57 protein-coding genes (2 of these 57 cut by a window edge) are annotated in these 54739 nt (G+C 73.3%); 32 read left to right on the top strand and 25 right to left on the bottom strand.

What is annotated here, in order from left to right; all coding sequences use genetic code 11:
- A protein-coding gene (locus tag ACH5HR_RS06235; protein ID WP_402373130.1) for an oxygenase MpaB family protein crosses the window boundary here: on the top strand, positions 1-540 show its 3' portion. The gene continues 345 nt to the left of window position 1, outside the view; only the last 540 of its 885 coding nucleotides appear in the window; its start codon lies off the left edge, out of view; it ends in the stop codon at positions 538-540.
- Positions 541-669: 129 nt separating this feature from the next.
- Positions 670-1422, top strand: coding sequence for an SDR family NAD(P)-dependent oxidoreductase (locus ACH5HR_RS06230; RefSeq protein WP_402373132.1), 753 nt, complete (start codon positions 670-672; stop codon positions 1420-1422).
- Between the two features lie 253 nt (positions 1423-1675).
- Here the strand turns inward: ACH5HR_RS06230 and ACH5HR_RS06225 are convergent, their stop codons facing one another.
- Positions 1676-2281, bottom strand: coding sequence for a PepSY domain-containing protein (locus tag ACH5HR_RS06225; RefSeq protein WP_402373135.1), 606 nt, complete (start codon positions 2279-2281; stop codon positions 1676-1678).
- An 80-nt stretch (positions 2282-2361) separates the two neighbouring features.
- On the opposite strand from ACH5HR_RS06225, the gene ACH5HR_RS06220 reads away from it, so the two are divergent.
- Both ACH5HR_RS06220 and ACH5HR_RS06215 read left to right on the top strand, forming a co-directional pair.
- On the top strand, positions 2362-3120 hold the full coding sequence (locus tag ACH5HR_RS06220) for a MerR family transcriptional regulator (RefSeq protein WP_416476804.1): 759 nt from the start codon (positions 2362-2364) through the stop codon (positions 3118-3120).
- A gap of 111 nt (positions 3121-3231) precedes the next feature.
- The gene (locus ACH5HR_RS06215; protein ID WP_402373140.1) at positions 3232-3639 is read left to right on the top strand and encodes a hypothetical protein; all 408 of its coding nucleotides are present in this window, start codon (positions 3232-3234) and stop codon (positions 3637-3639) included.
- Between the two features lie 32 nt (positions 3640-3671).
- On the opposite strand, the gene ACH5HR_RS06210 is transcribed toward ACH5HR_RS06215, so the two are convergent.
- From ACH5HR_RS06210 to ACH5HR_RS06185, 6 genes are all read right to left on the bottom strand, one after another.
- Positions 3672-5258, bottom strand: coding sequence for a sodium:solute symporter family transporter (locus ACH5HR_RS06210; RefSeq protein WP_416476803.1), 1587 nt, complete (start codon positions 5256-5258; stop codon positions 3672-3674).
- A gap of 39 nt (positions 5259-5297) precedes the next feature.
- Positions 5298-6284: a hypothetical protein gene (locus ACH5HR_RS06205; protein WP_416476802.1), complete on the bottom strand. Its 987-nt coding sequence runs from the start codon at positions 6282-6284 to the stop codon at positions 5298-5300.
- A complete protein-coding gene (locus tag ACH5HR_RS06200) occupies positions 6281-7198 on the bottom strand; it encodes an FAD-dependent oxidoreductase (RefSeq protein WP_416476801.1) in 918 nt (305 codons plus the stop codon). Before ACH5HR_RS06200 ends, ACH5HR_RS06205 begins: the two co-directional genes overlap by 4 nt.
- 139 nt (positions 7199-7337) lie before the next feature.
- Complete coding sequence (locus ACH5HR_RS06195) at positions 7338-8099, bottom strand: amino acid ABC transporter ATP-binding protein (protein ID WP_416476800.1); 762 nt, start codon at positions 8097-8099, stop codon at positions 7338-7340.
- Positions 8092-8745: an amino acid ABC transporter permease gene (locus ACH5HR_RS06190; protein WP_416476799.1), complete on the bottom strand. Its 654-nt coding sequence runs from the start codon at positions 8743-8745 to the stop codon at positions 8092-8094. The genes ACH5HR_RS06195 and ACH5HR_RS06190 overlap by 8 nt, the downstream gene beginning before the upstream one ends.
- Positions 8746-8855: 110 nt before the next feature.
- Positions 8856-9662, bottom strand: a complete 807-nt coding sequence (locus ACH5HR_RS06185; RefSeq protein ID WP_416476798.1) for an amino acid ABC transporter substrate-binding protein — start codon at positions 9660-9662, stop codon at positions 8856-8858.
- Between the two features lie 202 nt (positions 9663-9864).
- Here ACH5HR_RS06185 and ACH5HR_RS06180 point away from each other — a divergent pair, with 202 nt between their 5' ends.
- From ACH5HR_RS06180 to ACH5HR_RS06150, 7 genes are all read left to right on the top strand, one after another.
- Positions 9865-10347, top strand: coding sequence for a heme-degrading domain-containing protein (locus ACH5HR_RS06180; RefSeq protein WP_416476797.1), 483 nt, complete (start codon positions 9865-9867; stop codon positions 10345-10347).
- Positions 10348-10366: 19 nt separating this feature from the next.
- Entirely contained in the window at positions 10367-11872 is a 1506-nt protein-coding gene (locus ACH5HR_RS06175) for an amidohydrolase (protein ID WP_416476796.1), read from the top strand.
- On the top strand, positions 11862-12230 hold the full coding sequence (locus ACH5HR_RS06170) for a TraR/DksA family transcriptional regulator (protein WP_416476795.1): 369 nt from the start codon (positions 11862-11864) through the stop codon (positions 12228-12230). The genes ACH5HR_RS06175 and ACH5HR_RS06170 overlap by 11 nt, the downstream gene beginning before the upstream one ends.
- A gap of 49 nt (positions 12231-12279) precedes the next feature.
- A complete protein-coding gene (locus ACH5HR_RS06165; protein WP_416476794.1) occupies positions 12280-12900 on the top strand; it encodes a nucleoside/nucleotide kinase family protein in 621 nt (206 codons plus the stop codon).
- A gap of 170 nt (positions 12901-13070) precedes the next feature.
- Complete coding sequence (locus ACH5HR_RS06160) at positions 13071-14468, top strand: class-II fumarase/aspartase family protein (RefSeq protein WP_416476793.1); 1398 nt, start codon at positions 13071-13073, stop codon at positions 14466-14468.
- An 82-nt stretch (positions 14469-14550) separates the two neighbouring features.
- Positions 14551-16035, top strand: a complete 1485-nt coding sequence (locus ACH5HR_RS06155) for a hypothetical protein (RefSeq protein ID WP_416476791.1) — start codon at positions 14551-14553, stop codon at positions 16033-16035.
- A 116-nt stretch (positions 16036-16151) separates the two neighbouring features.
- Positions 16152-17453 (top strand): hypothetical protein, encoded by a 1302-nt coding sequence (locus ACH5HR_RS06150; protein ID WP_416476790.1) that lies wholly within the window; start codon positions 16152-16154, stop codon positions 17451-17453.
- Positions 17454-17698: 245 nt separating this feature from the next.
- Here ACH5HR_RS06150 and ACH5HR_RS06145 read toward each other — a convergent pair whose 3' ends face one another.
- Entirely contained in the window at positions 17699-18055 is a 357-nt protein-coding gene (locus ACH5HR_RS06145; RefSeq protein ID WP_416476789.1) for an ArsR/SmtB family transcription factor, read from the bottom strand.
- Between the two features lie 80 nt (positions 18056-18135).
- Between ACH5HR_RS06145 and ACH5HR_RS06140 the strand changes: the two genes are divergently transcribed.
- From ACH5HR_RS06140 to ACH5HR_RS06130, 3 genes are all read left to right on the top strand, one after another.
- Entirely contained in the window at positions 18136-19515 is a 1380-nt protein-coding gene (locus ACH5HR_RS06140; protein WP_416476787.1) for an FAD-dependent oxidoreductase, read from the top strand.
- A 74-nt stretch (positions 19516-19589) separates the two neighbouring features.
- A complete protein-coding gene (locus ACH5HR_RS06135) occupies positions 19590-20384 on the top strand; it encodes an alpha/beta fold hydrolase (protein ID WP_402373180.1) in 795 nt (264 codons plus the stop codon).
- A complete protein-coding gene (locus ACH5HR_RS06130) occupies positions 20381-20698 on the top strand; it encodes a hypothetical protein (RefSeq protein ID WP_416476786.1) in 318 nt (105 codons plus the stop codon). The genes ACH5HR_RS06135 and ACH5HR_RS06130 overlap by 4 nt, the downstream gene beginning before the upstream one ends.
- A gap of 22 nt (positions 20699-20720) precedes the next feature.
- On the opposite strand, the gene ACH5HR_RS06125 is transcribed toward ACH5HR_RS06130, so the two are convergent.
- From ACH5HR_RS06125 to arsB, 5 genes are read right to left on the bottom strand one after another with little or no spacing between them, the layout of a single operon-like run.
- A complete protein-coding gene (locus ACH5HR_RS06125) occupies positions 20721-22001 on the bottom strand; it encodes an APC family permease (RefSeq protein WP_416476785.1) in 1281 nt (426 codons plus the stop codon).
- Positions 21998-23656 carry an FAD-dependent oxidoreductase gene (locus ACH5HR_RS06120; RefSeq protein ID WP_416476783.1) on the bottom strand — a complete coding sequence of 553 codons (1659 nt, stop codon included), beginning with the start codon at positions 23654-23656 and terminating at the stop codon, positions 21998-22000. The genes ACH5HR_RS06125 and ACH5HR_RS06120 overlap by 4 nt, the downstream gene beginning before the upstream one ends.
- On the bottom strand, positions 23656-24069 hold the full coding sequence (locus ACH5HR_RS06115; RefSeq protein ID WP_416476781.1) for an arsenate reductase ArsC: 414 nt from the start codon (positions 24067-24069) through the stop codon (positions 23656-23658). Before ACH5HR_RS06115 ends, ACH5HR_RS06120 begins: the two co-directional genes overlap by 1 nt.
- Positions 24070-24103: 34 nt before the next feature.
- Positions 24104-25159, bottom strand: a complete 1056-nt coding sequence (locus ACH5HR_RS06110) for a metalloregulator ArsR/SmtB family transcription factor (protein ID WP_416476779.1) — start codon at positions 25157-25159, stop codon at positions 24104-24106.
- A complete protein-coding gene (arsB, locus tag ACH5HR_RS06105; RefSeq protein WP_402373196.1) occupies positions 25156-26274 on the bottom strand; it encodes an ACR3 family arsenite efflux transporter in 1119 nt (372 codons plus the stop codon). The genes ACH5HR_RS06110 and arsB overlap by 4 nt, the downstream gene beginning before the upstream one ends.
- Positions 26275-26386: 112 nt before the next feature.
- On the opposite strand from arsB, the gene ACH5HR_RS06100 reads away from it, so the two are divergent.
- The 7 genes from ACH5HR_RS06100 (at position 26387) to idi (ending at position 34365) form a co-directional block, all read left to right on the top strand.
- Positions 26387-27136: a TetR/AcrR family transcriptional regulator gene (locus ACH5HR_RS06100; protein ID WP_416476777.1), complete on the top strand. Its 750-nt coding sequence runs from the start codon at positions 26387-26389 to the stop codon at positions 27134-27136.
- Positions 27133-28128 (top strand): ABC transporter ATP-binding protein, encoded by a 996-nt coding sequence (locus ACH5HR_RS06095; protein ID WP_416476775.1) that lies wholly within the window; start codon positions 27133-27135, stop codon positions 28126-28128. The genes ACH5HR_RS06100 and ACH5HR_RS06095 overlap by 4 nt, the downstream gene beginning before the upstream one ends.
- Positions 28128-29813 (top strand): ABC transporter permease, encoded by a 1686-nt coding sequence (locus ACH5HR_RS06090; protein WP_416476774.1) that lies wholly within the window; start codon positions 28128-28130, stop codon positions 29811-29813. The genes ACH5HR_RS06095 and ACH5HR_RS06090 overlap by 1 nt, the downstream gene beginning before the upstream one ends.
- 89 nt (positions 29814-29902) lie before the next feature.
- Entirely contained in the window at positions 29903-31336 is a 1434-nt protein-coding gene (locus ACH5HR_RS06085) for an amino acid permease (RefSeq protein ID WP_402373206.1), read from the top strand.
- The gene (locus ACH5HR_RS06080) at positions 31333-32013 is read left to right on the top strand and encodes an MOSC domain-containing protein (RefSeq protein WP_402373209.1); all 681 of its coding nucleotides are present in this window, start codon (positions 31333-31335) and stop codon (positions 32011-32013) included. Before ACH5HR_RS06085 ends, ACH5HR_RS06080 begins: the two co-directional genes overlap by 4 nt.
- A gap of 78 nt (positions 32014-32091) precedes the next feature.
- Complete coding sequence (locus tag ACH5HR_RS06075) at positions 32092-33801, top strand: HNH endonuclease signature motif containing protein (protein ID WP_416476772.1); 1710 nt, start codon at positions 32092-32094, stop codon at positions 33799-33801.
- 18 nt (positions 33802-33819) lie between these two features.
- Positions 33820-34365 (top strand): isopentenyl-diphosphate Delta-isomerase, encoded by a 546-nt coding sequence (gene idi, locus ACH5HR_RS06070; protein ID WP_402373215.1) that lies wholly within the window; start codon positions 33820-33822, stop codon positions 34363-34365.
- A 24-nt stretch (positions 34366-34389) separates the two neighbouring features.
- Here idi and ACH5HR_RS06065 read toward each other — a convergent pair whose 3' ends face one another.
- Positions 34390-34920 (bottom strand): PH domain-containing protein, encoded by a 531-nt coding sequence (locus ACH5HR_RS06065; protein ID WP_402373218.1) that lies wholly within the window; start codon positions 34918-34920, stop codon positions 34390-34392.
- Positions 34921-34924: 4 nt separating this feature from the next.
- Positions 34925-35572: a histidine phosphatase family protein gene (locus ACH5HR_RS06060; protein ID WP_416476770.1), complete on the bottom strand. Its 648-nt coding sequence runs from the start codon at positions 35570-35572 to the stop codon at positions 34925-34927.
- Positions 35573-35688: 116 nt separating this feature from the next.
- Between ACH5HR_RS06060 and ACH5HR_RS06055 the strand changes: the two genes are divergently transcribed.
- Positions 35689-36159 carry an NfeD C-terminal domain-containing protein gene (locus ACH5HR_RS06055; RefSeq protein WP_402373223.1) on the top strand — a complete coding sequence of 157 codons (471 nt, stop codon included), beginning with the start codon at positions 35689-35691 and terminating at the stop codon, positions 36157-36159.
- 45 nt (positions 36160-36204) lie between these two features.
- A complete protein-coding gene (locus tag ACH5HR_RS06050) occupies positions 36205-37665 on the top strand; it encodes a flotillin family protein (RefSeq protein WP_402373226.1) in 1461 nt (486 codons plus the stop codon).
- 134 nt (positions 37666-37799) lie between these two features.
- On the opposite strand, the gene ACH5HR_RS06045 is transcribed toward ACH5HR_RS06050, so the two are convergent.
- Positions 37800-38429 carry a ribonuclease H family protein gene (locus ACH5HR_RS06045; protein WP_402373229.1) on the bottom strand — a complete coding sequence of 210 codons (630 nt, stop codon included), beginning with the start codon at positions 38427-38429 and terminating at the stop codon, positions 37800-37802.
- Between the two features lie 201 nt (positions 38430-38630).
- Here ACH5HR_RS06045 and ACH5HR_RS06040 point away from each other — a divergent pair, with 201 nt between their 5' ends.
- Entirely contained in the window at positions 38631-39764 is a 1134-nt protein-coding gene (locus ACH5HR_RS06040; protein WP_416476769.1) for a VIT1/CCC1 transporter family protein, read from the top strand.
- Positions 39765-39780: 16 nt separating this feature from the next.
- Here ACH5HR_RS06040 and ACH5HR_RS06035 read toward each other — a convergent pair whose 3' ends face one another.
- Complete coding sequence (locus ACH5HR_RS06035) at positions 39781-40494, bottom strand: hypothetical protein (RefSeq protein ID WP_416476767.1); 714 nt, start codon at positions 40492-40494, stop codon at positions 39781-39783.
- Between the two features lie 83 nt (positions 40495-40577).
- On the opposite strand from ACH5HR_RS06035, the gene ACH5HR_RS06030 reads away from it, so the two are divergent.
- A complete protein-coding gene (locus tag ACH5HR_RS06030) occupies positions 40578-40874 on the top strand; it encodes a GNAT family N-acetyltransferase (RefSeq protein WP_402373237.1) in 297 nt (98 codons plus the stop codon).
- Positions 40875-40893: 19 nt separating this feature from the next.
- Here ACH5HR_RS06030 and pgm read toward each other — a convergent pair whose 3' ends face one another.
- Both pgm and ACH5HR_RS06020 read right to left on the bottom strand, forming a co-directional pair.
- Complete coding sequence (pgm, locus tag ACH5HR_RS06025; RefSeq protein ID WP_402373239.1) at positions 40894-42576, bottom strand: phosphoglucomutase (alpha-D-glucose-1,6-bisphosphate-dependent); 1683 nt, start codon at positions 42574-42576, stop codon at positions 40894-40896.
- Between the two features lie 57 nt (positions 42577-42633).
- Positions 42634-43182 carry a PadR family transcriptional regulator gene (locus ACH5HR_RS06020; RefSeq protein ID WP_416476766.1) on the bottom strand — a complete coding sequence of 183 codons (549 nt, stop codon included), beginning with the start codon at positions 43180-43182 and terminating at the stop codon, positions 42634-42636.
- A 67-nt stretch (positions 43183-43249) separates the two neighbouring features.
- On the opposite strand from ACH5HR_RS06020, the gene ACH5HR_RS06015 reads away from it, so the two are divergent.
- Complete coding sequence (locus tag ACH5HR_RS06015; RefSeq protein WP_402373245.1) at positions 43250-43723, top strand: nitroreductase family deazaflavin-dependent oxidoreductase; 474 nt, start codon at positions 43250-43252, stop codon at positions 43721-43723.
- Here ACH5HR_RS06015 and ACH5HR_RS06010 read toward each other — a convergent pair.
- Positions 43706-45313 carry a Na+/H+ antiporter NhaC family protein gene (locus ACH5HR_RS06010; protein ID WP_416476765.1) on the bottom strand — a complete coding sequence of 536 codons (1608 nt, stop codon included), beginning with the start codon at positions 45311-45313 and terminating at the stop codon, positions 43706-43708. The genes ACH5HR_RS06015 and ACH5HR_RS06010 overlap by 18 nt on opposite strands.
- A gap of 9 nt (positions 45314-45322) precedes the next feature.
- Positions 45323-45493, bottom strand: coding sequence for a hypothetical protein (locus tag ACH5HR_RS06005; RefSeq protein WP_416476763.1), 171 nt, complete (start codon positions 45491-45493; stop codon positions 45323-45325).
- Positions 45494-45672: 179 nt separating this feature from the next.
- Between ACH5HR_RS06005 and ACH5HR_RS06000 the strand changes: the two genes are divergently transcribed.
- Positions 45673-46827: an SH3 domain-containing M23 family metallopeptidase gene (locus ACH5HR_RS06000; RefSeq protein WP_402373254.1), complete on the top strand. Its 1155-nt coding sequence runs from the start codon at positions 45673-45675 to the stop codon at positions 46825-46827.
- 6 nt (positions 46828-46833) lie between these two features.
- On the opposite strand, the gene ACH5HR_RS05995 is transcribed toward ACH5HR_RS06000, so the two are convergent.
- Positions 46834-47601, bottom strand: a complete 768-nt coding sequence (locus ACH5HR_RS05995; RefSeq protein ID WP_402373256.1) for an SDR family oxidoreductase — start codon at positions 47599-47601, stop codon at positions 46834-46836.
- A gap of 114 nt (positions 47602-47715) precedes the next feature.
- On the opposite strand from ACH5HR_RS05995, the gene ACH5HR_RS05990 reads away from it, so the two are divergent.
- Positions 47716-48561: a helix-turn-helix transcriptional regulator gene (locus ACH5HR_RS05990; protein WP_402373258.1), complete on the top strand. Its 846-nt coding sequence runs from the start codon at positions 47716-47718 to the stop codon at positions 48559-48561.
- Here ACH5HR_RS05990 and purB read toward each other — a convergent pair.
- The gene (gene purB, locus ACH5HR_RS05985; RefSeq protein ID WP_416476761.1) at positions 48549-50063 is read right to left on the bottom strand and encodes an adenylosuccinate lyase; all 1515 of its coding nucleotides are present in this window, start codon (positions 50061-50063) and stop codon (positions 48549-48551) included. The genes ACH5HR_RS05990 and purB overlap by 13 nt on opposite strands.
- Before the next feature lie 175 nt (positions 50064-50238).
- On the opposite strand from purB, the gene ACH5HR_RS05980 reads away from it, so the two are divergent.
- Together ACH5HR_RS05980 and ACH5HR_RS05975 are read left to right on the top strand one after the other, a co-directional pair.
- Positions 50239-50469, top strand: a complete 231-nt coding sequence (locus ACH5HR_RS05980) for a hypothetical protein (protein ID WP_416476760.1) — start codon at positions 50239-50241, stop codon at positions 50467-50469.
- Positions 50466-52019 carry a hypothetical protein gene (locus tag ACH5HR_RS05975; RefSeq protein WP_416476758.1) on the top strand — a complete coding sequence of 518 codons (1554 nt, stop codon included), beginning with the start codon at positions 50466-50468 and terminating at the stop codon, positions 52017-52019. Before ACH5HR_RS05980 ends, ACH5HR_RS05975 begins: the two co-directional genes overlap by 4 nt.
- Positions 52020-52059: 40 nt before the next feature.
- On the opposite strand, the gene ACH5HR_RS05970 is transcribed toward ACH5HR_RS05975, so the two are convergent.
- Positions 52060-52446, bottom strand: coding sequence for a phage holin family protein (locus ACH5HR_RS05970; RefSeq protein WP_402373267.1), 387 nt, complete (start codon positions 52444-52446; stop codon positions 52060-52062).
- 195 nt (positions 52447-52641) lie between these two features.
- On the opposite strand from ACH5HR_RS05970, the gene hisC reads away from it, so the two are divergent.
- Both hisC and ACH5HR_RS05960 read left to right on the top strand, forming a co-directional pair.
- Positions 52642-53718 (top strand): histidinol-phosphate transaminase, encoded by a 1077-nt coding sequence (gene hisC / locus ACH5HR_RS05965; RefSeq protein ID WP_416476911.1) that lies wholly within the window; start codon positions 52642-52644, stop codon positions 53716-53718.
- Positions 53719-53756: 38 nt separating this feature from the next.
- Entirely contained in the window at positions 53757-54380 is a 624-nt protein-coding gene (locus ACH5HR_RS05960) for a hypothetical protein (protein ID WP_416476756.1), read from the top strand.
- A 4-nt stretch (positions 54381-54384) separates the two neighbouring features.
- On the opposite strand, the gene ACH5HR_RS05955 is transcribed toward ACH5HR_RS05960, so the two are convergent.
- Positions 54385-54739, bottom strand: the final stretch of a protein-coding gene (locus tag ACH5HR_RS05955; protein ID WP_402373274.1) for a pyruvate dehydrogenase. The gene runs 1385 nt beyond the window's last position; 355 of the gene's 1740 nt are visible here — the last part of the coding sequence; its start codon lies off the right edge, out of view; the stop codon is at positions 54385-54387.

The following is a 54739-nucleotide window of genomic DNA, read 5'->3' as shown; positions in this document are numbered from 1 at the left end:
ATCGACCAGGTCCGCGCGGTGCACGAGCGGGTGCGCGGCAAGGCGCCCGACGGACGGCCGTACCGCGCGAGCGACCCGCACCTGCTGGCCTGGGTGCACGCCGCCGAGGCCGACTCGTTCCTGGCCGCGCACCAGCGCTACGGCGAGCGGCGCCTCACGGCGGCCGAGGCCGACGAGTACGTCGCGCAGTCGGGCCGCGTCGCCCGGGCGCTCGGCGCCGAGGACGTGCCGGAGACGGTCGCCGGGCTCGACGCCACTCTCGCGTCCTACCGTCCCGAGCTCGAGGCGAGCCCCGAGGCGCTCGACACCGCTCGGTTCCTGCTGCGCGAACCGCCGCTGCCCCGCGCCGTCCGCCCGGCCTACCGGTTGCTCGCTGCGGGAGCGGTGTCGCTCCTGCCCGCGTGGGCCGCCGACGAGCTGCGGATCGGCACCTGGTTCGCGCGCACCTGCGGGGGCCCCGCGGGGGCGCTCGCAGTGCGGTCGATCCGGTGGGGTCTCGGCCCTGCCGAGAGCCGCGACCGTCACGGCGGGACCGCCTGATCGACCGGCAGGCACGCGGTGGCGGCCGCTCGACCCGCGTGGGGGAGCGCCCGAGGCTACCGTGGAAGGGACCAACCCGTCGGCCGGAGCCTCCGGCCGGCGACGGTTCTTCTCCTGGAGTGATGTGACATGACGTTCGATGACAAGGTGGCACTGGTGACCGGCGGCGGCTCCGGCATCGGCGAGGCGATCAGCAAGGATCTCGCGGCAGCCGGAGCGAAGGTCGTGGTCACCGACATCAAGCTCGAGTCCGCCCAGCGCGTGGCGGACGAGATCACCGCCGCCGGGGGCACGGCGGCTGCGGTGCAGCAGGACACCGCGAGCAGGGACGACGCCGAGAAGGTGGTCGCCTTCGCGAAGGACACCTTCGGCGGCCTGCACTACGCGGTGAACAACGCCGGCATCGGTGGCAACCAGGCGCCCGCCGGGGAGGTGGACCTGGACGACTGGGACCGGGTTATCAACATCAACCTCAACGGGGTCCTGTACGGCATGCGCGCCCAGATCCCGGCGATGCTCACCGAGGACGCCTCCGGGTGCGCCATCGTCAACATGGCGTCGATCCACGGCACCGTCGCCGCCATCGGCAACGGTGCGTACACGGCGGCCAAGCACGGCGTCGTCGGCCTCACCAAGAACGCGGCGGCGGAATACGGCCCGCAGGGGCTGCGCGTCAACTCCGTCGGTCCGGCCTACATCCGCACCCCGCTCCTGCAGGGGCTGCCGGACGACGCCCGCGCGGCACTCGTGGCCAAGCACCCCCTCGGCCGCCTGGGAGAGGCCGAGGAGGTCGCGACGGTTGTCCGGTTCCTGCTGTCGCAGGAGGCGTCGTTCGTCACCGGCGCGTACTGGCTCGTGGACGGCGGCTACACCACCGTGTGACGGCGTCCCGCACCACCGCGAGCCTCCACCGACGCGCTGACCAGTCGGCATTCCGCTCGCCCTCGCCGTCACCGTGCGCCTCGGGGCGTTCGTCCCGCTGATCGGTGCGGTGCGGTGGGGTGCGGTGGGGTGCGGTGGGGTGCGGTGAGGTGCGGTGCTCTGCTCGCCGGGACGCTCGCCGGTCCCGTCGGCGACCGTCACCCGAGGAGCCGGTGACCGAGGGGGGATCCGGCTCGCGACGATGCCTGAGCAGCTAGTCCTCGTCGCCGGTCAGCTCACCCGACTCGATGTCCACGCGGTAGTCGGCCTCGTCGCCCTCCTCGTCCACGGTCACCGACCAGTGCGTGCCGTCGTCGAGCTCGGCGTCGGTGAGGACGCCGCCGGAGTGCGCCAGCACCCGGTCGATGGCGTCGGCGATCGTGATCGTGGCGTCGTCGATGGCGCTCCTGTCCTCGACGTCGAGGTCGTCGTCCTCGGTGCTCACCACGGTGCCCGCCTCGTCCACCTCCAGCTCGGCGGTCCTGTTCCCGACGGCCACCGAGACCTCCCAGGTGCCGCCCGTCTCCGCGTCGTCGATCGCGTACGCCGTGCCGCCGGCCTCGTCCTCGGCCACGGCGATCGCGCGGAGCGCGGCGGCGTTCAGGTCGCTCGCCTCGGGGCCGGCGCTCTCGCCGGGCGCCTCGCTCGCGTCGTCGTCGGAGCTCGTGGGGCCGGACGTCTGCGAGGGGCTCCCGGCGAGGAACTCCTCGTCGCCGGGGGTCGCCTGGTTGCTGTCCCCGCCGCTGCAGGCAGTGAGGCCCAGGGCGAGAGCCAGGGCGAGACCAGGGGCAGCGGTGCGGCGGAAGTCGTGGATCGTCATACGTCGATCTTGCGGCCGACCGGTTTCCGTCGCACGACCACCTTGCGCTTGACGCGGCGTCAACCTCTACCGTCGATCGCATGACCAGTTCGATCCAGGATGTTGCCCGGCTCGCGGGCATCTCGAGCCGCACCCTGCGGCACTATGACCAGATCGGCCTGCTGCCGCCGTCCGGCACCGGACACGGCGGGCTGCGCTACTACGACGACGGCGCGATCCGCCGTCTGCAGCGCATCCTGCTGATGCGCGAGCTCGGGCTGCCGCTCGACCAGATCGCCCGGGTGCTCGACGAGCAGGCGGACGAGGCCGAGGCGCTGCGCCGCCATCTCGACGTGCTGCGGCGCGAGCGCGGGCGGCTCGAACGGCAGATGGCGTCCGTGGAACGAACACTGACCGCACTGACACGAGGGAGGCCGATCATGGCCGAGGAGATGCTCGACGGGTTCGACCACACGCAGTACAAGGACGAGGTGACCGAGCGCTGGGGTGCCGACGCCTACGCGACGTCCGACGCCTGGTGGCGCGGGCTGGGCGCCGAAGGGCAGGCCGAGTGGAAGGCCCGCCTCGACGAGCTCAACGGCGCATGGGTCGCGGCGGCCGACCGGGGCGTCGACCCGACGTCCGACGAGGGGCAGGCGCTCGCCGCGCGGCACGTCGAGTGGCTGGGGTCCGTCCCGGGCGCACCGGGGGCCGACGACGGCCGCCCGTCGAAGGAGTACGTCGTCGGGCTGGCGGAGATGTACGTCGCGGACGCGCGGTTCGCCGCGAACTACGGCGGTGCTGACGGAGCGGCGCTCGTCCGAGACGCCCTGGTCGCGTACACGGAGCGCGAGCTGTAGGCCGCACTCCGGTCCACTCCGTTCGGCAGCTCCAGCCCCGGTCGGTCGCTCCAGGGGCCGACCGGAGCTGGGGCTGCCGACCGGACCGAGCCGCCGTGTGACACTGGCGCGGTGAGCGAGAACTGGGCCCAGCAGCGCACAGAGGCCGCCCGCGAGCACGCCGCCAGGCTCGCCGCCCGGCAGGACGCCGAGCACGTCCGCGCCGAGGAGATGCTCGCCGACTTCGTCCGCCGGGCCCACGACGCCGGGCTCGAGCCGGAGCCGCTGCAGGTCAAGGGCTACGGCGGGCGCGGGACCGCGCGGACGCCCTTGCGGGGGTGGTACCTGCGCACCGACCGGACCTCCGCAGTGTCCACCGACGGCGACTTCTACGTCCTGACGGCCCCGCTCGGCCTCGTCGACCGGCTGCGCGGTGTCCGCCCCGCACCGAGGCGACCGCCGCTCGTGCTCGGCGCCGGCGGCAAGGACGGCGACTCGATCGACCTCGTCGACGCCCTGGAGCGGCTGCTGCCGCGGTAGCGCGTGCGTCGACGTCCCGAGAGGCGTGGAGGCTAGACGAACGGCACGACGACGGCCACGGTGAGGATCCCGAGGCCGAGCGCGAGACGGCGGTGGTTGGCGTACCACGGCTTGCCGCGCAGCTCCTCCGTCTCGCGCCGCCAGTTGTCCCGGTCGAAGACGACCTCCGCGATCGCCTCGCGCGAGGGTGCCGGGGTCACCAGCGAGATGGCGACGAACACCACGACGCTGAGCGCCAGCATGATGCCCGTCGCGTACAGGAACTGGATCGAGTGCAGCTCGAGCACCTCGCCGGTGACGAACCCGGCCAGGCCGATCGGCACCATCGACACGAGCGTCCAGAAGGCCGCGGCGGAGGACCCGCGCCGCCAGAAGATCCCACCGAGCAGGACGACGACGATCGGCATCGTCACGTAGCCGAGGAACGACTGGAAGTACTCGACGATCGTGTCGAACTGCAGGATGATCGGCGCCCAGGCGATCGCCAGGAGCATGAAGAGCGCGATCAGTCCCCGGCTCATGAGCATCAGCTGCTTCTCGCTGAACTCCCGCTCGCGCGTCTTGACGAAGTCGTTGATCACCAGGCTCGCGGCGCCGTTGAGGACGGAGTCCAGGGTCGACATCAGCGCGGCGATGAGCGCCGCCACCACGAGCCCGCGCAGCCCGATCGGGATGAACTCGAAGACGAGTGCCGGCCACGCCAGGTCGGGGTTGTCCAGGTCGGGGAAGACGTCACGGGCCAGGATGCCGGGAAAGATCAGCAGGACCAGCAGGGGCAGCTGCATGAGGCCGGCGAACAGCACGCCCCACCGCCCGTGGTCGAGGTTCTTCGAGGCCAGGACCCGCTGCACCACGACGTGGTTGGAGATCCAGACGTACACGCCCAGCCAGATCGCGCCGGTGAAGATGCCGGGCCACGGCAGGAAGTCGTCGTCCGGCGGCGGGGCGACGGTGAACCCGTCCTCCGGGGCCAGCGCGGGGAACACCGACCAGTCGAAGTCGAAGCGGGCGAAGACGACCACGAGGATGATGCCGGCCGCCAGGAAGAGCAGGACGCCCTGGACGGTGTCGGTGATCATCACCGCCCGCAGCCCGCCGAGGATGACGTAGGCGCCGCCCAGGACGGCGATGATGATGACGTGCACGAGGATCGGCACGTTCGGGAACATCAGGTTGAGCACGAGCGCGCCGGCGATCATGCCGCCGGCGGAGTCGATCAGCATCCCGGTCAGCACGGTGAAGCCGGAGAACGCGTACCGGGAGCGTTGGTCGTACCGGCGGCCGAGGAACTCGGGGACCGTGGAGACCTTCGACTGCAGGTAGATCGGCAGGATGAGGATCGCGAACGCGAGGAGCACCAGAGTGGCGATCCACTCGAAGTTCCACACCGAGATCCCGGTCGAGTAGCCGGCCCCGGCGAGTCCGAGGAACTGCGTGCCGGAGAAGTTGGTGACGATGAGGGAGAAGCCGACCAGCGGCCACACCATCCCGCGCCCCGCCAGGAAGAAGTCCTCGGAGTTCTGGGACTTGCGCCCGGCCCACCAGCCGACGGCGAGGATCCCCACCACGTAGAGGCCGATGACGGCCAGGTCGATGGTGGCGAGCTCGATCTCGGGCATCCCGGCCTCCGCAGCGCGTGGTCGACGTCGACGACGCGCTTACGTTGACATGTCCGAGTCCTCGTCGCACGACGCGCCGGCCAGCTCGTCGCCGACCAGGCGCGCCACCCGGGGCGAGGCGAGGTAGCCGGTCCACGTCCCGTCGTCGTCCCGGACGGCCGCGGCGTGGTGCCACGGCGCGGTGTTGTCCACCTCGACGGCCTCGACCGACGCCGTGCCCGCCGGCATCGGGAACGTCTCGGGCGTGAGGCCGTGCAGGGCGAGGGCGTCGCGCGGGTCGCGCGCGTTCACCCATCGCTCGACCGGTGGCCAGGTGAGAGGGCCGTCCGCCTCCAGGGCGGAGCGCACGGCCTCGATCCCCAACGGCGAACCGAGGGTGAGTAGCAACGGCATCGTCCGGGACTGCGGGTCCGCACGTCGCAGCACGTCGTAGGCGACCACGGAGCCGAGCGAGTGCGCCACCAGGACGACGGGTTCGTCCGTCGGCAGCGCCTTCTCGAGTCCTGCGCGGACGGCGGCGCGCGTCTCGTCATCGTGCAGGTAGGTGTGCACGTCGCGGGCCAGGAGGAGCACGACCGCACCGCTCAGGCCGGGCACGAGCCGGTCGATCGCGGCGAGCGCGGCGACGAGGGCCCGGGCGAGGGCGTCGGCGACCGACGTCCCGAGGCCGACGGTGCTGCCCTCGAAGAGCCCGACGGCGCTCGCCTGCGTGGTGCGTCCGGCGCCGGCGAGCACCTCGCGTGCCACGGAGAGCGCGAACCGCGCCTCGTCGACGGAGAGCCCGTGCACGGCGGGCACCGCAGCCGGGTCTGCGCGGACGTGCACGGTCACCGGGGGGCGCGGGCCGCCGTCGGGCGGCGTGAGGGTGTCGCCGTAGAAGACGAACGTGGCGTCGTCGTCGGCGAGTCGCAGCGGGGACCCGGCCGAGGCGAGGCCTGCGCCGAGCGCGGCGAGCCAGCGTGCCTCGACGGTCTCGGCGTCGCGGCCGTCGGCGTCCCGGCCGTGCAGCAGCACGAGCCGGGTCATGCGGCCACCAGCCCGGCGACCTCGTCGGCGCACCCCCAGCTCAGGGTGACGCCGGCGCCGCCGTGGCCGTAGCAGTGCACCACGTGCCCGTCCCGCTCGACGCGGACCGCGGGCCGCGCCGGACGCAGGCCGACGACGTGCCGCAGGACCCGCGCCTCGCGCACCTCGGGCACGAGCCGGGCGGCGCGCTCCAGGATGTCCGCGGCGGTGGTCGCTGTCGGTGTGCGGTCCCACGCGCCGGCGTCGTCGGTGCCGCCCACGACGACCTCGCGCCCGCGTGGCACCACGTAGGTGGGACCGGCGGCGTCCAGCCACCAGCGGTCCAGCCCCCACTGCTCCAGCACCACGGTCTGGCCGCGGACCGGGGCCACGGACCCGTCGCCGGCGAGGTCCCGCGCGCCGAGGCCGGTGCAGTGGACGATCGTCGCGCCGTCGTCCCCGGGGCCGGGCAGCGCGTCCAGCGACGCCTGCACGATCGACCCGCCGAGCGACTCGACGCGCTCGGCGAGCCAGCCCAGGTAGACCGGCATGTCGATGAGCGGCGCGGTGAAGGTCCAGCCCGCGGTGTACGACGGCGGCACGTCCGCCGTGCGGTCGAGCTGCGGCACCGCGTCGCGCCACCACGGGTCGGCCGGTGTCTCCGTGAACACCTCGGCGCCGGGGCGCATCCGCACGCCGGACCCGGGCGCCGTCAGCGCGAGGTCGTCGAACGCCGCGTAGGAGGCGGCCGACCATGCGGTGACGCGGTCCTGGGGCAGCGCGAGGTACGGGTACCAGAGCGCGGCCGCCACCGCGGAGGTGGTGTCCGGCGGCAGGTCGCGGGCCCGGACCTCGACCTGGTGGCCGGTCTCGAGGAGCCGGACGGCGCAGCTCAGCCCGATGACTCCGGCACCGACGACGACCACGCGGGACATGCGCCGGAGTCTGCCAGATCGGCAGGAGCGCCGGGTGTGGGGCCGTGCCGGAGAATGTCCCCACCCCGCGCCGAATGTCTGTGTTCGGCCCGCAATGGACGCCCAAAACGGTCCGAACCTGGATGTTCGGCGGCGGTGGTCAGTCCAGCGGGTGGAGGATCCGGTGCAGGAACTGCCGGGTCCGCTCCTCCCGCGGGTGGGCGAAGAGCTGTGCGGGCGCGCTGCGCTCGACCACCACGCCGCCGTCGAGGAACAGGACCTCGTCGGCGACCTCGCGCGCGAACTGCAGCTCGTGGGTGACCACCACCATCGTCCAGCCCTCGTCGGCGAGGCTCTTCATGACGTGCAGCACCTCGCCGACGAGCTCCGGGTCGAGCGCGGAGGTCGGCTCGTCGAAGAGCAGCAGGTCGGGCTCCAGCGCGAGGGCCCGCACGATCCCGACGCGTTGCTGCTGCCCGCCGGACAGCTGGCGCGGGTACGCGTCGCGCTTCTCGGCGAGGCCGACGCGGGCCAGCAGGTCGGTGGCCCGCGCCTCGGCCTCGGCCCGGGGCACCTTGCGGACCTGGACAGGTCCCTCGGTGACGTTCTGCAGCACCGTCTTGTGCGGGAACAGGTTGTGGTGCTGGAACACCATCGCGGACCGGTCACGGGCCGCGAACCGCTGAGCCGCAGGGACGGGCCGGGAGAAGTCGATCTCCGGGCCGCCGTCGAACACCAGAGTGCCGGCGTCGGGCGTCTCGAGGCCGTTGAGCGAGCGGAGCATCGTCGTCTTGCCGGAGCCGCTGGGCCCGATGAGTGCGACCACCTGCCCCGGCCGCACGGAGAGGTCGACGCCGCGCAGCACCTCGTTGTCCCCGAACGACTTGTGGATGCCGCGGGCGGACATCAGGGGCTCAGACATACTGCTCCAGCTTCTTCTCGATCCGGTCCTGCCCGAACGACAGCACGGTGCAGATGATCCAGTAGATGATCGCCGCCTCCGTGTAGAGCAGCAGGAACTCGCTGGTGAACGACGCGACCTCCTGCGCCTTGCGGAACAGCTCGGTCACCAGGATGAGCGAGGCGAGCGACGTGTCCTTGACCAGCGAGATGAACGTGTTGGACAGCGGGGGGACGCTCACGCGGGCGGCCTGCGGCAGGATGACGCGCCGCAGCGTCCGCGCGTGCGACATCCCGACGACGTAGCCGGCCTCCCACTGCCCCTTGGGCACGGAGAGGATGGCGGCGCGGATGACCTCGGCCGCGTACCCGCCGACGTTGAGGGAGAACGCGACGACGGCGCTCGGCCACGGGTCGATCGTCACGCCGATCGTGGGCAGCCCGTAGAAGATGACGAAGAGCTGCACGAGCAGCGGCGTGCCACGGATGATCGAGACGTACACCCGACCGATGCCGCGCAGCACCCGGTGGGTCGACAACCGCAGCAGCGCGACCCCCAGCGCGAGGACCAACCCGATCGCGAACGACATCAGGGCCAGCGGGATCGTCCCGAGGACGGCGCCGCCCCACATCGGCCACCACGAGTCGGCGAAGAGCTGGGCGTCCATGTGCTCACCTCACCATCGGCGCGCCCGTCGACGACGACGGCGCGCGGTAGACGTGCGGGAGCGCCGGCACCCGCTGGGCACCGGCGCTCCTGCGCAACCGTTCAGAAGCCTTACTCGGAGACGTCCTCGCCGAAGTACTTCTCGGTCAGGCCCGTGAGGGTGCCGTCGGCACGCAGCTCGTCGAGGGCGCCGTCGATGGCGTCGGCGAGCGCCGCACGCTCCGGCGTGACGACGAACCCGGACTCCGAGGTCTCCTCGGTCTCCGCGGCGATCTGGATCGGCGCGTCGGGGTGCTCGTTGAGGTAGTCCAGCACCGTGAGGGAGTCGTTGATGGTCGCGTCCACGCGGCCCTGCTCGATCAGGGCGACGGACTGGGCCCAGCCCTCGACGGCCTCGATCTTGGCGCCGGACTCCTCGGCGAGGGAGCGCCAGTTGCTGGTGAGCGACTGGGCCGTCGTCTTGCCGTCCAGGTCGGCGAAGCTCGAGATCGACGTGTCGCCCTCGGGGGCCACGACGACACCGCGCGAGATCGTGTACGGCTGCGAGAACTCGTACTTCTCGACGCGCTCGGGGGTCATCGAGACCTGGTTCGCGATGGTGTCGACGCGGCCCGCGTCGAGGCCCGCGAAGATGGCGTCCCACTGTGTCTCCGCGAACTCGATCTCGAGACCGAGCTTCTCGGCGACGGCCTCGGCGACCTCGACGTCGTACCCGACGAGCTCGCCCGAGGCGTCGTGGAACGTGAACGGCCGGTAGGTGCCCTCGGTGGCGACGGTCAGGGTGCCGTCGTCGACCAGGTTCAGGTCCGGTCCGGCGTCCCCACCCTCGGACCCGCCGTCGGAACCTCCGCACGCCGCGAGCGCCAGGGCGGTCACGGTGGCCGTGGCGGTGGCGAGGATGGCGCGGTGGCGTCGCATGGGAGGTCTCCTGTGTGCTGATGGCCGTCGGCGGGATGTGCCGCGGCGCGTGGGTCCGGGTCGAGGCATCGAATCGATCGATCGATCTGATCGACCGTTCCGATGCACGGATAGCGTCAACAGGGTGCCACGACGGCGGCATTCCCGCTGTGAGCGAGGACACGGCCCGGGCGCGCGGGGTGCCTCGTGGGAGGCTGGCCCGATGAACGCCGACGACGCCACCGCCCTGATCTCCGAGGTCTCCGAGACCGAGCGCGAGCTCGTCCTGACCCGCTTCTCGCACGACGACGCCTGGCGGCTCGGCTGCCTGCTCGTCGAGCTGGCCACCGAGCGCGACCTGCCGGTGACCATCGACGTGCGCAAGGGCACCCAGCAGGTGTTCCACGCGGCGCGCGAGGGGACGACACCGGACAACGACTCGTGGGTCGAGCGCAAGGTGCGCGTCGTGTACCGCTTCGGTGCGTCGTCATACCTGGTCGGCTTGCGCGCCCGTGCTGAGGGGCGCGACTTCAACGAGATCCACCAGCTGCCGCTGCAGGAGTTCGCGGCCCACGGCGGGGCGTTCCCGATCCGCGTCGACGGTGTCGGCATCGTCGGGGTCGCGACCGTGTCCGGGCTCGCGCAGGGCGACGACCACGCGCTGGTGGTGGAGGCCCTGCGGACCTTCGCCGCGCCGTCGGCCTGACGCGTCGTACGGTGTGCCCGTGACCGCACTCCTCCTGGCGAACGCGCGTCTCGCGGGCCGGTTCGACGGCCTCGTCGACGTCGCTCTCGACGGCGGCCGGATCGCCGCCGTCGTCCCGGCCGGCGAGCGTTCGGCCCTCGGGGGCCCGCCCGGCCCGCCGCCCGAGTCCGTGGACCTCGACGGGCGCGTGCTGATCCCCGGCCTGTGGGACGCGCACACCCACCTCACGCAGTGGGCGTTGGTGCGGCACCGCCTGGACGTCTCGGAGGCCACCAGCCCCGCGCACGCCGCGGTGCTCGTCCGTGCGCGGGTGCACGGGGCGACGACGCCGGTGCCGCACGGGCAGCCGCTCGTCGGCTACGGCTTCCGGTGGGCGGGGTGGGACACCGAGCCGACGGCCGCCGTGCTCGACGAGGCCGTGGGCGACGTGCCCGTCATCCTGCTCTCCGGCGACCTGCACAGCGCGTGGGCGTCGTCGGCCGGGCTGCGCTATCTCGGCATCGACCACCACCCCACGGGTCTGCTGCGCGAGGAGGAGTGGATGCCGGCGAGCCCGCGCATCGTCGCGGTGGAGGACGACGTCGCCGACGAGATGGTGGCCGACGCCGCGCGTGCGGCCGCCGAGCGCGGCGTGGTCGGTGTCGTCGACTTCGAGGTGGCCGACAACCTCGCGGTCTGGCGCCGGCGGGTCGGCCGGGGCTGGGGCGGCCTGCGCGTGCGGGCCGGGGTGTGGGAGCAGTACCTGGAGGCGGTGCTGGCGGCCGGGCTCACGGACGGCTCCCCGCTGGCCGAGGGCACCGACCTCGTCACGCAGGGTCCGCTGAAGGTCATCAGCGACGGCTCGCTGAACACCCTGACCGCGTTCTGCTTCGACGAGTACGCCGGTCTGACGGGCGCGGGAGCCCACGGGGTCCTCAACATCGCGACCGACCAGCTCGTGCCGCTGATGTCGCGCGCCCGCGACGCCGGTCTGCGCTGCGCGATCCACGCGATCGGCGACCGGGCCAACGCCCTGGCACTGGACGCCTTCGGGGCGTCGGCGGCGCGGGGATCGATCGAGCACGCGCAGCTCGTGCAGCCGGACGACGTCGCCCGGTTCGCGGCGCTCGGTGTGACGGCGAGCGTGCAGCCCGAGCACGCGATGGACGACCGGGACATCGCCGAGGAGCTCTGGGGAGACCGCACCGAGCGTGCCTTCCCGCTGGCCGACCTGCGCCGTGCCGGGGTGCCGCTCGCGCTCGGCTCGGACGCCCCGGTCGCGCCCCTCGACCCCTGGGCGGCCGTCGCGGCCGCCGTCACCCGCTCCCGCGACGGCCGCGAACCCTGGCATCCCGAGCAGAGCCTCGACCTGCGCACCGCGCTCGAGGCGTCGGTGGACGGACGTTCGTTCGACCTGGAGCCCGGAGCGCCGGCCGACCTGGCGGTGCTCGACGTCGACCCGCTCGCCGTCGACCCCGCCGGCCTGCGGCAGATGCCGGTCGCGGCTACGCTCGTGGCGGGGGAGTGGACGCACCGTGGCTTCTGAGGACGGCGTGCCCGACGGCGGTCGGGCCGGCCCGGTGGCGCGGCTGCGGTCACGTCTCGCGGAGGTCGAGGCGCGGATCGCGGCCCAGGAGCGGCTCGTGGCCGACATCGTCGGGGTGGTCCGGGACGAGAACGTCGACGACGAGCACGACCCGGAGGGGTCGACCCTCGCGTGGGAGCGGCAGCAGGCGGCGGCCCTGGCCGCGGAGGCCACCGTCGAACGGGACGAGCTGCTCGCTGCGCTCGACCGGGTCGCCGCCGGCACGTACGGCGTGTGCGAGGTGTGCGGGCGCGAGATCCCGACCGGGCGCCTGGACGCCCGCCCGGCGGCGACGCGCTGCGTCGAGCACGCGCGCTGAACGCTCCGCAGCAGGCGGGTCCGCCGACCGAGCCTGGGAGACTGGGCCGGTGCGTGCCGAGCCGATGACGCCCGACGGCGTGGTGGACCACGTCGTCGGCCTTGTCCTGGCGCGCCCCGCCGAGCGCCCGGTGCGGCTCCTGGTCGACGGGCACCCCTCGACCCGGCCCGCGGAGCTCGCGGACGCGCTGGCCGGCCCGCTGCGGACGGCCGGACGCCCCGTGGCACGCGTACGGACGCGAGACTTCTGGCGGCCCGCGTCGCTGCGGCTGGAGCGTGGCCACCGTGACCCGGACGCGCTGCTCGACGAGTGGATCGACGTCGACGGCCTCAACCGGGAGGTCCTCACGTCCGTGGTGCGGCAGGGTCGGTGGCTGCCCACGCTGCGGGACCCGGCGACCGACCGGTCCACGCGCGCCGACCGCGTCGACGCCCTGCCCGGCACCGTCGTCGCGCTCGACGGGTCGTTGACCCTCGGCAAGGGCCTCGACGTCGACCTCACCGTCCACCTCGCCCTGCGGCCCGCGACAGAGACCCGCAACACCCCGCTCGAGGACGCCTGGACCCTGGTCGCGTACGGGCGCTACCGGCGTGAGAGCGCCCCCGAGCGCGTGGCCGACGTCGTCGTCCGCTCCGACCACCCCGACCGGCCGGCACTGCTGCGAGGCTGACCGACGCGGCCTGGCGCACGTAGTGATCGCCCGGTTCGTGCCGGCTCCCTCCGTGCGTACGAGGCGCAGGACCGTGCCGGTCGGGGCTCGCTTTCGGCGGGAATGAGGACGATCATGCTGCTCTACGCTGGCGGCCCGCCGTCGGCCGGGTGGCGGGCCAAGGAGGAACAGTGATCGTCGCACCGTTCGGCCGTTTCACCGAGGGTCGCGTGCCCGACCCGGGGATCGCCCCGCTCTTCACGCGGGAGAACCGCTGGCAGGCCCGGCTCGACGTCGAGGCCGCACTGGCGCTCGCGGAGGCTGACGCGGGCCTCGTCCCGCAGGAGTCGGCCCGGGCGATCGCGCTGACCGCCCGCATCGAGAAGCTCGACATCAAGCGGGTCCTCGCCGCGACAGCGGAGGCCAGCCACCCGCTGGTGCCGCTCATCGAGGAGTTCGCCCGCGCTGTCGGCGCCAAGCACGGCGGCTGGGTGCACTGGGGTGCCACGACGCAGAACATCACGCAGACCGCAGACGTGCTGGTGCTGCGCGACGCGCACCGGCTGCTGCTGCGCCAGCTCTCCCGGGTGCTGCGCTCCGCGTCGGGGCTCGCCGAGCGGTCGGCCGACCTGCCGATGGCCGGCCGGACCCACTCCCAGCATGCCGTGCCGGTGACGTTCGGTTTCAAGGTCGCCGTGTGGATCGACCAGCTCGTGGCGCACACCGAGCGCCTCGAACGCCTCGACGACCGGCTGTTCTGCGTCCTCATGGGTGGTGCGGCCGGGACGTTCGCCTCGTTCGGTGAGGCGGGCAGGGTCATCGAGGCCGGGGTGGCGCACCGGCTCGGCCTGCACCCGATGCGCGTCCCGTCGCGTTCGATCAACGACGGGATCGTCGAGCTCGTGCTCGTCCTCGCGCAGCTCGCGGGCACCGTCGGCAAGATCGCCAAGGACGTCTACGCCCTCATGCAGCCCGAGTTCGCCGAGGCGTTCGAGCCGGTGCCCGAGGGCACCGTCGGGTCGTCGACCATGCCGCACAAGCGCAACCCGCAGCTCGCGCTGGACCTGCTGACGATGTCCGCGGAGCTTCGGGCGCTGGCCGCCCCGGCGCTGGAGTCGATGCTGCACGACCAGGAGGCCAACGGCGCGATGACGGCGCTGCTGGAGGACGTGGCGGCGTCGGCCGCCGTCCTGGCGGGGGACATGCTCGCGCGGATGGAGGTCATCGTGGGCGGGCTGGTGCTCGACCCGTCCCGCATGCGGGACAACATCAGTCTCTCGGCGGGCATGATCGGCTCGGAGTCGCTGATGCTGGCCCTCGGGGAGAAGATCGGGCGGCAGAAGGCGCACGACGTCGTGTTCGACGTCGCCCAGGCTGCCGCGACGTCCACGACGCCGTTCGTGGAGATGTTGCTCGACGAGCCGACGGTCTCCGGGGCCTTCGACCGGGCCGAGCTGGACGAGCTCATCGACCCGGCCGCCTACCTGGGGCTCAGCGCGGAGATCGCCGGCGAGCTGGCCGCCTGCGCCACGACGACGGCGGACCGCCTGGACGCCCTCCCGGAGCGTGCTCCGCTGATGACCCGCTGATTCCGGCCCGCCGATGTTGCGCGATGCGACGTGCGACCCCAGAGTGGGACACGTCACGGTCGGGAGAGCAGGGGGCACCGAGATGACGGACGCTGGCGGCAGCACGGGGGCGACGAGCCCGCGGCGCTGGACGCTGCGCGCCCTCGGGGTCGCCCTCGGGACGGTCGCGACCGGCCTCTGCCTCGCCACGAGCGCTTCGGCGGACGACGGCGGAGCCGACGAGCGCTCTCGGGACGGACTCCTCGCGGGGGTCGTGGAGACCACGACCGATCGTGTCACCGACCCGCTGCTGGACACGGTCGGCAAGACCGTCGAGAAGGTCACCGAGCCCGTCGGCAAGACGCTGGGGAAGGTGACCGAGAAGGTCGCCCCGCGCGCTGAGGAGCCGGCGGAGAAGCCGGCCCCGAAGCCTGACGAGGAGCCGGCCCCGAAGCCTGACGAGGAGCCGGCCCCGAAGCCTGACGAGGAGCCGGCCCCGAAGCCCGACGAGAAGCCGGCCCCGAAGCCCGACGAGAAGCCGGCCCCGAAGCCCGACGAGAAGCCGGCCCCGAAGCCCGACGAGGAGCCGGCCACCGACCCCGAGCCTTCCGAGACCTCGGGCCCCGCCGAGACGACGTCCGACCCGGCCGGAGACCTCCTCGACACGGTGACCGGCGAGGTGGTCGCACCGGTCACCGAGAAGGTCGGTGGGACGCTCGGGGCCGTCGTCGAGCCGGTGAGCGACGGGATCGCTCCGCTGACCGGGGCGACCGGCGAGGTGGTGGAGAGCATCACCGAGCCCGTGACCGAACCGCTGCGCCCGGTGACCGACGCGGTCGGCACGGCGCTCCGCCCCGTGACCAGCGCGACCGCCCCGGTGCTCGCGCCGGTGGGCTCGCTGGTCGGAGGCGTGACCGGCACGCTGGAGCCGGTCCTCGAGCCCGTCACCACCGCCGTCGTCCGGCCGGTGGTCGACCCCGTCGTCAGACCTGTCGTCGACCTGGTCCGGCCCGTGGTGCGCCCGGTCGTCGATGCCGTCGCCCCGGTGACCGACCCCGTACTGGACCTGGTCGACCCCGTCGTGGAGCCCGTGGTGCGTCCGGTGCACCCCGTCGTCGAACCCGGCGTGATCGTTCCTGCGGCCCCTGACGCCGATGTCCCGGCCCTCGCGGCCGACCGGGCACCGTCCGCCGACCGGACCTCGCCCACCGACCGGGAACCGTCTGCCGAGACCGACGCCGTCCGGACGGTCGACGTGCCGGCGACACCGGCCGCGCCGTCCGTCGCCTGGCTCGGCACGGTGATGGACCCGGTGGACTCGGCCTTGATGGGCCTGGCCCCGACCGCCGAGCACGACGCGACCGCCGCGCCCGACCAGGCCGGCGCCCCCGACGCTCTGAGCGACGCCGTCACCACGGGTGGCTGCAGCTCCTCCAGCTCCGTGCGCGGAGGCGCGGGCAGCGGCGACCTCGTCGCACAGCTCGTCTCGGCGTCGCGGGCCGGGGCCGGCCACTGGCTGGTCCCCGCTCCCGTAACGTTCGCACCGCTGCCGGTGCCCTACGCCGAGATCTCCGTCTCTCCTGCCTGACGTGGCCACGTCGCGCCACTGAGCGCGACCTGCTGCGGGCGGCGTCCGCCGTCTGCTCCCACGTCACACGGCAGGAGACAACCATGCGTACGAACGCGCGACGAGTGCTGCAAGCAGTGCTTGTCACAGGCGGCCTCGTGGTCGCCGGGGCCTACTCGGCCCATGCTGCGGAGGACGACGTCGTCGACGTCGAGATCGGCGAGGACACCTCGGTCGACCTGAACCTCGAAGAGGTCTCGGAGGAGCTGTCGGACGCGTCCTTGGACACGCCCGTGGACCTCCCCGAGGTCGACACCCAGCCGGTCGAGACCGTCGTCGACGACCTCGTCGGCGAGGACGGCCCGGTGGACGACCTCGTCGGCGCCGAAGAGCCGAGCGAGACCACCACGGACGACGTCGTGGACGTCGTGGCGGAGGACGTCAGCCAGACGGTCGAGGACGTCACCTCGGGTGACGTCGAGGCGGCCGTGGACGACGTCGTTGCCGAGGACGGCGTCGTCGACGACGCTCTCGAGGACGGCGGGGCCGATGCCGCCGTCGAGGACGTCGTCGAGACCACGGCCACCGTCGACGAGGTGGTCGGGACGGACGGTGCCGTCGAAGGGCCGGTCGACGACGTCGTCGGTGAGGACGGGCTGGTCGACGACGTCGTCGGCCCGGACGAGCCGGAGGAGGGCGTGACGGACGGCCTCGTGGCGGCAGCCGTCGACGATGTCGACGCGACGGTCGACGACGCCCTGGCGGGTGACGTCGAGGCGGTCGTGGACGACGTCGTGGCCGAGGACGGCGTCGTGGACGACGTGCTGGAGGACGGCGGTGTGGACACGGCTGTCGCGGACGTCGTGGACGCGGGCGGAGCGGTCGACGAGGCGCTCGGTACCGACGGGCAGGTCGAGGATCTGGTCGGCGGCGCGATCGGTGAGGACGGGCTGGTCGACGACGTCGTCGGCCCGGACGAGCCGGAGGACGGCGTCACGGACGGCCTGGTGGACGAGCTCCGCAACGACGTCGACCAGACGGTCACGGACCTGCTCGAGCTCGACCTCGTCGCCGTGGTGGACGACGTCCTCGCCGAGGACGGCATCGTCGACGACGTCCTCGAGAACGGGACGTCCGCCGACCCCGGTGACAGTCCGGGGACAGACCCCGGTGACGGCGACGGTCCGGGGACAGATCTTGGTGACGGCACGGGATCCGGCCCCGGCTCCGCGCCGGTGACCGGGCCGTCCGGCGGCGTGACGGGAACCGTCCAGAGCGAGAGCCCGGGCATGGTGACGGTCGCGGCGTCGGGCACGACGGGTGCGGAAGCGCTGGCGACGACCGGCGCGAGCTCCGGTCAGCTCGCCGTCCTGGCCCTGCTGCTGATCATGGCGGGCGCTGCGCTCGCCTCACGACGTCGACGGCTGCACGTCGGCTGACACCACCTTCCGCGGATGCGGTGCGGTCGTGGGGCGTCGCAGGGGGACGGCCCACGACCGCACGGCCTGCGGTCTGCCGGACCGGTGCGCCGGGGCCAGGAGGTCGGTCACGAGCTCCGCGGCCCGCGCCGGTCCGCCGGCGGGTGGGACGACGACGTACGGGCGGGGGCCCGTGCGGTCGGTGCAGCCCACCGGGACCGGTGCGCGGTCGTGGGGCGTCGCAGGGGGACGGCCCACGACCGCGCTCAGCCCAGGTCGCGCAGGGTGTCGGCGAGGCGGTCGAGCGCTCCGGGGACGGCTGCGTAGTAGGACCAGCGACCGCGCTGCGTGCGGGTGAGCAGCCCGGCGTCGACGAGGATCTTCAGGTGATGGCTGACCGTCGGCTGGCTCAGGCCGACGGGCGCGGTGAGGTCGCAGACGCAGGCTTCGCCGTCGGACGCCGCGGCGACGGTGGACAGCAGGCGGACCCGCGTGGGGTCGCCGAGCGCCTTGAAGACGCGGGCGAGCCGCTGGGCCTCCTCGGCGTCGACGGCGGCGCGCACCGGCGTGCAGCACCCTTCTGGTGCGAGGGGCTCCGACGCGAGCGGGAGCGGAGTCGTCATGCCCCCTATGTTGCCATGCATCGAAGTTTATGGATACGTTGCACCCGACACATTGAAGTTTGTCGATGAGGGAGTGTGGCATGGAGACGACGACGCAGCACCCGGTCGTGGTGATCGGCGCGGGACCCGTAGGGCTCGCCGCCGCGGCACACCTGCTGGAGCGCGGGCTCGAACCGCTGGTGCTGGAGGCAGGAGCGGGTCCCGGGGCCGCCGTCGGCGACTGGGGCCACGTACGACTGTTCTCGCCCTGGCGCTACTGTCTCGACCCGGCCGCCCGCCGCCTGCTCGAGGCCGACAGCTCCTGGCGCGAGCCGGATCTGGACACTCTGCCCACCGGGCAGGACCTGGTGCGCGACTACCTCGCGCCGCTCGCCGCGACTCCCGCCCTGGCCGACCGCGTCCGCTACGGCACCCGCGTGACCGCCGTCGCGCGCGAGGGCGCCGACCGCACGCGGTCGCTCGGGCGCGAGCGCCGGCCCTGGCTGGTGCGCACCGAGTCCGACGGCGGCACGCGCGATGTGCTGGCCGCCGCCGTCGTCGACGCCTCCGGCACCTACGGGCAGCCGAACCCGCTCGGCGGCAGCGGGCTGCCCGCCGTGGGCGAGCACGAGGCGGCGCCGTACCTCGCGGGGCCGCTGCCCGACGTGCTGGGCCGGGACCGCGAGCGCTTCGCCGGACGCCGGACCCTCGTGGTCGGGATGGGGCACTCCGCGGCCAACACGCTGCTCGCGCTCACCCGCCTGGCCGAGGAGGTGCCGGGCACCGAGGTCGTCTGGGCCATCCGTGGCGGGTCCCCGCGGCGCCTCTTCGGCGGGGGCACCGACGACGAGCTGCCGGCCCGAGGGCTCCTCGGGACCCGGCTGCGCGAGGCCGTCGAGGCCGGTCGGCTCGAGCTGTGGACCCGGACGACGATCGAGCGCCTTGCCGCGGCCGACGGGCAGGTCGTGGTCTCCGGCGTCGGACGGGCGCAGGGCGCTCGCGAGGAGGGCCCGTTCGAGGCTCGCGTCGACGTGATCTCGGCAGCCACCGGGTTCCGCCCGGACCTCGACATGCTGCGCGAGGTCCGGCTCGACCTGGACGACGTGGTCGAGGCCCCGGCACGGCTCGCGCCCCTCATCGACCCCAACCTGCACTCCTGCGGGAGCGTGGAACCCCACGGCGAGAGCGTCCTGGCGCATCCCGACGAGGGCTTCTACCTGGTCGGCATGAAGTCCTACGGCCGGGCGCCGACCTTCCTGCTCGCCACGGGCTACGAGCAGGTGCGTTCCGTGGCCGCCGCGCTCGCGGGCGACCGCGCCGCGGCGGACGCCGTGGAGCTGGTGCTGCCCGCGACCGGCGTCTGCTCGTCGGACCTGGCGGGCGAGGACGAGCTCACCGGCGGTGCGTGCTGCGGGACCGCTCCCGCGGAACCTGCCGCCGCGGGACCCCAGCTCGTCGAGCTCACGACCGGACCGCGATGAGTTCGGCGCCTCCCACAGGTCGGTAGGGGTGAGGGGCTCGCGCCAGGCGCGCCCCCACCCCACCGGGAGGCGTCATGACCGAGTTCCTCACCACGTCCAGCGGCGACCGCGTCGCCTACGACCTGCGCGGGGAGGGCCCCGCCGTCGTCTTCGTCGCCGGGGCCGGACCGTTCCGCGAGATCGACCCGGAGACGACGGCGACGGCGGAGCTCGCCGCCGGGCTCGGGCTCACCACCCTGGTGTACGACCGGCTGGGCCGCGGCGAGTCGACGGCGGCCGCCCCGATCCCGCTCCAGCGCGAGATCGACGCGCTGGCCGCGCTCATCGACGTCGCCGGTTCGCCTGCGGTGCTCTGCGGGCACTCGTCCGGGTGCACGATCGCGCTGCGTGCCGCCGTCGCCGGGCTGCCCGTCGCCGGGCTGGCCCTCTGGGAGATCCCGCTCGCCCCGCCCGGGAGCGGTGCGGCCGCGTGGGCCGCAGAGGTCGAAGGGCTCCTGGACGACGGCCGCTCCGCCGCAGCGGTGGAGACGTACATGCGGGACATGCCGCCGGAGTTCCTCGCCTGGCTGAAGGACTCGCCCATGTGGCCGGCCTTCGTCGCGAACGCCGCCGGGCTGCGTCCGGACGCCCAGGCCCTGGCCTGGACCGACTCGGCGCCCGCGGGGGACCTGTGGAGCGGGATCGACGCCCCGGCCTTGGTCATGACCGGCAGCGAGACGTTCGACGAGCTGACCGCGGGGGCCGATCTCGCGGCGGCCGCGCTGCGCGACGCGCGGCGGTTGGTCGTGCCAGGTGCACAGCACTCGTGGGAGCCTGAGGCCATGGCCAAGACGCTGCAGGGCTTCGTCACCGAGATCGCCGGACGATGACCGAGGGCCGCGCGCGCAGGCTCCTGCCGACGGCGGCGCTCGCCGTCGTCGTCCTCGTCGCGCTGACGGCGTGCGCGGCCGGACCCAACCCGGGCCTCGACACCGCCCCGACCGCGCTCGGCGAGCCGGCCGGCTTCTGGCTCGGCGTGTGGCAGGGGATGATCCTGCCGGTCGCGTTCGTGATCTCGCTGTTCACCGACACGGTCTCGGTGTACGAGGTCCACAACAACGGCAACTGGTACGACGTCGGCTACGTGCTCGGCATCTCGTTCGTCTTCGGCGGCCCGTTCGGCGCCAGCCGCGCCCGTCGCTGATCCCTACCGCGGCAGAGCCGTGCTACCTCGGGCGACGGAGGCGGAGCTCGCGCAGGGCGATCCCGACCGCGAAGACCGCGACCCCCGTGAGCACGGCCGGCAGCGGCAGCGTCGCCACGAGCACCACGCACGCCACCAGGCCGAGCACCTGCAGCCACCGCGGGTACAGCCGGTCCGTGCCGCCCTGGGTGAACGCCGCGGCGTTGGCGACGGCGTAGTAGAGCAGCACGCCGAAGCTCGAGAACCCGATCGCGCCCCGCAGGTCGACGGTCAGCACCAGGACGACCACGACCACCGCGAGCGCCACCTCGGCCCGGTGCGGCACCCGGAAACGCGGGTGCACGGCCGACAACCACCGCGGCAGGTCGCCCTCGCGTGCCATGGCCAGGCCCGTCCGCCCGATCCCCGCGACCAGCGCCAACAGCGCCCCGAGCGACGCGGCGGCCGCGCCGACGCGCACCACGACCCCCGCCCAGGCGGACTCCTCGACCGCGGCCGCCAGCGGCGCCGTCGTCCCTGCGACCCCGTCGATCCCGAGCGCGGCGAGCAGCGTCACGGCGACCACCGCGTAGACGACGACGGCGCCGCCGAGCGCCAGCAGGATCGCCCGCGGGATGGTGCGGCGCGGGTCGCGCACCTCCTCACCCATCGTGGCGATCCGGGCGTAGCCGGCGAACGCGAAGAACAGCAGCCCGGCGCCCTGGAGCACCCCGTACGCGACAGCCCACCCGCCGTCGGCCCCGGCCGATCCGCCGGCCCCCGTGCCGCCGTCGGCCGCCACGTGGAGCGCCGGCGAGCCGCTCCACACGACCGCCGTCCAGGTGGCGAGCGCGAGCAGCACGACCGCGACGATCCACCGTGTCAGCCGGGCCGTGCGGGTGACGCCCCGGTAGTTGACGGCGGCCAGCGCGGCGACGGCCACCGCGGCGACGGGCCGCTCCCAGCCGGGCGGGGCGGCGTATGCGGCGAAGGTCAGCGCCATGGCGGCGCAGCTCGCCGTCTTGCCGACCACGAACCCCCAGCCGGCGAGGTATCCCCACCGGTCGCCGAGGCGTTCGCGGCCGTAGACGTAGGTGCCGCCCGCCACCGGGTACTGCGCGGCGAGCTGGGCCGACGACGTCGCGTTGGCGTAGGCGACGACGGCGGCGATCGCCAGCGCACCGAGCAGCGCCCAGGCGGTGCCGGCGGGCAGCACGGCCGCGGCGGCGGGGCCGAACGCGGCGAAGACGCCGGCTCCGATCATGGAGCCGAGGCCGATCGCGACGGCGTCCCGAGTGCCGAGGCGGCGGGCGAGCTGCGTCACGGGCGCCCCTCCGCCGAGCCGAAGGCCCGGTAGTTCCTGTTGCCGCCCGACAGGTTGGCCACGTCGGTGAAGCCGAGGTTGCGCAGCACGTTCTGCCCGGCGTTGCCGGTGACGCCCTTGTTGCAGTACGTCACGGTGGCCAGGGCGGTGTCGAGCTCGCCTGCGCGCGCCCGCAGCTCGGCCAGCGGGATGTGCACCGATCCTTCGACGTACCCCTTCGCGCGGTCCGCGGCGGAGCGGACGTCGACCACCTGGATCGTCTCCCCGGCGGCGCGGCGGCGGTCGAGCTCGGCGGGGGAGAGGAGCGGGGCGGAGCCGCGCACGGCGTTGTCGAGGGCCATGCCCGTGTAGTGCACCGGGTCCTTCGTGGTGGCGTACGTCGGCGCGTAGGCGAGGTCCAGGTGGAACAGGTCGTCCGCCGTCGCGCCGTAGGTGATGGCGGTGGCGAGCACGTCGATGCGCTTGTCCACCCCGGACGGCCCGATCACCTGCGCCCCGAGCAGCCGGCCGGTGGCGCGGTCCGCGACGGCCTTGATCAGCATCTCCTGCCCACCGAGGTAGGGCGGGCGGTCGGGCTTGATGTTGTGCACGACGACGACGTCGTGGCCGGCCTCGCGGGCACGGTCCTCGGTGAGGCCGGTCTGGCCCACCGCCTGGTCGAACACCCGCACGATGGACGTGCCGAGGATGCCTCGGTGCGCCAGCGAGCCACCCGTGAGCGCGTCCCCGGCGATGCGGCCCATCTTGTTGGCGGTCGAGCCGAGCGGCACCCAGGTGGGCTCGCCCGTGACGACGTCGAAGCTCTCGGCGACGTCCCCGACGGCCCAGACGTGCGGCGCGTCGGTGCGTCCCTGGCGGTCCACGGCGACGGCGCCGGTCGGTCCCACGGTGGCGCCGGCGGCCCGCACCAGGTCGAGGTTCGGGCGCACGCCGACCGCGATGAGCACCAGGTCGGCGGGCAGGGTGCGCTCGCCGTCGGCGTCCTGCACGACGACGTCGCCGTCGATCCGGGCGAGGCGGGTGCGGGTGAGCAGCTCGACGCCGTGGGCACGCAGCTCGGCGTCCACGCGGGCGGACATGTCGTCGTCCATGCGCGGCATGGCGTGCTCCTGGGCCTCGACCACGGTGACCTCGAGGCCGCGGCCGACGAGCTGCTCGGCCGTCTCCAGCCCGATGTACCCGGCCCCGACGATGACGACACGGGCGACGTCGTGCTCGGTGATCCAGGCGTGCACGGCCCGGGCGTCGCTCGGGTTGCGCAACGTGAACACCCCGGGCCGGTCGACGCCGGGCACGGGCGGGACCACGGGCGAGACGCCGGTGGCGAGCACGAGCTCGTCGTAGGTGTCCGTGAAGGTCTCGCCGCTCGCGAGGTCGCGGACGGTGACGGTCCGGGCGGCCGGGTCGACGTCCGTCACCTCGTGCCCCGTGCGGACGTCGACGTCGTAGCGCTCCGCGAACCACGCGGCGTCGCGCGGGGTGAGGTCGTCGATGCTCTCCACCGCGCCGCCGAGGTAGTAGGGCAGGCCGCACCCGGAGTAGGAGATGTCGGTGTCGCGCTCGTAGATCGTGATCTGCGCGTCCTCGGTGTTGCGGCGAGCCTTGGCCGCGGCGGAGGTGCCGGCGGCGACCGAGCCCACGACGACGATCCTCATCAGGCGACCGCCTCGACATCGAGCGAGGCGAGCAGGCCGCGCACGCGCCGCTCGATCTCGTCGCGGATGGGGCGCACCGCCTCGATGCCCTGGCCGGCCGGGTCGTCGAGCTCCCAGTCCTCGTACCGCTTGCCGGGGTAGACCGGGCACGCGTCGCCGCAGCCCATGGTGATGACCACGTCGGAGGCCTGGACGGCCTCGTCGGTCAGCACCTTGGGCTGCTCGGCGCGGAGGTCGATGCCACGCTCGAGCATGGCCTCGACGGCGACGGGGTTGATCGTGTCCTTCGGGGCGGAGCCGGCGGAGCGGACCTCGACGGCACCGCCGCCGAGCGCGCGCAGGAACCCGGCGGCCATCTGGGAGCGACCGGCGTTGTGGACGCACACGAACAGGACGGACGGTGGGGTGGGCATGGTGTGCTCCTCGGCGACGGTCAGCGGGCAGGTTTCAGCGGGGCAGGTTCAGGTCGGGCAGCAGGTCGGCGAGCAGGGCGCGGACGCGCACGTCCAGCTCGTCGCGGATGGCGCGGACGCCGGACGGCGAGGCGAGCGCAGGGTCGCCGACGGCCCAGTCCTCGTACCGTTTGCCGGGCAGCACCGGGCAGGTGTCCCCGCACCCCATGGTGACGACGATGTCGGCGGCCCGCAGCGCGTCGTCGGTCAGGGGCTTCGGGTAGGCGGTCGAGGCGTCGTCGGCCGGGCCGGGTCCGAGCTCGTCGAGGAACGGCTTGACGGTGGCGTGCACGTCGCCCGCGGGGAGGGAACCCGCCGACCGCACGACGACCCGGTCGCCCGCGTGGTGGCGGAGCAGGGCAGCGGCCAGCTGGGAGCGGCCGGCGTTGGCGACGCAGACGAAGAGGACCTGCGGAGGGCGGGGGTCGTCGGCGTCGCGGGTGCCGCCGTCGGCCGTCCGTGATGCGGCGTCGACGAGCCGCTGACGGGCGAAGTGCTCGGTGAGGGGCACGAGGTGGGTGGTCATCCCGCCGCGCCGGGCCAGCGCCGTGTACGACTCGCGCACCACCTGCAGCGCCACGGCGGGGTCGGTGCCCGGAACGCGCAGGGTGAGGGACTCTGCGAGCCGGCCGAGCTCGGGCTCGACGTCGCGCAGGCCGGTGAGCTCGCGCGGCCGGTCGTCCTGCCGGTTCTCGACCGCGGCGGGTGCGAACCGGTCGAGCAGCACGGTCACGGCCCCGCGGTAGCCGGGCGCGACCCGGTACCAGACCCAGGTACCGCGCCGCTGGGAGGTGAGGACGCCGACGTCGCGCAGCACTTTGAGGTGGTGGCTCACGGTGGGCTGGGAGACGTCGGCGAGCTCGGCGAGGTCGCACACGCACGCCTCGCCGTCGGCGGATGTCGTGATGGCGGACAGCATGCGCAGCCGCAGCGGGTCGGCGAGCGCCTTGAGCGTGGTGGCGACGACGTCGGCGGCGTCGGCCCCGATGGCGTGGTCGGCCGCGCTGAGCCGGGGGGCGCAGGCTGCGCCGTCGGGCGCCGTGGTGGTCATGACCGGGTCTCCTGGGTCTCCTCGGTTGCTGCCTGCGGTGCGGCGCCTGTTCGCGGGTCCACGCCGAACCATCGGCGCCCGGCCCACAGGCCGACGTAGACGAGGCCCACGAGGACGGGGACCTCGATGAGCGGCCCCACGACCCCGGCGAGGGCTTCGCCGGAGGTGGCGCCGAAGGTCGCGACGGCGACGGCGATGGCGAGCTCGAAGTTGTTGCCCGCGGCAGTGAAGGCGAGCGTGGTGGTCCGTGCGTAGCCGAGCCCGAGGGCCTTGCCGGTGACCATGCCGATGCCCCACATGACGCCGAAGTAGACGAGCAGGGGCAACGCGATCCGGGCGACGTCAGCCGGGCGGGAGGAGACCTGCTCACCCTGCAGGGCGAAGAGCAGGACGATCGTGAACAGCAGCCCGTACAGGGCCCACGGGCCGATGCGCGGCACGAAGCGCTCCTCGTACCAGTCGCGTCCCCGCGTGCGCTCGCCGATCGCGCGGGAGGCGAACCCGGCGGCGAGCGGGATGCCGAGGAAGACGAGCACGTTGAGCGCGATCTGGCCGATCGACACGTCGAGCCCGGCCGTGTCGAGGCCGAGCCAGCCGGGCAGCACCGTGAGGTAGAAGTACCCGAGCAGCGAGAACATGACGACCTGGAACACGGAGTTGATCGCGACGAGCACCGCGGCGGCGTCGCGGTCGCCGCAGGCGAGGTCGTTCCAGATGACCACCATGGCGATGCAGCGCGCCAGCCCGACGACGACGAGTCCGGTGCGGTAGGCGGGCAGGTCGGGCAGGAAGATCCACGCCAGGGCGAACATGAGCCCGGGCCCGACGACCCAGTTCAGGACCAGCGAGCTGACCAGCAGCCGCTTGTCCCCGGTGACGGCGGCCATCCTGTCGTAGCGGACCTTGGCGAGCACCGGGTACATCATCACGAGCAGGCCCATCGCGATGGGCAGCGAGATGCCGCCGACCTCCAGCGCGCCGAGCAGGTCCCCGAGGGCGGGGACGAAGCGGCCGAGCAGCAGGCCACCGACCATCGCCAGGCCGATCCACAGCGGGAGCCAGCGGTCGAGGCTGGACAGACGGGCACTGACCGGTGCCTGGACGGTGGTGGTCATGGAGCTCCTGACGTGACTGTTTCGACGAACGTCAATATAGATAGATCTCGATGCAGCGGTCAACGCGGCAGGGTCTTGCGGCCAGGCTGAACAAGCGTTTAGTGTGTTGAACATGAGTTCAGCCGAAGCCGCCGGGGTGCCTGAGGGCACCTCGTCGACCGGGCGGCCGCCGTCCGACGGCTCGGCGCGCGACCGCATCCGGGACGCGGCCGTGCTGCGCTTCGCGCGGTCCGGGTTCGGAGCCTCCGTGCGCACCATCGCCGCCGACGCCGGGGTGAGCCCCGCGCTGGTCATCCACCACTTCGGCTCCAAGGACGCGCTGCACCGCGCCTGCGACGACTTCGTGCTCCGCTGGATCATGGGGTCCAAGCGGCAGAACATGGGCAAGGCCACCAACGGGCAGCTGCTGCAGGTGATGGCGGAGATCGACGAGTACGCCCCGCTGCTGGGCTACTCCGTCCGGTCGTTGCAGGCCGGCGGCGACGTGGCCCGAGCCTTCGTGCAGCACATGATCGACGACGCGCAGGTCTACACCCGCGAGGCCGTGGCCGACGGCATCGCCAAGCCCAGCGTCGACGAGGACGCCCGCGTGCGCTACCTCGTGCTGTCCGCGCTCGGCACGATGCTGCTCTCCCTCACCCTCGACCCGCCGGAGGACCCCGAGGACTTCCGGGCGGCCGTGAGCAACTTCATGGCCGACCAGTACCTGCCCATGATCGAGCTCTTCACCCAGGGCTTCCTCACCAGCCGCCGCATGCTCGACGACTACCTGCTCTACGTCGGGGACCCGCCCGGCGCCTCGCCCGGGCAGAGCGACGCCGACCACGAGCACGTACCCGAGACCACGAGCGAGGAACCATGAACAGCGCACCAGCCATCGAGATCCACGACCTGGACAAGTCCTTCGGCGCGGTCAAGGCCCTGGACGGCCTCGACCTCGCTGTCGCCCACGGGCAGGTCGCCGGCTTCCTCGGCCCCAACGGCGCCGGGAAGTCCACCGCCATCCGTGTCCTGCTGGGCCTGCTGCGCAAGGACGCCGGCAACGTCCGCGTGCTCGACGGGGACCCCTGGTCCGACGCCGTCGCCCTGCACCGCCGTCTGGCCTACGTCCCCGGGGACGTCAGCCTGTGGCCCAACCTGTCCGGCGGTGAGGCGATCGACTACCTCGCCCGCCTGCGCGGCAAGGTCGACAAGAGGCGCAAGAGCGAGCTGCTGGAGCGGTTCGAGCTCGACCCCACCAAGAAGGCGCGCACCTACTCCAAGGGCAACCGGCAGAAGGTCGCCCTGGTGTCAGCGTTCATGTCCGACGTCGACCTGCTCGTCCTCGACGAGCCGACCTCCGGCCTCGACCCGCTCATGGAAGCCGTCTTCATGGAGTACGTGCGCCAGGCCAAGGAGCGTGGCACCTCCGTGCTGCTGTCGAGCCACATCCTGTCCGAGGTGGAGAAGGTCTGCGACACCGTCACGATCATCCGCCAGGGCCGGGCCGTCGAGTCCGGCACGCTCGACGAGCTGCGCCACCTGACACGGTCCAGCGTCACCACCGTCGTGGCGGGCGACCCCGCGGCGCTGTCCGGCCTGGACGGCGTGCACGACGTCGCCACCGTGCCCACCGACGAGGGGAACCGCGTCACGTTCGACGTCGACGACGCCCGGATCGGGGGCGTCCTGGCCGCGCTGACCGCCATGGACGTGCGCAGCTTCACCGCGGCCCCGCCGTCGCTGGAGGAGCTGTTCATGCGCCACTACGGCGAGGACGTGACCGGCGACGCCGCAGGGTCCGACGGCGGCACGGACGGTGAGCCGGACCGGTCCGGCGGGCGCGCGCGGACCCGCAGCAAGGCAGGTGCGTGATGACGACGACCCTCGAGCGGCCGGTGCCCGCCGCGGCGTCCGCTCCTGCCCGGGGCGGCTCCACGCTGAGCGGCACCGGCAGTCTCATCCGCTTCATCCTGCGCCGTGACCGCGTGCGTCTCTCCGTGTGGACCGGCTCGCTGGTGCTGTTCTACGCGTACTTCACCGCGGCGCTCGGCATCATGGGCGAGACCGAGGGTGCGCTCCAGGCGCGCGGCGCGCTGATGGAGACGCCGTCGGGCATCGTCATGGGCGGCCCCGGCTACGGCGTCGAGAACTACACCGTCGGCGCGGCCATCGCGAACGAGGGCACCGTCTGGGTGGTCCTCGCGCTCGCCCTCATGAGCATCCTGCACGTGGTGCGGCACACCCGCGCCGAGGAGGAGACGGGCCGGTCCGAGCTGGTGCGCGCCGCTCCTGTCGGCCGCCACGCCCCGGCCGTGGCGGCCGTGGTCACGCTCGTGCTGGTCAACGCGGTGATCGCCGGCGTCTCGGCGCTCGCGATGACGGGTGTCGGCGGTGCCGAGGAGATGCCGCTGGCCGACTCGCTCGGCATGACCGTCGGCGCCGGGCTGAGCGCCATGGTCTTCGGCTCGATCGCGCTCGTGTTCTGCCAGCTCGTCGAGAGCGGCCGGGGTGCGAGCGGTCGCAGCGTGGCCGTGTTCGGTCTGGCGTTCGCCGTCGAGGTCGCGGGCAACCTGCGTGAGGTGCCGGGCGGCAGCGCGCTGTCCTGGTTCTCGCCGATCGCCTGGGCGCAGCAGACGAGGGCCTTCGTCGACCTGCGCTGGTGGCCGATGGCGCTGAGCGTCGTCACGATCGTCGTGCTGCTCGTCGCTGCTTCGATGCTCGCGTCCCGGCGGGACTTCGGCGGCGGCATGATCGCGACGCGGGCCGGGAGGCCCGACGCCCGCGATTCGTTGCGGAGCCCGCTCGCCCTCGCCTGGATCCAGCAGCGGGGAGCCCTGCGCTGGTCCGCCCTGGGGCTGGGCGCGATGTGGCTGGCGTCCGGCACGCTCGTCCCCGAGATCGGCACCATGATCGGCGACCTCATCGCCGACAACCCCGCGATGCAGGGGATCTTCGGCGAGGACACCACGCGGTTCGAGGCGGCGTTCCTCGGCGCGATCATGCTCTACGGCGCCCTGTGCGCGGCCGCGTACGCCATCGTGATGGGGCTGCGGCCCAAGGCCGAGGAGACCACCGGCCGTGCCGAGCTGGCGCTGTCCACGCCGGTCTCCCGCGGGCGCTGGCTCGGTGCCCAGCTCCTCGTCGCCGGCGTCGGCACCGTGGTGCTGCTCGCCGTCAGCGTCTACGCCCTGTGGGCCGGCGCGGTCTCGGTCGAGATGACCGAACCCGGCCTCGGCACCTACACGGAGGTGCTTCTCGGCTACATACCCGCCGTGCTGATCTATCTGGGGCTCACGGCCGCGCTCTTCGCGTGGATCCCGCGAGCCACCGCGGCCGGGTGGGCGCTGCTGGCCTACACCTTCGTGATCGGCATGTTCGGCGGTCTCATCGAGGACCTGCCCGAGGCGGCGCACTGGATCTCCCCGTTCTACTGGGTCCCGGAGGCGTTCGTCGCGGACTTCGACGCCGGCTCGTTCGTGGGGCTGAGCGCCGTCGCGGCCGCCCTGCTCGTCCTGGCCTTCGTCGGTTTCCGCCGCCGGGACCTGCAGACGGTCTGAGCGGGCCAGCAAGCCTCGACCGGGCCTGCGGTGCGCCGTCGTGCACCGCAGGCCCGGTGGGTGCGCCGTGCAAGGACTAGCGTGTCCGCGTGACGAACGGACCTGACCCGACCCGCCCCGGCGGCGAGGCCCTGAGCGCGCCGGCCGAACCGCTCGCGCACGGGCTGCGGCCCCGGCACCTGACGATGATGGGCCTCGGTTCCGCCATCGGCGCCGGGCTGTTCCTCGGCTCGGGCGAGGCGATCGCGACCGCCGGCCCGGCGGTGCTGATCAGCTACGCCATCGCCGGGGCGATCGTCGTGGCCGTCATGCGGATGCTGGCCGAGATGGCGTCCGCGCTGCCCGCCTCGGGCTCGTTCTCCGTGTACGCGGAGGTCGCGCTGGGCCGGTGGGCCGGGTTCCTGCTGGGCTGGCTGTACTGGTTCATGCTGATCATGGTGCTCGGCGTCGAGGTCACCGGGGTGGCGGAGATCGTCTCCGGCTGGTGGCCGGGCGTGCCGCAGTGGGTGGTCGCGGGCGTCGTCGTGGCGGTCCTGGGCGGCATCAACCTGATCGGGGTGCGGCAGTTCGGCGAGGCCGAGTTCTGGTTCGCCCTGATCAAGGTGGCCGCCATCGTGGCGTTCCTCGCTGTCGGCGTGCTCGTCGTGGTGGGCGTCATCCCTGTCACGGGCAGCGTGCTCGGGCAGTGGGCCGAGCACGGCGGGTTCGCCCCGGCCGGCGTCGGCGGCATCGCGGCCGGCCTGCTCGCCGTCGCGTTCGCGTTCGGCGGCATCGAGATCGTGGCGATCGCCGCCGCCGAGGCGCGCGACCCGCGTGACGCCGTCGCCCGCGCCACCCGCACCATCCTGTGGCGCATCCTGGCGTTCTACCTCGGTTCCGTCGCGATCATCGTGGCGCTCCTGCCGTGGGACGACGCCGACGCGCTCACCTCGCCGTTCGTGGGCGTCCTCGAGCTGGCCGGGTTCGACGGCGCGGCGCGGCTCATGGAGGTCGTGGTCGTGCTGGCGCTGCTGAGCGCGTTCAACGCGCAGGTGTACGGCACGTCGCGCATGTTGTTCTCCCTCGGGGAGCGGCGTGACGCCCCGGCGGCGGCCACGAAGATCTCCCGCCGGGACGTGCCGTGGGTGGCGGTGCTGGTGTCCGTGTTCTTCGGCGTCGTGGCGGTGCTCCTGAACTGGCTGCTGCCGGAGGCGCTGCTGTCGGTGCTGCTCAACGCCGTCGGCTCCGCGTTGTTCGTCGTCTGGTTGCTCATCACCGTGTCGCAGCTCCGGCTGCGGCCCCGCCTGGAGGCCGAGGCGGCGCGTTCCGGGGAGCCGATGCGCCTGCGGGTGTGGGCCTTCCCCTGGCTCACCTGGGCCACCCTCGCGGCCCTCGTGGGGCTCGCCGCGCTGATGCTGACCGACGACGCCGCGCGGGCACAGCTCGTCGCCACGGCGGTGCTGGTCGCCGTCATCCTCGGGGCGTACCTGGTGCGCCGAGCCTTCGCACGGCGCGAGGCCCGGTCGTCGGAGGTGGGAGCATGAGCGCCATGGGTGAGCTCCTTGCCGTCTGCCGTGTCCACCAGCTGCTGCCCGACGCCGGGACGGTCGGCATCACCGCGATCGACAAGCGGCCCGTCGAGGGCAGAGTGCGAGCCGGGCGCTACGGGCTCTACGCCGACGTCCAGGCGGACCGTGAGAACCACGGCGGACTGGAGCAGGCGGTCTACGCCTATGCCGCCGAGGACGTCGCGTTCTGGGAGCCCGAGCTCGGACGGGAGATCCCTCCGGGTCTGTTCGGGGAGAACCTGCGGACCCGAGGTCTCGACGTGTCCGGAGCGCTCGTCGGGGAGCAGTGGCGCATCGGGACGGTGCTGCTCGAGGTGACGCAGCCGCGCACCCCGTGCGCCACCTTCGCGCGACGGCTCGGGTCGCCGCCGCGCTGGGTGCGCCGGTTCGCCGAGGCGAACCGCACGGGGTCCTACCTGCGGGTCGTCGAGCGGGGTGAGCTCGGGGCGGGCGACGCCGTCGAGATCGTGTTCCGGCCCTCGCACGGGGTGTCCGTGGCGGACTGGTTCGGCACGTGGAACGCGGGTGCTCCGGCGTTCGGCGCGGCTGCCGAGCTGGCGGCGGCCCTACGGAGGTCCGCCGACGACGGCGAGGTGCGCCTGAGCGACGAGATGGACCGCCGCGTCAGCAAGGCGCTGACACGCGCGGTGTGACGTTCCACGTGGTCAGCGGCTCGCCGGTCTGCGGATTCCCTCTTGCAGCGACCCTCGCTGTTCGCTAGTGTCGAACGCATGTTCGAAGACGACGCTTCCCACCCGGCGCGGCACGCTGTCGGGACTCGTCGTGCACGAACCCCCGGTCCCGGTGCGGTCGGTGCCCCGGCCGCACCGGGACCCAACCACCGAGAGCCGCGAGCGAGCACCGACTCCGCCGCACTCATGGACGACGGCGAGGACGGCGGCACGGGGCTCGAGCGAGAGCTTGCCGACCTTCTCGCGGTCGAGGTCGGCGCAGCGCATCCCTACACGGTGTTCGAGCTGTGCCCCGCTCCCGGCCGCGACGGTCGCTCCGACGGCGGCGGCGCCCGGCCCGACGGCGGCGGGCTGTCGGGGCCAGACGCATGGCTCGACGAGATGCCGGGCGGTCCGGGGCCGTCACTCGCGACGATGCTGGCGAGCACCGAGCCCGCCGACCTCGACGACACCTCCCTGGTCGAGCTGCTGGCCGCCTGGGAGCGGTTGGCCGCCTGGGCGCAGGCGGGGTCGGCCGCGGCGCTCGGTGAGCTGCTGCAGCGCACGCGCGGGTCATCCCGGCACGAGTTCGTGGCCGACGAGGTCTCGGCTCGGCTCGGCCTGAGCCGGCACGCCGCCGCGCAGCACGTCGCGGTCGCCCAGGGCGTCCGGTCGATCCCGGAGGTCGCCGACGCGATGGCGGCCGGTGTGGCCGACCGGCGCAAGGCAGAGGTGCTCGTCGCGACGGGGCGGCTCGACGACGCCCGACGGCGGCAGGTGGTCCGCGAGCTGCGCCACGACCTCGAGCACCTCACCGTGCGGCAGATCCGCGACCGGCTGCGCCGGGCAGAGATCACCGCCGACCCGGACGGCACGATCGAGCGTCACCGCGAGGCGCGGCGGTCACGGTCGGTCGTGTTCGAGCCGGTCGACGATGCCATGGCCTATCTGACCGCCTACCTTCCCGCCGCCGACGCGGCGCGTGCCCGTGCGGCGATCGACGGCCTGGGCGGGGAGCTGCACCGCACCCCGGGGGAGTCCAGGCGCCTCGACGAGTGCCGAGCCGACGCGCTGGTCGCACTCCTCACCGGAGCAGTCGAACCGGCCGTCGACACGCCCGCGTCCCCGATGCCCGGCGCAGAGCTGCCCTGCGTCGACGCACCCGGCTCCCAGGTGTCGCAGCCGTACGCGTCGCGGTTCCACGCATCGCAGTTCCAGGCGCCGCGCGGCCGCTCGTCGCCCGTGCAGGTGACCATCGCGGCGTCGACGTTGCTCGGCACCGACGACCTCCCGGCGATCCTGGCGGGCTACGGGCCGATCCCCGCACCGATGGCTCGGACGATCGCGACCGACCCGGAGGCGGTCTGGCAGCGCATCCTCACCGATCCGGTCTCCGGGGTGCTGACGGACCGTTCGTCGCGCTCGTACCGGCCGAGCCCGGCGCTGCGTGCCGCCGTGGTGGCCCGCGACGCCACGTGCGCGTTCCCCGGCTGCGGCGTGCCGGCGTCGCGTGGCGACCTCGACCACATCGTGCCCTTCGACGCGGGGTGCGGCGGGCCGCAGACCCACGGCGACAACCTGCACGCCCTGTGCCGCACGCACCACCGGGCCAAGACGACCGGTGGCTGGGCGGTGGTACGCGACCCGGCCACCGGGACGAGCGTCTGGACCTCGCCGACGCAGCACCGGTACGCGAGCGCGCCGTACCGCGCGGATCCTGCGGGCGTCCGGCCGCGTCCTCGGGTCGGCGATGTCCCGCCGCCCTTCTGAGCGTGCCAGGATGGACCGATGGAGACGCACACGCCCGTCGCGGCCGACCATGTCGTGACCTGCGACGACGTCGGGAACCGCATCGGTACGGTCGCCCGTGCCGAGGTCCACACGACCGACACGCCGCTGCACCTCGCGTTCTCCTGCTACCTGCTGGACGACGAAGGACGTCTGCTGGTCACCCGGCGCGCCCTGGCCAAGAAGACCTGGCCGGGCGTCTGGACCAACTCGTTCTGCGGCCACCTGCGGTGGACGGAGAGTGCCGAGCAGTCGTTGGTCCGGCATGCCGAGCACGAGCTGGGTGCCGAGGTGTCGAACATCGAGGTGGTCGTCCCGGGGTTCCGCTACCGCGCTGTGGACGCCTCGGGGATCGTGGAGAACGAGATCTGCCCGGTCTACGTCGCGCGCGTGGTCGGGGACGTGGAGCCCAACCCGGACGAGGTGTCGGAGCACGTGTGGGCGCCCGTCGGTCAGGTGCTGGCCGCGGTCGAGGCGACCCCGTGGGCGTTCAGCCCGTGGATGGTGCGCCAGCTCGCCGAGATCCCGGCGGCGCGGCTCGGCTGAGCTTCCGCGCGGCGCGGCTGAGCCTCAGCGCACCCGGCGGCGCGGCTCCCGCGGAGGCCACTCGCCGTCGTCGGACCCGTCGTCGGCCTGGAGCAGCAGCTCCTGCAGCTGGCGGTGCACGTCCTCGACGTCGGGGACGTCGTGCAGCACCATGCCCCGCTTCTCGGTGGCGTCGGCGACCACGAGGGTGCCGCAGCCGAACAGGCGGTCGACGAGCCCTTTCTCCATCGAGACGTCGTTGATGCGGTGGAGCGGGATGTCGCGGCCCACGCGGGTCAGCAGCCCGGAGCGCATGGCGATGCGCTGGTTCGTCACGGAGAACGAGGTGGTGCGCCACTTCAGCCACGGCAGGAAGACCCACACCACCGCGACGAGCGCGAGCACACCGAGACCGACCCACCGCCCGGGACCGTCGGGGACCAGCGTGACGACGGCGACCGCACCGACCAGCGCGGCGATCAGCACCACGACCGGCCACACCAGGGCCTTCGTGTGCTCCCGCAGCTCCATGACGACGTGCTCACCGTCGATGAGGTTCTTCTCGTTCAGGGCCATGGCGTCATCCTGCCACCAGGTTCCACGCCTCTATCGACTCCAGGCCGTGCGACGTGCCGAGCGCGCAGATCGCGGCGGTTCCGAGCTCGAGGCGCGCCCCGAACGTCGGGTCGACGTCCAGCCAGGCCGTGGCGAGGACGCGCAGCAGGTGGCCGTGCGCGACGACGAGCACGGTGCCGCCGTCGTCGAGCGTGGGGCGGGCCCGGTCGAGGAACCGGTCGGTGCGCGCCCGGACGTCGGCGAGGCTCTCGCCGTGCCGTGTGCCGCCGTCGGGCACGCTGCCGGCCGGGTCGGGCGGCACGACGCCCACGCCCTCGCGAAAGATCTCGAACTCCCGGCCGATGCTCTCGGTGATCTCGGCGGACGTGCGGCCTTCCACGGGGCCGTAGTCCCACTCGGCGAGGTCCGGGTCGACGACGGCCTCGGGGAAGCCCGCGAGCTCGGCGGTGCGGTGGGCGCGCTGGAGCGGCGAGCAGTAGACGACGGCGGGGGAGAGCCCGGCCAGACGGCGTCCGGCGTCCCGGGCCTCGCGCTCGCCGGCGGTCGTCAGCGGCAGGTCGGTCCGGCCGGTGTGCTTCCCGGCGGCCGACCAGGTCGTCTCGCCGTGGCGGAGGAGGACGAGGCGAGGAGCGTCGGAAGGTGGCAGGTCCATGCTCCGATCGTCGCGCACATCCGACCGGATGGTGGAGGGAGTCGCGCCGAGAGGTCCGGATCTGGCATTCTTCACACGCTCGACACATCCTCGAACCTCGACGCTCGGAGCTCTGCGTGCTCGTCTTCGTCCTCATCGGTGCCGCTGGACTCGTGCTGCTGCTGCTCTCGCTCGTGATCGGGGAGCTGGTGGACATGGGCGACGGTGCGCTGTCCGGCACGTCGCTCGGTGTCGGGGCGGTGGTCTTCGGCGCCGTGGGGTCGATCGTGACCGTCAACGGGCTGCCCGTCTGGACCGCCTACGCGGCGTCGGCCGTCGTCGGTCTGCTCGCCGCCGTCGTCGCCCAGCTCATGATCCGCCGACTCAGCGCCACCGAGGACAACGCGAACGTCTCGCTCGTCGGGGTGCAGGGCACTGCCGTCACGGACATCGGCCAGGCGTCCGGCGAGGTCTCCCTCGACGCGGTCAGCGAGCTCGAGCGGCGCCTCGCGTGGTCGCTGGAGCCGATCGCGGAGGGCACGCGCGTCGTGGTGCTCGAGCACCAGCCCAACAGCGTGCGCGTCGGGCCGTACCGGCCCGGGGCGTAGTCACCGCACCACCCTCCCGGAAGGAGCCGCGCTCCGGCGCGCATCATGACCGACTCGTCCAGCTTCGTGACCACCATCGCGGTGGTCGCCATCGTCATCGCGTTCCTCGCGGTGGGGATCTTCGTCGCCCAGCGCATCCGCCGGGTGCCGCCGAACCAGGCCCTCGTCATCGTCGGCCGCGGCGCCGGGCGCAAGGAGGTCAGCGGGCAGAAGGTCGTCATCGGCGGTCGGACCTTCGTCTGGCCGATCCTGCAGCAGGGCTTCGCGATCTCCCTCGAGCAGCGTCAGATCGGCATGACGGTCGAGGGCGTCGACGCGAACCGCATCAAGATCGCCATCAAGGCGTCGATCAACTTCAAGGTGCGGGGTGACGAGGAGGGCGTGCGCCGTGCGGCGCAGCGCTTCCTGTCCCAGCAGGAGCTCCTCACCGAGATCATCGCGGAGTCCCTCGAGGGTTCGCTGCGCTCGATCGTCGGCGACATGTCGATCGAGGAGATCATCTCCGACCGCAAGGGCCTGTCCGACCGCGTCGTCGAGTCCACCAAGAAGGACCTCGCCGAGCAGGGCCTGCAGGTCGACATCCTCAACATCTCCGACATCTCGACGCCCGGCTCGGACTACCTGGCCAACCTGGGCCGCGCCGAGTCGGCACGCGCCCGCCAGGTCGCCGAGGTCTCCGAGGCGGAGGCGCAGCGGGCGTCGGAGTTCGCCGTCATCGAGGCTGCCGAGCAGATCGCCGAGCGTCAGAAGGCGCTCGACCTCAAGAAGGCCTCCATCAAGGCCGAGACCGACCGCGCACAGGCCGAGGCCGACGCCTCCGGCCAGCTCGCCCGGGCGGAGCAGGACCGTCTCGTCGCCCAGCAGGAGCGGGAGGCGCTGTCGGAGAAGGCGCGCGTGGAGCAGGAGCGCCTCGACATCGAGGTCCGCAAGCCGTCCGAGGCCAAGGCCTACGCCGAGGTCCAGGAAGCCAACGCGCGGCGTGACTCGGAGAACGCGGCCACCGAGGCCGAGGCCTTCAAGCGGACGACGATCGCCGAGGCGAACAAGACCGCAGCGATCCAGGACGCCGAGGCCGCCGCCGAGTCGGTCCGTCGTGCCGGTGAGGCCGACCGGGACCGCCAGGTGGCACAGGCCGCCGGTATCCGGGCCGAGGGTGAGGCCCGCGCGGCCGCCATCGAGGCCGAGGGTCGCGCCGAGGCTGCCGCCACGGACGCCAAGGCGATCGCGCTGGAGAAGTACGGCGAGGCCGCGCTGGTCCAGGAGCTCATCGAGCGCCTGCCGGAGATCGTCCGCGCCGCGGCCGAGCCGATCGCCAGCATCCAGGGCATGACGGTGATCTCCACCGACGGTGCGTCGGCGGTCACCAAGAACGTCAGCAGCGTCCTCGGCGAGGGCCAGGCCGTCGTCAAGGAGCTGACCGGCGTGGACATCAACCAGCTCATCGCCGGCATCGCGAACAAGGACGGCGGGGCGCAGGCCGTCGCCACCAACGGTTCGTCGAACTGACGCGCGCACGCAGGAGGGGCGCGCCGGGCCCCCCCCCCGGGGGGGGGGGCCCGCGGCGGGCGGGGGGGGAGCGGGCCGGCCGCGCGCCGCCCGCCCCCGCGCCCCCCGGGTCGGGGGGGGGCCTCCTGCGTCTGTCAGTCGAAGAGCGTGTCCAGCTCCCAGCCCGGGCCGGAGGTGGCCGAGGTCCGGGACCGGTCGCCGTCGCCGCACCGCGCACCGACGGGCTCGGGGTCGCGCGCCGACTGCTCGGCGGCGGTGCGTCCCGACGGTTCGCCCCGCCCCACGCCGGCGTCGGCGGCGTCCAGCAGCAGGCCGTCGACGGCGCCGCGCCCGGCAGCCCAGTCCTCGGCGGCAAGTCGTGCGAGCTCCTGGGCGCGTTCCGTGAACGGGCTGTCGACGTGGCCACGGACCCACCGGAACCGGACCGGGCCGGAGCGGTCGGTGATCGCCCGGTCGAGAGTCTGAACGAGCTCGAGGTGCTGCACCGGGCCGCCGGACGCCGTCCGCCAGCCGTGGGCCTTCCACCCCTCGAGCCACTCCGAGGCGCAGCGGATCGCGTACTGCGACGCGGACTCCACGAAGAGCGGCTCCTCACCCGGGTGGGCCTCGACGGCGCGGCACAGCGCGGTGAGGTCCGCGACCTGCGGGGTGCCGTCGAAGGCGCCGCCGGAGTCGAAGCGGCCTGAGCCGTGTGCGACCCACGCCCAGCCGATCGCCCCGCCCGTGTCGCTCAGGCTGGAGCCGTCGGTGCTGACAATGATCACGCCGTTGTCCCTCGGTGTTCCTCGGTTTCCCACGGAGTATGCCGCCTCGTGGGGCGACAGGGAACATTGTGCCCTGCCCCGGTGACATCCGGGTGAACCTCTCGCGTACGGATCACCGAAACCCGCGGTCCGAGCCGCCGGAAACCGCTCGACGGCGTACCGGAACCCACGGGCCGCCGTCGGAAGGGATCATGGTGACCCATGGACGACGCCACACCCGCTGCCGCACGCACCTCGGCCGACGTCCGGCGTTGGCGCCGGTACCTGGCCGCCGAGCGCGCCGAGGCGGCCGTGTACCGCGACCTGGCTGCCCGCCGTCGTGGTGAGGAGCGCGAGATCCTGCTCGCGCTGGCAGCGGCCGAGCGGCGGCACGAGCAGCACTGGCTCGACCTGCTCGGCGACGACGTCGGCATGCCGCTGCAGGGAGATCCGCGCACCCGGTTCCTCGCCTTCCTCGCACGGCGGTTCGGCGGTGTCTTCGTCCTGGCGCTCGCTCAGCGTGCCGAGGCGCGCTCGACGTACGGGCGCGAGGAGTACGCCACCGCACAGATGGCTGCCGACGAGCAGATCCACGAGGAGGTCGTGCGCAGCCTCGCCACGCGCGGCCGCAACCGCCTGTCCGGGACGTTCCGCGCCGCCGTCTTCGGCGCGAACGACGGTCTCGTGTCCAACCTCGCGCTCGTGCTCGGCATCGGCGCGTCCGGCGTCGCCACGGGGACCATCCTCGTCACCGGGGTCGCGGGCCTGCTCGCCGGCGCGCTGTCGATGGGCGCGGGGGAGTACATCTCCGTGCGCTCGCAACGAGAGCTGCTCGAGGCGTCGACGCCCGACCCCGAGGCCGTCAACGCGTTGCCGCACCTCGACGTCGACGCGAACGAGCTCGCCCTCGTCTACCGGGCACGCGGCCTGGACGCCGACGCGGCCCAGATCCGTGCGGACGCCGTGCTCGCCCGCCTCGCCGCGACGGGAGCGGTGGAGGGCCTCGGGGACGACGGCGGCACGCGCGCCCCGGAACCGTCGGACAGCACAGAGGGGCACCCCGACACGCACGAGACGCACGGCACCGCCTGGGGCGCCGCGATCTCGAGCTTCTGGTTCTTCTCCTCCGGGGCGATCGTCCCGGTGCTGCCGTACCTGTTCGGGATGTCGGGGCTCGGCGCCGTCGTCATGGCGTCCGTGCTGGTCGGGGTGTGCCTCGTCGTGACCGGCGCGGTGACCGGCCTGCTCTCCGGCACCTCCCCGGTGACGAGGGCGCTGCGTCAGCTCGCCATCGGGTTCGGCGCGGCGGGTGTCACCTATGCGCTGGGCCTGGCCTTCGGCACCACGGTGGCCTGACGCGCCGGCCGGCTGCTCAGCCCGAGAACTCCTCGTACAGCCGGATCGAGGCCTCGAGGGCCCAGTCGTTGGTGAGCTGTGCAGTGTTGTCCGGGTCCTGCAGGTACAGCGACGTCGCGACGTGCATCACGTTGAACCGGCCGAAGTGGTAGCCGAACGGATCGATCTGCTCGCCGCCGACCCACTCGTTGCCGAGCGTGGCGATGTAGCCGTCGTGCTCCGCGAGCCGCGGCTCGTCCGCGACGAGGTCGAACTCGCGCATCTCGGCCTCGTCGTCCTCCCGCGCGACCTCGATGCTGACGCTGTACCCGCCGTCGGTCATGAGCTGCTCGAAGTCCGCCGACCCGTCGACGATCGCGGGCGGGAAGTACGTGCACTGCTTGGTGTACCGCACCGCGTCCGACGTCGGGTCCGGGTCCGGGTCGTCCGGGTGGGCCACCAGGTCGGCCACCGCGGGGCCGAGGGCCGCGTGCAGCTCGCCGCACGACGGCAGGTCGTCGATCGAGGGCAGCGCCCGTCCGTCCGTGTTGGTCCCGCCGGACCCGCTGCCGTCCGCCCCACTGTCTGGGCCGGCGTCGTCGGCGGGCTCGGCTGCGGCGCTGTGCTGCGGTGCGCTGCCCGGACCGTCCTCGGCGTCGGCAGGTTCGGGCTCGGCGGAGCAGGCGCAGAGCGTCAGGACGGCGGCGAGACCGACCGCGCGGAGCAGACCCGGTCGGAGGTTGGCGTTCACGCTCTGCATCGTAGGGTGCCCAGCCCGTCCCCAGGTGGCTGCCAGAGGTCGCTGGGAGGTTACCGGTGCATCACGATGGGACGATGAACGACTCGCGCCCGCACGTGACCGTCCGCACCGACCCCGCCCGGAACGTCTACCTCGCGCTGCTCGACGACGGCACGGAGGCCGGCGGTGCCTACTTCCGGCGTCGCGACGGCGTCGTCACGTTCACCCACACGGAGGTCTCCCCGGAGCTCGAGGGCCAGGGCGTCGGCTCGGCGCTGGCCCGCGGCGCCCTGGACGACGTCCGCTCCCTCGGCGAGAAGATCGTCCCCCGGTGCCCGTTCGTCAAGGCGTACGTCGACCGGCACCCTGAGTACCAGGACCTGCTGGCCTGACGGCGGCCCGGGCCCGCCGTCAGAGCGCCTCGCCCACGACCTGCTTCGCCGCGGCCTGCACCTCGGCCAGATGGTCGGCGGAGACGAACGACTCGGCGTAGATCTTGTATACGTCCTCCGTGCCCGAGGGGCGCGCCGCGAACCAGGCGTCCGCCGTCGTCACCTTCAGCCCGCCGATCTTCGCGCCGTTGCCGGGCGCCTCGGTGAGCTTCGCGGTGATCTCGGAGCCCGCGAGCGTCGTCGAGGTGACCTGGTCCGGGGAGAGCGCCGCCAGGCGGCCCTTCTCCTCGCGCGACGCCGGAGCGTCGACGCGGGCGTACCAGGACTCGCCGTGCTCGGCCACCAGCTCGGCGTGGTGCTGCGACGGGGACCGCCCGGTCGTGGCGATGATCTCCGCGCCCAGCAGCGCGAGCAGCAGGCCGTCCTTGTCGGTCGACCACACGCGACCGTCGCGGCGCAGGAACGAGGCGCCGGCCGACTCCTCGCCACCGAACCCGATGTCGCCGGTCAGCAGCCCGGGAACGAACCACTTGAAGCCGACGGGCACCTCCGTGAGCTCGCGGCCCAGGCCCGCGGCCACCCGGTCGATCAGCGCCGAGGAGACGAGCGTCTTGCCGATGGCGGCACCGGCCGGCCAGTCGGGCCGCGCGCCGCCGAACAGGTACTGGATGGCCACGGCCAGGTAGTGGTTAGGGTTCATCAGGCCGGCGTCCGGGGTGACGATGCCGTGGCGGTCGGCGTCCGCGTCGTTGCCCGTCGCGATGTCGTACGGGGCCGCAGCCCCGCCGTCGGGCGCCATGGTGGCGACGAGCGACGCCATGGCGTGCGGGGAGGAGCAGTCCATGCGGATCTTGCCGTCCCAGTCCAGGGTCATGAAGGCCCAGCGGGGGTCGACCTGCGGGTTCACGACCGTGAGGTCGAGCCCGTAGCGCTCGCCGATCGCGCCCCAGTACTCCACGGACGCCCCGCCGAGCGGGTCGGCGCCGATGCGCACGCCCGACTCGCGGATCGCGTCCAGGTCGAGCATGTTCGCGAGGTCGTCGACGTACGTCGAGAGGTAGTCGTGCTTGTGCGTCGTGGCGGCGGCCAGCGCCGTGTCCAGCGAGACGCGGTGGATGCGCGCGAGACCGCCGGCCCGGAGCAGCTCGTTCGCGCGGTCGGCGATCCAGCTCGTCGCGTCGGAGTCCGCGGGCCCGCCGTGGGGCGGGTTGTACTTGAACCCGCCGTCCCGCGGCGGGTTGTGCGACGGCGTGACGACGATCCCGTCCGCGGCGCCCGGGCCCGCGGTGCGCAGCCCTTCGTCCGACGCCGCCCCGTTGTGGATGAGGATCGACTGCGAGACCGCGGGCGTCGGGGTGTACGAGTCGCGGGCGTCGATCATGACGGTCACGCCCGCGCCGGCGAGCACCTCGAGCGCGGTCTGCCAGGCGGGCCGCGACAGGGCGTGGGTGTCGCGGCCGAGGAACAGCGGGCCGTCCGTGCCCTGGGCCGCCCGGTACTCCACGATCGCCTGCGTGACGGCGGCGATGTGCGCCTCGTTGAAGGCGCCGTCCAGGCTGGAGCCGCGGTGGCCCGAGGTGCCGAAGACGACCTGCTGGGCAGGGTCTTCCACGTCGGGCTTGCGGTCGTAGTACGCGCCGACCACCTGGTCGACGTCGATGAGGTCCTGATCCTGGGCGGTCTGCCCTGCGCGCTCGTGCATGCCTCGATACTGCCAGCCGTGACGAGGTGTGTCTCCCCCCTCGGCCAGCCCGGCGGATCAGCGTTCTGCCTGGCCGCGCGCCCGCTCGCGGTCGAGGTGCTCCCGGAACCAGCCCAGCGCGTGGTGCACGGAGGCGATGCCGTAGCCGAGCGTCGCGCGCTGGTGGGTGGCGACGTCCTCGAGCCCGGCGGGGATCTCGACGCCGTCGAGCTGTGCGTCGAGCCCGCGGAACTGCGCGAGCTCCGCCTCGAGCCTCCGCACGATGCCCTCCAGCACGGGCACACGGTCCTGCGAGGGCAGCAGCCCGAGGAAGAAGAGCCGCGAGAGGGCGGCGGTCTCCAGGTCCGGGCCGGTGACCTCCCCGGTCATCCACGCCTCGAACTCCCGGCGTCCCGCCTCGGTGACGCGGTAGACCTTGCGCCCGCGGGCGCCGGCGTCCACGCTCGCCACCTCGATCGCCCCGCGCGCCAGCAGGCCGTCGAGGGCGCGCTTGATGCTCCCGGAGCTGGCGCTATAGAAGAGCGAGACGCCGGCCTCGAAGCTCTTGACGAGGTCGTAGAGGCTCTGCGGCGCGATCAGCAGCAGTCCGAGGATCACGTGGGCCATGCGCGCCACTCTAGGAGTTCCGGCGCGGAGGACCGACCGGAGAGCGGGCGGCAGGTAAAGTCGGACGATGAGCCTCGCCTCCCGTCTGCTGCGCGTCCGCCCCTTGGTCCGCGCGCCGATCGGGCTGTACCGCGCCCGGCTCGGCTTCCTCCTGGGTGATCGGATGCTGCTGATGCAGCACCGGGGTCGGGTCAGTGGCGAGGCCCGGTCGGTGGTCCTGGAGGTGACGGACCGTCCCGCGCCGGACCGGATCGTCGTCGTCTCCGGGATGGGGCCCCGGGCGCAGTGGTACCGCAACGTGCTGGTGGAGCCGCGCGTGCTGGTGTCGGTCGGGGCGCGCCGCGAGGTCCGCGCCCTGGCACACGTGCTGTCCCCGGACGAGGCCGCCCGCACCCTCGACGCCTACGCGCGCGACCACCCCCGCGCGTGGACGGCGCTGGGTCCGGTCCTGACCGAGTGGGCCCAGCCGCTGGCCGCGGCGAAGGGCGAGGAGCATTGGGAGCGCCTCGTGCCGGTGGTCGAGCTACGGCTGCTCGACTGAGGCGGCGCGTCCGGCGTCCTCCGTCTCGTCGATCGGCCGCCGCAGGGCACGGGCCGCACCGACCAGCACCGCCAGGGTGCCCACCACGACGAGCAGCCCGACGGCGGTGCCCGCCCCGAGTGCGATCGCCACGTACCCGGCGAGCGCGGCCAGGGCCGCCACCGCGGCGTAGGGGAGCTGGGTGAGCACGTGCGTGATGACGTCGGACCCGGCGCCGGTGGAGGACAGGATCGTGGTGTCCGAGATCGGCGACGAGTGGTCGCCGAGGACCGCGCCGGCGAGGACGGCACCGAGGGCCGGCAGGAGCAGGTCGGTGTCGCCGATGGTGTTCATGATGCCGCCGACCAGCGGCAGCAGGAGCGCGAACGACCCCCACGACGTCCCGGTGGAGAACGCCATGGCGGCGGCGAGCACGAAGATCACCGGTACGAGCCAGGAGCTGGAGATGTCGGCGCCCTCGACCAGCCCGCCGAGGTAGGCGCCGGTGCCGAGCTGGTCGATGAGCCCCGTGAGCATCCACGCCAGCACGAGGATGCTCACCGCCGGCCACATCGCCCGGAAGCCCTCGACCCACCCGCGGCCGAAGTGCTTGCCGGAGAACCGCGGGTTCGGCGCGGTGTACCGCAGGTAGTAGTAGACGGCCGCGACGAGCCCGAGCACCCCGCCCACCATGAGTGACGCGCTGGTGTCCGTCTCGGCGAGGATGTCGACGACGGACCAGGAGCCGGCCGCCGTGTACCCCGTCCACACGATGCTGGCGAAGACGCCGAGCACCAGCAGGATGAACGGGACGACGAGAGCCCGGCGGGCACCGGGCTCGTGCACGGGGAGGTCTTCCGAGAGCTGACCGGGCACCGTGGCGTCGTCGGCGAAGGTGCGGCCGTCGACCACGGCGCGCTCCTCCTCCCGGCGCATCGGGCCGACGTCGAGGCGCAGGACGATCGTCAGCCACACGAGGAGGACGGCGGCGATCCCGTAGTAGTTGGCGGCCGCGGCGCCGAGGAACGCCTGGACGCTGGACAGGCTCAGGGCGGACGCCGCGATGATCGGCGCGAGCAGCCCCATGATGTAGGCGCCCCAGCTCGAGAACGGGGCGAGGACGGCGACCGGTGCGGACGTCGAGTCGATGATGTAGGCGAGCTTCGCGCGCGAGACGCGGTGGCGGTCCGTGACCGGCCTCGAGACCTGCCCGACGGCGAGTGCGTTGAAGTAGTCGTCGATGAAGATGACGATCCCCATCACGGCGGGCAGGACCTGCGCCCCGCGGCGGTCCCGGATCCGCTCCACGGCCCAGTCGGCGAACGCCTTGGTGCCGCCCGACATCATGATGAACGCCGCGATGACACCCAGCATCAGCGTGAACGCGAGGATGTAGACGTACCACGTGTTCACGGCGCCGTCGGTCCAGAAGATCGCCGCGAACGAGTCCCAGAGCAGGCGCAGGGTCTCGAGCGGGGCCAGGTTCGCCACGAGGAGCGCCGCCGCCAGGATCCCTGCCCCCAGGCTCACGAGGACCTTCTTGGTGATCACCACCAGGACGATGGCGATCACCGGCGGGAGCAGCGTCAGGACCGGGTGGTTCTCGAGCATGCGCGGGTGTCAGCCGGCGTCGAACCGACGTTCTCCCGCCTCGCTGGTCTCGCCGGGGTCCTCGACGGGAGGCTTGTCGGCGAACCGGGGGTCGGTCACCGTCGAGTCGCGCCTGACCAGCTCGAGGGCGAAGGCGCTCGGCGCGACGCGTGGGTCGCGCTCCGGTGCATAGGTGGTCATGACATCTCCTTTCGTCGTTGCCACCGTAGGCGTAGCGCACGTCGCGTGCACTTGCCGGTGCGCAGCGGAGGGAGCCGCCATATGATGATGCGCGCGAGCAACAGTTCGCGCCACGACCGGCTTGGAGACTGGCCATGAATCAGACCCGACGCAGGGCTGTCACACTGTTGCTCGCCGCGGTGACCACCGTGGGACTCGCGCTCACCGGAGCGGTCGCCGCAGCCCCCGCGCAGGCCGCGAACGCCGTCGCCGCCCCGCTGAAGAACAAGACCTACGTCCTGTCCTCCTACCACGGGCCGCGCTGCATGCCCGTACGGGGCTCCTCCACGTTCCACCTCGGTCAGGACTTCGGGGCGTCGTCGGGGACCGACGTGCGCGCCGTCGCCGCCGGCACCGTGTCGCGGGCCGGGACGGTCAGGGGCTTCGGCCAGTGGGTCGTGATCGACCACAAGGTGGGCGGGGTGAAGTTCTCCTCGCTGTACGCCCACGTGATCGACGGCGACGGTCGCGTCAAGAAGGGCCAGAAGGTCCGCAAGAGGCAGCACATCGCCGATGTCGGCTCCACCGGGACGTCGACGTCACCCCACCTGCACCTGGAGATCTGGCGCGGCGGCTACCCCAACGGCAAGGCCGTCGACCCCCTGAAGTTCCTGAAGAAGCGGGGGATCGACCTCACCCAGCGCTCGACGCGCAACTACGCGCGCACCGTGGCGACGTCGTGCAAGTACTTCACGGCGGCGAAGGTCAAGCTGCGCAAGGGCCCGGGGACCGGCTACGGAGTGCTGCGCACCCTGCAGCCCAACGTGGTCCTCAAGGCCAAGCCGGGCGACGGGTCCGGCGTCTGGCGCAAGGTCACGCGTTCCGGACGGACCGGCTGGATCCACCGCGACTACGTCTCGCCCGGCTACACCTCGCAGGGCACGCGCTACACGCTCACCTCCCTGAACATGCGCGCCAAGCCGTCGACGTCGTCGAAGGTCCGGCGCACCGTTCCCGCGGACGCTCGGGTCACGATGCTGCGAGGCATCAAGGGCAACTGGCAGCGCGTCCGCTACGGCAGCAAGAACGGGTGGTTGCACGCGCGGTACCTCTCGGACACCCGGGACGGCGCCCGGGTGGTGCCGAAGGCGTCGGGGAAGACGCACTCCTGGGTGGATGTCAAGAAGCTCCACCTGCGCAAGGGCGCCTCCACCTCGACGTCCAAGGTCAAGACGTTGCGCCGCGACCAGCGGGTCCGGCACCTCGGCAAGATGCAGAACGGCTGGATCAAGGTCAAGCACGGGAAGAAGCGAGGATACGTCGCCTCGCGGTACCTGACCTCGGACAAGCCGTAGCGCGGCTCAGCGGGCGGCGGCCGGGAGGTCCAGCCCGTTGAGCTGCGCGAGGGTCTCGGCGTACCGGCCGTCGAGCTCGGCCCGCCGCAGGGGCTGCACGGCGTCGACCAGGACCTCGTGCGCGTCCGGGTCGGCTGCCAGCAGAGCCATGACCTCGTCCGCGAACGCGTCGAGCGGCAACGCGGCGGGGTTGTCCGCCAGGTGCGGTGTCAGGGTGGTGGACACCGCCGGCGGGACGATCTCGACCACCTGCACGCCCACCGGCTCGAGCTGCAGCCGCACGCCCTCCGAGAGGCTGTGGATCGCGGCCTTGGTCGCGTTGTAGACGGGGGTCGCGATGAGCGGCACGTGCGCCAGGCCGGACGACACCGTGACGAACGTGGCGCCGTCGCGGCCCTGCAGGTGCTCGGTGAAGGCGGCCAGGAGCCGCAACGGGCCCAGGAGGTTGGTGGTGACGACCCGCTCGGCCGTGGCGAGGACGTCCGCCGACCGCCAGTCCTCGGTGAGCATGATGCCCGCCATCGCGACGACGGCGTCCAGGTCCGGGTGCTTCGCGAGGACCTCCCGCGAGGCGACCTCGACGCTCGCCGGGTCGGTCGTGTCGATCTGCACGGTGTCGATGCCGGGGTGGTCCGCAGCGATCGCGGCCAGCCGCTCGGTGCGGCGCCCACCCACGATCACGGTGCTGCCGGCCGCGTGCAGACGTTGCGCGAGAGCGAGGCCGATGCCGCTGGTCGCGCCGGGGATGAAGACGGTGCTGTTCGTGATGTCCATGGCTCCACGGTGCGCGCCACGGCACGACAGCGGGAGAGGACCCCTCGTCGGGGGACCGGCGATCCCTGGCTGGGCACTGGCGTGCCGGGGTGCCGCCGTCGGACCATGGTGGGCATGGACCGAGCCGCGCTAGCCGCCTTCCTCCGTCACCGCCGCGCGGCGGTGCAGCCCGCCGACGTCGGGCTCGCCCCCGGCGCCCGACGGCGCACTGCCGGCCTGCGCCGCGAGGAGGTCGCCGCGCTCGCCGCGATGTCCGTCGACTACTACACGCGGCTCGAGCAGCAGCGCGGCCCGCAGCCGAGCGAGCAGATGCTTGCCGCGATCGCCCGGGCGCTGCGCCTGACCGACGACGAGACTGATTACCTGTTCCGCACGGCGGGGCGCGGCACGCCCGACCGGATCGTGTGCCACCCGCACGTGGCACCGGCGCTGCGGCGGGTGTTCGACCGGCTCCACGACACGCCCGCCCTCATCCTGTCCTGCGTGGGCGAGGCGCTCACGGCCAACCCCCTGGCCGTCGCCCTGTTCGGCGACCACTCGCAGGCCGCCGGCTGGGCTCGCAGCGAGTACTACCGGTGGTTCACCGACCCGGCGAGCCGGGAGATCTACCCGGCCGCGGACCGTGCGCGGCACGGCCGGGCCGTCGTCGCGAACCTGCGGGCCGCCGTCGGGCTGCTCGGGCCCGGCTCGCCTGCCGGGGAGCTGGTGCGGGTCCTGCAGGACGCCAGCGAGGAGTTCGTCGAGATCTGGGAGCGGCACGAGGTCGCCCGGCGGTACGAGGACCACAAGACGCTCGTGCACCCGGAGGTCGGCCCGATCGAGCTCGACTGCCAGGTGCTGTTCACGCAGGACCAGACGCAGGCGCTGCTCGTCCTCACCGCCGCGCCGCGCTCCGTCGACGCGGAGAAGCTCGCGCTGCTGTCCGTCGTCGGGCAGCAGCAGCTGACTCAGTCGAGGTAGTCCTCGACCAGCCGTGCCGCGATGCCCGTGTACGCGGCGGGGGTGAGCTCGGCGAGCCGCGCCGCGACGTCGTCGGGCAGGCCGAGCGTGCCGACGAACTCGCGCATGCGGGTGGCGTCGACGCGCTGGCCGCGGGTGAGCTCCTTGAGGCGCTCGTACGGGTTCTCCATGCCCTCGACCCCCGCCACGGACGCGGCGCGCATCGCCGACTGGACCGGCTCGCCGAGGACCTCCCAGTTGTGGTCGAGGTCGTCGGCCATGAGGTCGGCGTTGACGGCGAGGGCCTTCAGCCCGCGGCGCACGTTGTCGATGGCGAGCAGCGAGTGCCCGAACGCAGGGCCGATGTTGCGCTGCGTGGTGGAGTCCGTGAGGTCGCGCTGCAGACGGCTGGTGACGAGCGTGGCTGAGAGCGTGTCCAGCAGCGAGCAGGAGATCTCGAGGTTGGCCTCGGCGTTCTCGAACCGGATCGGGTTCACCTTGTGCGGCATCGTCGAGGAGCCGGTGGCGCCCGCGACGGGGATCTGCGTGAAGAACCCGAGCGAGATGTACGTCCACACGTCGGTCGCGAGGTTGTGCAGGATCCGGTTGAACCGCGCCATGTCGGCGTAGACCTCGGCCTGCCAGTCGTGCGACTCGATCTGCGTGGTCAGCGGGTTCCAGGTCAGGCCCAGGTGCTCGACGAACCCCCGCGAGACGGCCGGCCAGTCGGCATCCGGTACCGCGACGGTGTGCGCGCCGTACGTGCCGGTCGCGCCGTTGAGCTTGCCGAGGAACTCCGCCCCCGTGACGCGGCGGAGCTGACGGCGGAGCCGGTGGGTGAGCACGGCGAGCTCCTTGCCCATCGTCGTCGGCGTGGCCGGCTGGCCGTGGGTACGGCTCAGCATCGGCACGTCGGCGTGCTCACGCGCCATCTCGGCGAGCTGGTCGGCCAGGCCCTCGGCCGCCGGCAGCCACACGTCGACGACGGCGCCGCGCACCATCAGCGCGTAGCTGAGGTTGTTGACGTCCTCGGACGTGCACGCGAAGTGCACCAGCTCGCTCGCGGCCGGCAGGTTCGTGTCGCCGAGCTCGTCGGGCGCCGTGGCGATGCGGCGCTTGATGAAGTACTCGACGGCCTTGACGTCGTGCACCGTCTCGCGCTCGATCTCGGCGAGCTCGGCGATCTCGTCCGCGCCGAACGTCGCCGGGATCCGGCGCAGGTACGCGATCTCCGCGTCGGTCAGGGTGGGAGCGCCGGGCACCACCGCGCCCGGTGCCTCCGTCGTGCCGTCGCCCGCCGTGCCGTTGCCCGCCGTGCCGTTGCACAGCGTGATCAGCCACTCGACCTCGACGTGGATGCGCGCCCGGTTCAGCGCGGCCTCGCTCAGGTGGTCCACGAGCGGCGCCACCGCACCCCGGTAGCGGCCGTCGAGCGGCCCCAGCGCGATCGGCGGGGTGACGTCGGCGAGGTCGACACGGGTGGGCTGGTCAGGCTGCGGCGCGGTGGAGGTCACGCCCTGCATTCTCCCACGCGGCCCGGCGGCCCGGCCCGCAGGTCTCACGGGCCGAGCCGCCGTCGTCGGGCACCGGTCGTGGTGCGAGCGCTCCGTCGAGGGAGGTCGTCCACAGGCTGCCACCGTCCACAGGCGACCGGGTCGGCCGGGGCGGTCGGCACCCGAGCGCCCTAGCGTCCGGGCCATGCTCATGCCGACCTCCGACGTCGCCGTGGCCGCCACCCGGCTCCGCGACGCCCACGCCGCGCTCGACGACTCCGCTGCCCTGCTGCGCCGCGCCGCCGTCCTCGCCTGGGACTCCTCCGCCGGCGAGGACTGCCGGGCCGCGATCAGCGACCTGCTCACGATCCTCGCCACCGACTCCGGCGCGGTCGAGCAGGCCGTCCGGGTCACCGCGGCCCTGGAGACGTCGTGAGCCGGGACCCGCGCGAGACGCTCGTCGTCGTCGGCGGGCGACCCGTCGCGCACGTCGACGCCACCGACATCCGCACGGCGGCGCTCCGGCTCGCGGACGCCGCCGACGACCTGCGCGTCGCCACGGCCGCCTGCGCCGCCGCCCGGACCGCCCTCGACCGCGACCTGTGGAGCCCCGCACCCCTCGGGGAGACGGACCCCGGTCGCCCCGGCCGGGTCCGCTGGGCACGGGCGCTCGCCGACGACGCCGCCGTCGCGCTCGCGGCCCGCGCCGACACCTGCGCGAGCCTGCAGCACCGGCTCCTGGTCGCCGCGGGCCTCTACGAGCACGCCGAGTCCGCCGCGGAGAAGCTCGTCGGAGCCGTCGTGGCGGTGGGCTCGGGGGCCGTCGCGGGGGTGGTCACCGGACGGGTCACCGACCCGCTGCTCGGCCTGCCGGCGCGCTGGGGCGGACGGATCGGGATCGGCATGGCCGCCGTGCTGGCGCCCGACCCGGACGGGCCGCAGGAACCTGCCGCCACCGTTCCCGTCGACGTCGAACCGTCCGGTGGTGGAGGGATCGGCGGGTGGATCCTGCGAGGTGCGGCACCGTACGCCGACGAGGCGATCCTGGGCGGCGGCGTCGGGGTCGCTGCCGGGGCACCGCTCGCGGCCCGCGGCGACTTCTCCGTGACCGGTGGCGCGCGGGTGCTCTCCGGCGCCGTGCACAGCGTCCTGCCCCGCGTCGACGTCACGGTGGAGCCGCTGGACCCCGCACGGTTCACGGGCGGCCCGCCCGCCTGGCAGGGGTCGTGCGCCGGCAGCGTGGCCGAGGCGCTGGCCCGCACCGCGGACCTGTACTCGCACGGCAGCAGCATCCCGGGGCGGCCCGCGCCGGGGCCGCCGCCGGGCACGGTCGGGGTGGAGCGGGTCGAGCACGCCGACGGCACGGTGAGCTGGACCGTGCTGATCCCCGGGACGCAGGAGGTGCTGTCCACCCGGAACCCGTTCGACGGCGCCACCGACCTCGACCTCATGGCGGGCGAGACGGCCGACGTGATGGTCGCCGTCGAGCAGGCGCTCGCGGACGCGGGTGCCTCCCGGGACGAGCCGGTGGTGCTCGTGGGCCACTCGCTCGGCGGGATCGCCGCGACGGCGCTGGCCGCGTCGCCGTCGTTCCGGCAGAAGCACCGCGTCGGCGGCGTCGTGACGGCCGGGGCGCCGACGGCGACCTTCCGCACGCCCCCCGGGGTTCCGGCGCTGCACGTCGAGAACACCGAGGAGCTGGTCTCACCGCTCGACGGACGGTCGGGTGCGGAGAACCCGGCGACCCCCGATCGGGTGACGGTGAGTCGTGACCTGTCAGCCTCCGACGACCCGCACGACCGCGCGGCGTCCGGCAACGTCGGGAAGGCGCACTCCGTGCCCACGCACCTGCGCACGCTGGCGCACGCGCAGGCCGTGGGCAACGTCCAGGTGGCCGGTGTGGTCCGGCCGATCGAGGAGCTGTTGGACGGCGACCGGTCCGAGACGACGTTCTACACGGTCCGGCGTGGGCAGCCCGGGCAGTGACCTGTCCCGGTGGCGCGGTCGCCCCGTCGGGCCCGACCCGTCAGTCCCGCTTGCCGGGGACGACCCAGCCGATGACGGTCTGCAGCACCGCGAGGATCAGCGCGATCCACAGGTACCACCAGAAGCCGCCGGAGATGTCGAGACCCCAGTCCCCGATCTGGTCCGTGAGCCACACCGTGATCCACAGCATCAGCGCGTTGATCAGCAGGTAGAACAGGCCGAGGGTGAGGATCAGGAGCGGCAGCGAGATGAGGGACACGATCGGCTTCACGATCATGCTGACCAAGGAGAAGATCGTCGCCACGCCCACGATGACGAGGATGCGCCCGAGCGCGTCGTCGCCGCCGTAGATCTCGAGGTTGTCGAAGATCAGGTCGCAGATCCACAGCGCGAGCGAGGTCACGACGATCCGTGCGATGAGGTTCATGACGGCATCGTGGCACGGGCGGGCGTCCACGGGAACAACCGCGGTGCCATGATCGGCGCATGGCCTCGATCATGATGACCGCCATGCCGTTCGCCGGGCACGCCCGGCCGATCCGCTGACGCCCGGGCCCGGGCCGTCGGGAGTCCTCGGACCGGGGCCGTGGCGGACCGATGAGATCCTGGGGCCGTGCCGAACATGCCGAACCCGAACACGTCCGTCCCGTTGCGCGCCGCCGTCGCGGCCCTGCCCGCCTACGTCCCCGGCGCGCGCCCGAGCGGACGGGCGTACAAGCTCTCGTCCAACGAGAACCCGTACCCGCCGCTGCCGTCGGTGCTCGCCGCGATCCAGACGGCGGCGGCCGAGGTCAACCGCTACCCCGACATGTACGCCACGGAGCTCGTCGAGACCATCGCGGGCTACGTGGGCGTCGGCGCGGACCAGGTGGTCGTGGGCAACGGGTCCGTCGCGGTGCTGCAGCACGTCCTCGAGGCGGTCGTCGAGCCGGGTGACGAGGTCGTCTTCCCGTGGCGCTCCTTCGAGGCCTACCCGATCATCACGGCCGTCGCCGGCGGCACGGCGGTGACGGTGCCGGTCAGCGCCGCCGGCCGCCTGGACCTGCCGGCGATGGCGGCCGCCGTCACCGAGCGCACCCGCGCCGTCCTGGTGTGCACGCCCAACAACCCGACCGGTCCGGTGGTGCACGCCGACGAGCTCGAGACGTTCCTCGCGTCCGTGCGGCGCGACGTGCTCGTCGTCGTCGACGAGGCGTACCTCGAGTTCGTGCGCGACCCCGAGTCCCCGGACGGGCTCGACGTGCTGCGCCGCCACCCGAACGTCGTCGTGCTGCGCACGCTGTCCAAGGCGTACGGGCTCGCCGGCCTGCGCGTCGGGTACGCGCTGGCGGAGCCGCACCTCGCCGCGGGCATCCGCGCCACCTCCACGCCGTTCGGCGTCAACCACCTCGCCCAGCGGGCCGGGATCGCCGCGCTGCAGGCTCCGGCCCTGGCCGAGATGACCGACCACGTCGAGGCGCTGGTCGCCGAGCGCACCCGGGTGTGGGACGCGCTGCGCGAGCAGGGCTGGGACGTGCCGGCCACGCACGCGAACTTCGTGTGGCTCGGCACGGGGGAGCGGACGGCGGAGCTGGCGGCGCAGGCCGCGGTGGCGGGCGTCCTCGTGCGGCCGTTCGCCGGTGACGGGATGCGCGTCAGCATCGGTGAGGTCGCGGCGAACGACGCGTTCCTGGCGCTGGCCGCGGACTGGGTCCGGTGAGGGGCCACCGACGGACCGCGTCCGCGGCTGCTCCTGTCGTGACCGCCCTGGTCGCCACCCTGGGTCTCGGGGCGTGCTCGGCGGGCGGCACCGAACCCGCCGACGTGACCGGCGTCCCGGAGTCCTGGCTCGAGGACACGGCCGACGGCTGGGCCGATTCCGACGGGTACGGGCAGGCGATGCCGCACCTGGGGCGCGGCGGGTGTCTCCTCGGCGACGAGCCCCCCGAGATGCTCGGCGTGCAGGGCGGGTACACCGACGTCGGCTGGGGACCCTACGGGGACGACCCGGCCGCGCCGGACTCCTACCGGTACCTGTGCGGTCTGTGGTCCCCGGACCGGTACGCCGGGGAGCTCCAGGTCATCAAGGTGGCCGACGCGGCTGCCGGCAGCCTCCTCGTGGACGAGTTCGACGCGCAGACCAGCACGGCGGTGCAGGAGAACGAGGTCACCACCGTGACGTCCGGGCGGCTCGAGGTCAGCGTGCTGCGCCGGTGGATCCCGTCGAACCCGCAGGGCGCCTACCGCGTCCTGTACCTCGACGAGGACGCGCTGGCCGCCGTGGTGCTCGAGATCAACTCCCTCGACGAGTCGGACTTCGCGGCGTTCAGCGACCAGGACGCGGCGGACGCGCTGGTGGCCGCCATGGCCGCCGCCGGCTGAACCGTCAGCGCGGCAGGTTGCGCAGGTTCGAGCGAGCCATCGACATGACCTCGCCCATGCCGCCGCCCAGGATCTCCTTGGTCATGGCGGTCGCGAACCCGCGGATCTGCCCGGACGTGATCGACGGCGGGATGGACAGCGCGTTCGGGTCGGTCATGACCTCCACCAGCGCCGGTCCGGGAGCATCCAGGCGCTCGGCGAACACCTTGCGCAGGTCCTTCGGCTTCTCGACGCGCTGCGACGGGATGCCGACGGCGGTCCCGATCGCCGCGTAGTTCACCTCGGGCGAGTCGGTGCCGTGCGACGGCAGCCCTTCCACGAGCATCTCCAGCTTCACCATGCCCAGCGAGGCGTTGTTG

Origin of the sequence: Isoptericola maris (genome assembly GCF_048065335.1) — a bacterium.
Lineage (GTDB): Bacteria > Actinomycetota > Actinomycetes > Actinomycetales > Cellulomonadaceae > Isoptericola > Isoptericola rhizosphaerae.
The sequence above is the reverse complement of the archived record's forward strand: the minus strand, read 5'-3'. Positions and strand labels throughout refer to the sequence as shown.

What these genes read in the sequence shown, in the direction of transcription:
- ACH5HR_RS06230 (WP_402373132.1), top strand. Translation starts at nt 670, where the DNA reads ATGACGTTCGATGACAAGGTGGCACTGGTGACCGGCGGCGGCTCCGGC.
- ACH5HR_RS06225 (WP_402373135.1), bottom strand. Translation starts at nt 2,281, where the DNA reads ATGACGATCCACGACTTCCGCCGCACCGCTGCCCCTGGTCTCGCCCTG.
- ACH5HR_RS06220 (WP_416476804.1), top strand. Translation starts at nt 2,362, where the DNA reads ATGACCAGTTCGATCCAGGATGTTGCCCGGCTCGCGGGCATCTCGAGC.
- ACH5HR_RS06210 (WP_416476803.1), bottom strand. Translation starts at nt 5,258, where the DNA reads ATGCCCGAGATCGAGCTCGCCACCATCGACCTGGCCGTCATCGGCCTC.
- ACH5HR_RS06205 (WP_416476802.1), bottom strand. Translation starts at nt 6,284, where the DNA reads ATGACCCGGCTCGTGCTGCTGCACGGCCGGGACGCCGACGGCCGCGAC.
- ACH5HR_RS06200 (WP_416476801.1), bottom strand. Translation starts at nt 7,198, where the DNA reads ATGTCCCGCGTGGTCGTCGTCGGTGCCGGAGTCATCGGGCTGAGCTGC.
- ACH5HR_RS06195 (WP_416476800.1), bottom strand. Translation starts at nt 8,099, where the DNA reads ATGTCTGAGCCCCTGATGTCCGCCCGCGGCATCCACAAGTCGTTCGGG.
- ACH5HR_RS06190 (WP_416476799.1), bottom strand. Translation starts at nt 8,745, where the DNA reads ATGGACGCCCAGCTCTTCGCCGACTCGTGGTGGCCGATGTGGGGCGGC.
- ACH5HR_RS06185 (WP_416476798.1), bottom strand. Translation starts at nt 9,662, where the DNA reads ATGCGACGCCACCGCGCCATCCTCGCCACCGCCACGGCCACCGTGACC.
- ACH5HR_RS06180 (WP_416476797.1), top strand. Translation starts at nt 9,865, where the DNA reads ATGAACGCCGACGACGCCACCGCCCTGATCTCCGAGGTCTCCGAGACC.
- ACH5HR_RS06155 (WP_416476791.1), top strand. Translation starts at nt 14,551, where the DNA reads ATGACGGACGCTGGCGGCAGCACGGGGGCGACGAGCCCGCGGCGCTGG.
- ACH5HR_RS06145 (WP_416476789.1), bottom strand. Translation starts at nt 18,055, where the DNA reads ATGACGACTCCGCTCCCGCTCGCGTCGGAGCCCCTCGCACCAGAAGGG.
- ACH5HR_RS06140 (WP_416476787.1), top strand. Translation starts at nt 18,136, where the DNA reads ATGGAGACGACGACGCAGCACCCGGTCGTGGTGATCGGCGCGGGACCC.
- ACH5HR_RS06135 (WP_402373180.1), top strand. Translation starts at nt 19,590, where the DNA reads ATGACCGAGTTCCTCACCACGTCCAGCGGCGACCGCGTCGCCTACGAC.
- ACH5HR_RS06130 (WP_416476786.1), top strand. Translation starts at nt 20,381, where the DNA reads ATGACCGAGGGCCGCGCGCGCAGGCTCCTGCCGACGGCGGCGCTCGCC.
- ACH5HR_RS06120 (WP_416476783.1), bottom strand. Translation starts at nt 23,656, where the DNA reads ATGAGGATCGTCGTCGTGGGCTCGGTCGCCGCCGGCACCTCCGCCGCG.
- ACH5HR_RS06115 (WP_416476781.1), bottom strand. Translation starts at nt 24,069, where the DNA reads ATGCCCACCCCACCGTCCGTCCTGTTCGTGTGCGTCCACAACGCCGGT.
- ACH5HR_RS06110 (WP_416476779.1), bottom strand. Translation starts at nt 25,159, where the DNA reads ATGACCACCACGGCGCCCGACGGCGCAGCCTGCGCCCCCCGGCTCAGC.
- arsB (WP_402373196.1), bottom strand. Translation starts at nt 26,274, where the DNA reads ATGACCACCACCGTCCAGGCACCGGTCAGTGCCCGTCTGTCCAGCCTC.
- ACH5HR_RS06100 (WP_416476777.1), top strand. Translation starts at nt 26,387, where the DNA reads ATGAGTTCAGCCGAAGCCGCCGGGGTGCCTGAGGGCACCTCGTCGACC.
- ACH5HR_RS06095 (WP_416476775.1), top strand. Translation starts at nt 27,133, where the DNA reads ATGAACAGCGCACCAGCCATCGAGATCCACGACCTGGACAAGTCCTTC.
- ACH5HR_RS06090 (WP_416476774.1), top strand. Translation starts at nt 28,128, where the DNA reads ATGACGACGACCCTCGAGCGGCCGGTGCCCGCCGCGGCGTCCGCTCCT.
- ACH5HR_RS06080 (WP_402373209.1), top strand. Translation starts at nt 31,333, where the DNA reads ATGAGCGCCATGGGTGAGCTCCTTGCCGTCTGCCGTGTCCACCAGCTG.
- ACH5HR_RS06075 (WP_416476772.1), top strand. Translation starts at nt 32,092, where the DNA reads ATGTTCGAAGACGACGCTTCCCACCCGGCGCGGCACGCTGTCGGGACT.
- idi (WP_402373215.1), top strand. Translation starts at nt 33,820, where the DNA reads ATGGAGACGCACACGCCCGTCGCGGCCGACCATGTCGTGACCTGCGAC.
- ACH5HR_RS06065 (WP_402373218.1), bottom strand. Translation starts at nt 34,920, where the DNA reads ATGGCCCTGAACGAGAAGAACCTCATCGACGGTGAGCACGTCGTCATG.
- ACH5HR_RS06060 (WP_416476770.1), bottom strand. Translation starts at nt 35,572, where the DNA reads ATGGACCTGCCACCTTCCGACGCTCCTCGCCTCGTCCTCCTCCGCCAC.
- ACH5HR_RS06050 (WP_402373226.1), top strand. Translation starts at nt 36,205, where the DNA reads ATGACCGACTCGTCCAGCTTCGTGACCACCATCGCGGTGGTCGCCATC.
- ACH5HR_RS06040 (WP_416476769.1), top strand. Translation starts at nt 38,631, where the DNA reads ATGGACGACGCCACACCCGCTGCCGCACGCACCTCGGCCGACGTCCGG.
- ACH5HR_RS06030 (WP_402373237.1), top strand. Translation starts at nt 40,578, where the DNA reads ATGAACGACTCGCGCCCGCACGTGACCGTCCGCACCGACCCCGCCCGG.
- pgm (WP_402373239.1), bottom strand. Translation starts at nt 42,576, where the DNA reads ATGCACGAGCGCGCAGGGCAGACCGCCCAGGATCAGGACCTCATCGAC.
- ACH5HR_RS06020 (WP_416476766.1), bottom strand. Translation starts at nt 43,182, where the DNA reads ATGGCCCACGTGATCCTCGGACTGCTGCTGATCGCGCCGCAGAGCCTC.
- ACH5HR_RS06015 (WP_402373245.1), top strand. Translation starts at nt 43,250, where the DNA reads ATGAGCCTCGCCTCCCGTCTGCTGCGCGTCCGCCCCTTGGTCCGCGCG.
- ACH5HR_RS06010 (WP_416476765.1), bottom strand. Translation starts at nt 45,313, where the DNA reads ATGCTCGAGAACCACCCGGTCCTGACGCTGCTCCCGCCGGTGATCGCC.
- ACH5HR_RS06005 (WP_416476763.1), bottom strand. Translation starts at nt 45,493, where the DNA reads ATGACCACCTATGCACCGGAGCGCGACCCACGCGTCGCGCCGAGCGCC.
- ACH5HR_RS05995 (WP_402373256.1), bottom strand. Translation starts at nt 47,601, where the DNA reads ATGGACATCACGAACAGCACCGTCTTCATCCCCGGCGCGACCAGCGGC.
- ACH5HR_RS05990 (WP_402373258.1), top strand. Translation starts at nt 47,716, where the DNA reads ATGGACCGAGCCGCGCTAGCCGCCTTCCTCCGTCACCGCCGCGCGGCG.
- purB (WP_416476761.1), bottom strand. Translation starts at nt 50,063, where the DNA reads ATGCAGGGCGTGACCTCCACCGCGCCGCAGCCTGACCAGCCCACCCGT.
- ACH5HR_RS05980 (WP_416476760.1), top strand. Translation starts at nt 50,239, where the DNA reads ATGCTCATGCCGACCTCCGACGTCGCCGTGGCCGCCACCCGGCTCCGC.
- ACH5HR_RS05970 (WP_402373267.1), bottom strand. Translation starts at nt 52,446, where the DNA reads ATGAACCTCATCGCACGGATCGTCGTGACCTCGCTCGCGCTGTGGATC.
- hisC (WP_416476911.1), top strand. Translation starts at nt 52,642, where the DNA reads ATGCCGAACCCGAACACGTCCGTCCCGTTGCGCGCCGCCGTCGCGGCC.